This is a genomic window from Cognatishimia sp. MH4019 (genome assembly GCF_020177595.1).
GTDB lineage: Bacteria > Pseudomonadota > Alphaproteobacteria > Rhodobacterales > Rhodobacteraceae > JAHTBL01.
In genome coordinates this window covers 114573-172243 of record NZ_JAHTBL010000008.1, presented here as the reverse complement: position 1 = coordinate 172243, position 57671 = coordinate 114573, and the positions used below count along the sequence as shown (strand labels likewise).

General features: G+C 61.1%; 55 protein-coding genes (2 of these 55 cut by a window edge). 26 read left to right on the top strand and 29 right to left on the bottom strand.

All coding sequences use genetic code 11. The features are described 5' to 3' along the window. The 4 genes from xdhC to KUW67_RS14575 form a co-directional block, all read left to right on the top strand. On the top strand, positions 1-281 hold the final stretch of the coding sequence (gene xdhC, locus KUW67_RS14590) for a xanthine dehydrogenase accessory protein XdhC (protein ID WP_224826054.1). Its footprint begins 592 nt before the window's first position; 281 of the gene's 873 nt are visible here — the last part of the coding sequence; its start codon lies off the left edge, out of view; the stop codon is at positions 279-281. Next, the gene (locus KUW67_RS14585) at positions 262-1845 is read left to right on the top strand and encodes a xanthine/uracil/vitamin C permease (RefSeq protein WP_224826053.1); all 1584 of its coding nucleotides are present in this window, start codon (positions 262-264) and stop codon (positions 1843-1845) included. Before xdhC ends, KUW67_RS14585 begins: the two co-directional genes overlap by 20 nt. 66 nt (positions 1846-1911) lie before the next feature. Continuing rightward, positions 1912-3204, top strand: a complete 1293-nt coding sequence (gene guaD, locus KUW67_RS14580) for a guanine deaminase (protein ID WP_224826052.1) — start codon at positions 1912-1914, stop codon at positions 3202-3204. A 233-nt stretch (positions 3205-3437) separates the two neighbouring features. Beyond that, entirely contained in the window at positions 3438-4526 is a 1089-nt protein-coding gene (locus KUW67_RS14575) for an AI-2E family transporter (protein WP_224826051.1), read from the top strand. Positions 4527-4528: 2 nt separating this feature from the next. On the opposite strand, the gene kynU is transcribed toward KUW67_RS14575, so the two are convergent. The 5 genes from kynU to KUW67_RS14550 all read right to left on the bottom strand — a co-directional run bounded on the left by kynU (position 4529) and on the right by KUW67_RS14550 (position 10688). Next, on the bottom strand, positions 4529-5731 hold the full coding sequence (gene kynU, locus KUW67_RS14570; RefSeq protein WP_224826050.1) for a kynureninase: 1203 nt from the start codon (positions 5729-5731) through the stop codon (positions 4529-4531). Next, a complete protein-coding gene (locus KUW67_RS14565; RefSeq protein ID WP_224826049.1) occupies positions 5728-6522 on the bottom strand; it encodes a tryptophan 2,3-dioxygenase in 795 nt (264 codons plus the stop codon). Before KUW67_RS14565 ends, kynU begins: the two co-directional genes overlap by 4 nt. Positions 6523-6681: 159 nt before the next feature. Beyond that, the gene (locus KUW67_RS14560; RefSeq protein WP_224826048.1) at positions 6682-7500 is read right to left on the bottom strand and encodes an alpha/beta hydrolase; all 819 of its coding nucleotides are present in this window, start codon (positions 7498-7500) and stop codon (positions 6682-6684) included. Beyond that, the gene (locus KUW67_RS18515; RefSeq protein ID WP_224826047.1) at positions 7497-9452 is read right to left on the bottom strand and encodes a 3-hydroxyacyl-CoA dehydrogenase NAD-binding domain-containing protein; all 1956 of its coding nucleotides are present in this window, start codon (positions 9450-9452) and stop codon (positions 7497-7499) included. Before KUW67_RS18515 ends, KUW67_RS14560 begins: the two co-directional genes overlap by 4 nt. Then, entirely contained in the window at positions 9453-10688 is a 1236-nt protein-coding gene (locus KUW67_RS14550) for an acyl-CoA dehydrogenase (protein ID WP_224826046.1), read from the bottom strand. A 142-nt stretch (positions 10689-10830) separates the two neighbouring features. On the opposite strand from KUW67_RS14550, the gene KUW67_RS14545 reads away from it, so the two are divergent. The 9 genes from KUW67_RS14545 to pcaF are packed head-to-tail and all read left to right on the top strand — an operon-like array spanning position 10831 to position 19785. After that, entirely contained in the window at positions 10831-13122 is a 2292-nt protein-coding gene (locus tag KUW67_RS14545; RefSeq protein ID WP_224826045.1) for a bifunctional salicylyl-CoA 5-hydroxylase/oxidoreductase, read from the top strand. Further along, complete coding sequence (locus tag KUW67_RS14540) at positions 13119-13862, top strand: SDR family NAD(P)-dependent oxidoreductase (protein WP_224826044.1); 744 nt, start codon at positions 13119-13121, stop codon at positions 13860-13862. The genes KUW67_RS14545 and KUW67_RS14540 overlap by 4 nt, the downstream gene beginning before the upstream one ends. Next, entirely contained in the window at positions 13859-14326 is a 468-nt protein-coding gene (locus tag KUW67_RS14535; RefSeq protein WP_224826043.1) for a MarR family winged helix-turn-helix transcriptional regulator, read from the top strand. Before KUW67_RS14540 ends, KUW67_RS14535 begins: the two co-directional genes overlap by 4 nt. Further along, complete coding sequence (locus KUW67_RS14530) at positions 14323-15129, top strand: enoyl-CoA hydratase family protein (protein WP_224826042.1); 807 nt, start codon at positions 14323-14325, stop codon at positions 15127-15129. The genes KUW67_RS14535 and KUW67_RS14530 overlap by 4 nt, the downstream gene beginning before the upstream one ends. Beyond that, positions 15129-16295 carry an acyl-CoA dehydrogenase family protein gene (locus KUW67_RS14525; RefSeq protein ID WP_224826041.1) on the top strand — a complete coding sequence of 389 codons (1167 nt, stop codon included), beginning with the start codon at positions 15129-15131 and terminating at the stop codon, positions 16293-16295. The genes KUW67_RS14530 and KUW67_RS14525 overlap by 1 nt, the downstream gene beginning before the upstream one ends. 17 nt (positions 16296-16312) lie before the next feature. Then, positions 16313-17926: an AMP-binding protein gene (locus tag KUW67_RS14520; protein ID WP_224826071.1), complete on the top strand. Its 1614-nt coding sequence runs from the start codon at positions 16313-16315 to the stop codon at positions 17924-17926. Between the two features lie 12 nt (positions 17927-17938). Next, positions 17939-18175 carry an Lrp/AsnC ligand binding domain-containing protein gene (locus KUW67_RS14515; protein WP_224826040.1) on the top strand — a complete coding sequence of 79 codons (237 nt, stop codon included), beginning with the start codon at positions 17939-17941 and terminating at the stop codon, positions 18173-18175. A 6-nt stretch (positions 18176-18181) separates the two neighbouring features. Then, complete coding sequence (locus KUW67_RS14510; protein WP_224826039.1) at positions 18182-18586, top strand: RidA family protein; 405 nt, start codon at positions 18182-18184, stop codon at positions 18584-18586. Next, entirely contained in the window at positions 18586-19785 is a 1200-nt protein-coding gene (pcaF, locus tag KUW67_RS14505) for a 3-oxoadipyl-CoA thiolase (RefSeq protein ID WP_224826038.1), read from the top strand. The genes KUW67_RS14510 and pcaF overlap by 1 nt, the downstream gene beginning before the upstream one ends. Here the strand turns inward: pcaF and KUW67_RS14500 are convergent. The 7 genes from KUW67_RS14500 to KUW67_RS14470 form a co-directional block, all read right to left on the bottom strand. Then, positions 19782-20186, bottom strand: a complete 405-nt coding sequence (locus KUW67_RS14500; RefSeq protein WP_224826037.1) for a thioesterase family protein — start codon at positions 20184-20186, stop codon at positions 19782-19784. The two genes, pcaF and KUW67_RS14500, sit on opposite strands and share 4 nt — an antisense overlap. 33 nt (positions 20187-20219) lie before the next feature. Beyond that, positions 20220-20912, bottom strand: a complete 693-nt coding sequence (locus tag KUW67_RS14495; RefSeq protein WP_224826036.1) for an ABC transporter ATP-binding protein — start codon at positions 20910-20912, stop codon at positions 20220-20222. After that, positions 20909-21667 carry an ABC transporter ATP-binding protein gene (locus KUW67_RS14490; RefSeq protein WP_224826035.1) on the bottom strand — a complete coding sequence of 253 codons (759 nt, stop codon included), beginning with the start codon at positions 21665-21667 and terminating at the stop codon, positions 20909-20911. Before KUW67_RS14490 ends, KUW67_RS14495 begins: the two co-directional genes overlap by 4 nt. After that, positions 21660-22643, bottom strand: a complete 984-nt coding sequence (locus KUW67_RS14485) for a branched-chain amino acid ABC transporter permease (RefSeq protein ID WP_224826034.1) — start codon at positions 22641-22643, stop codon at positions 21660-21662. Before KUW67_RS14485 ends, KUW67_RS14490 begins: the two co-directional genes overlap by 8 nt. Position 22644: 1 nt before the next feature. Beyond that, entirely contained in the window at positions 22645-23562 is a 918-nt protein-coding gene (locus tag KUW67_RS14480) for a branched-chain amino acid ABC transporter permease (protein WP_224826033.1), read from the bottom strand. 66 nt (positions 23563-23628) lie between these two features. After that, positions 23629-24801 carry an ABC transporter substrate-binding protein gene (locus KUW67_RS14475; protein WP_370635004.1) on the bottom strand — a complete coding sequence of 391 codons (1173 nt, stop codon included), beginning with the start codon at positions 24799-24801 and terminating at the stop codon, positions 23629-23631. Between the two features lie 255 nt (positions 24802-25056). Beyond that, a complete protein-coding gene (locus tag KUW67_RS14470; RefSeq protein ID WP_224826032.1) occupies positions 25057-25941 on the bottom strand; it encodes a LysR substrate-binding domain-containing protein in 885 nt (294 codons plus the stop codon). Between the two features lie 114 nt (positions 25942-26055). Here KUW67_RS14470 and KUW67_RS14465 point away from each other — a divergent pair, with 114 nt between their 5' ends. Genes KUW67_RS14465 through KUW67_RS14455 form a run of 3 tightly spaced genes read left to right on the top strand, consistent with a single transcriptional unit; the run spans position 26056 to position 28245 of the window. Then, positions 26056-26562 (top strand): sulfopyruvate decarboxylase subunit alpha, encoded by a 507-nt coding sequence (locus KUW67_RS14465; RefSeq protein WP_224826031.1) that lies wholly within the window; start codon positions 26056-26058, stop codon positions 26560-26562. Next, the gene (comE, locus tag KUW67_RS14460; protein ID WP_224826030.1) at positions 26559-27113 is read left to right on the top strand and encodes a sulfopyruvate decarboxylase subunit beta; all 555 of its coding nucleotides are present in this window, start codon (positions 26559-26561) and stop codon (positions 27111-27113) included. Before KUW67_RS14465 ends, comE begins: the two co-directional genes overlap by 4 nt. Positions 27114-27123: 10 nt before the next feature. After that, positions 27124-28245, top strand: coding sequence for an alpha-hydroxy-acid oxidizing protein (locus KUW67_RS14455; protein ID WP_370635003.1), 1122 nt, complete (start codon positions 27124-27126; stop codon positions 28243-28245). On the opposite strand, the gene KUW67_RS14450 is transcribed toward KUW67_RS14455, so the two are convergent. Both KUW67_RS14450 and ltnD read right to left on the bottom strand, forming a co-directional pair. Continuing rightward, positions 28242-30404, bottom strand: a complete 2163-nt coding sequence (locus KUW67_RS14450; protein ID WP_224826029.1) for a DEAD/DEAH box helicase — start codon at positions 30402-30404, stop codon at positions 28242-28244. The genes KUW67_RS14455 and KUW67_RS14450 overlap by 4 nt on opposite strands. Positions 30405-30525: 121 nt before the next feature. Next, positions 30526-31416 (bottom strand): L-threonate dehydrogenase, encoded by an 891-nt coding sequence (gene ltnD / locus KUW67_RS14445; protein ID WP_224826028.1) that lies wholly within the window; start codon positions 31414-31416, stop codon positions 30526-30528. 118 nt (positions 31417-31534) lie between these two features. On the opposite strand from ltnD, the gene KUW67_RS14440 reads away from it, so the two are divergent. After that, positions 31535-32005, top strand: coding sequence for a copper chaperone PCu(A)C (locus KUW67_RS14440; RefSeq protein ID WP_224826027.1), 471 nt, complete (start codon positions 31535-31537; stop codon positions 32003-32005). Beyond that, positions 32002-32385 carry a VOC family protein gene (locus tag KUW67_RS14435; RefSeq protein ID WP_224826026.1) on the top strand — a complete coding sequence of 128 codons (384 nt, stop codon included), beginning with the start codon at positions 32002-32004 and terminating at the stop codon, positions 32383-32385. Before KUW67_RS14440 ends, KUW67_RS14435 begins: the two co-directional genes overlap by 4 nt. A 78-nt stretch (positions 32386-32463) precedes the next feature. On the opposite strand, the gene KUW67_RS14430 is transcribed toward KUW67_RS14435, so the two are convergent. Continuing rightward, entirely contained in the window at positions 32464-33231 is a 768-nt protein-coding gene (locus KUW67_RS14430) for a hypothetical protein (RefSeq protein WP_224826025.1), read from the bottom strand. A gap of 129 nt (positions 33232-33360) precedes the next feature. Between KUW67_RS14430 and KUW67_RS14425 the strand changes: the two genes are divergently transcribed. Beyond that, on the top strand, positions 33361-33642 hold the full coding sequence (locus KUW67_RS14425) for a DUF6525 family protein (RefSeq protein ID WP_224826024.1): 282 nt from the start codon (positions 33361-33363) through the stop codon (positions 33640-33642). On the opposite strand, the gene KUW67_RS14420 is transcribed toward KUW67_RS14425, so the two are convergent. The 6 genes from KUW67_RS14420 to KUW67_RS14390 form a co-directional block, all read right to left on the bottom strand. Further along, entirely contained in the window at positions 33643-36054 is a 2412-nt protein-coding gene (locus KUW67_RS14420; RefSeq protein ID WP_224826023.1) for an FAD-dependent oxidoreductase, read from the bottom strand. An 83-nt stretch (positions 36055-36137) separates the two neighbouring features. Continuing rightward, positions 36138-36368: a hypothetical protein gene (locus tag KUW67_RS14415; protein ID WP_224826022.1), complete on the bottom strand. Its 231-nt coding sequence runs from the start codon at positions 36366-36368 to the stop codon at positions 36138-36140. Next, the gene (locus KUW67_RS14410; protein ID WP_224826021.1) at positions 36365-37516 is read right to left on the bottom strand and encodes an aromatic ring-hydroxylating dioxygenase subunit alpha; all 1152 of its coding nucleotides are present in this window, start codon (positions 37514-37516) and stop codon (positions 36365-36367) included. Before KUW67_RS14410 ends, KUW67_RS14415 begins: the two co-directional genes overlap by 4 nt. Before the next feature lie 88 nt (positions 37517-37604). After that, complete coding sequence (locus KUW67_RS14405; protein ID WP_304522396.1) at positions 37605-38486, bottom strand: LysR substrate-binding domain-containing protein; 882 nt, start codon at positions 38484-38486, stop codon at positions 37605-37607. 63 nt (positions 38487-38549) lie between these two features. After that, positions 38550-39239 (bottom strand): DUF2161 domain-containing phosphodiesterase, encoded by a 690-nt coding sequence (locus KUW67_RS14395; RefSeq protein WP_224826020.1) that lies wholly within the window; start codon positions 39237-39239, stop codon positions 38550-38552. A gap of 174 nt (positions 39240-39413) precedes the next feature. Beyond that, positions 39414-40616, bottom strand: a complete 1203-nt coding sequence (locus KUW67_RS14390; protein ID WP_224826019.1) for a M24 family metallopeptidase — start codon at positions 40614-40616, stop codon at positions 39414-39416. 149 nt (positions 40617-40765) lie between these two features. On the opposite strand from KUW67_RS14390, the gene KUW67_RS14385 reads away from it, so the two are divergent. The 6 genes from KUW67_RS14385 to KUW67_RS14360 all read left to right on the top strand — a co-directional run bounded on the left by KUW67_RS14385 (position 40766) and on the right by KUW67_RS14360 (position 47916). Next, positions 40766-41740, top strand: a complete 975-nt coding sequence (locus tag KUW67_RS14385; RefSeq protein WP_224826018.1) for a P1 family peptidase — start codon at positions 40766-40768, stop codon at positions 41738-41740. A gap of 55 nt (positions 41741-41795) precedes the next feature. Further along, complete coding sequence (locus KUW67_RS14380; RefSeq protein ID WP_304522395.1) at positions 41796-43271, top strand: NAD-dependent succinate-semialdehyde dehydrogenase; 1476 nt, start codon at positions 41796-41798, stop codon at positions 43269-43271. 110 nt (positions 43272-43381) lie between these two features. Further along, positions 43382-45160, top strand: coding sequence for a sulfoacetaldehyde acetyltransferase (gene xsc, locus KUW67_RS14375; RefSeq protein WP_224826017.1), 1779 nt, complete (start codon positions 43382-43384; stop codon positions 45158-45160). Positions 45161-45194: 34 nt separating this feature from the next. Next, positions 45195-46175, top strand: coding sequence for a phosphate acetyltransferase (pta, locus tag KUW67_RS14370; protein ID WP_224826016.1), 981 nt, complete (start codon positions 45195-45197; stop codon positions 46173-46175). Further along, on the top strand, positions 46172-46924 hold the full coding sequence (locus KUW67_RS14365; RefSeq protein ID WP_224826015.1) for a sulfite exporter TauE/SafE family protein: 753 nt from the start codon (positions 46172-46174) through the stop codon (positions 46922-46924). Before pta ends, KUW67_RS14365 begins: the two co-directional genes overlap by 4 nt. Before the next feature lie 17 nt (positions 46925-46941). Beyond that, positions 46942-47916, top strand: a complete 975-nt coding sequence (locus KUW67_RS14360) for an ester cyclase (protein ID WP_224826014.1) — start codon at positions 46942-46944, stop codon at positions 47914-47916. Here KUW67_RS14360 and KUW67_RS14355 read toward each other — a convergent pair. From KUW67_RS14355 to KUW67_RS14335, 5 genes are all read right to left on the bottom strand, one after another. Continuing rightward, positions 47913-48899 (bottom strand): LacI family DNA-binding transcriptional regulator, encoded by a 987-nt coding sequence (locus tag KUW67_RS14355; protein WP_224826013.1) that lies wholly within the window; start codon positions 48897-48899, stop codon positions 47913-47915. The genes KUW67_RS14360 and KUW67_RS14355 overlap by 4 nt on opposite strands. Then, a complete protein-coding gene (locus KUW67_RS14350) occupies positions 48899-49780 on the bottom strand; it encodes a carbohydrate ABC transporter permease (RefSeq protein WP_224826012.1) in 882 nt (293 codons plus the stop codon). Before KUW67_RS14350 ends, KUW67_RS14355 begins: the two co-directional genes overlap by 1 nt. A 3-nt stretch (positions 49781-49783) precedes the next feature. Continuing rightward, complete coding sequence (locus KUW67_RS14345; protein WP_224826011.1) at positions 49784-50809, bottom strand: carbohydrate ABC transporter permease; 1026 nt, start codon at positions 50807-50809, stop codon at positions 49784-49786. Between the two features lie 77 nt (positions 50810-50886). Beyond that, positions 50887-52125, bottom strand: coding sequence for an extracellular solute-binding protein (locus KUW67_RS14340; protein ID WP_224826010.1), 1239 nt, complete (start codon positions 52123-52125; stop codon positions 50887-50889). Positions 52126-52197: 72 nt separating this feature from the next. Continuing rightward, a complete protein-coding gene (locus KUW67_RS14335; RefSeq protein WP_224826009.1) occupies positions 52198-53247 on the bottom strand; it encodes an ABC transporter ATP-binding protein in 1050 nt (349 codons plus the stop codon). Between the two features lie 125 nt (positions 53248-53372). Between KUW67_RS14335 and KUW67_RS14330 the strand changes: the two genes are divergently transcribed. Further along, a complete protein-coding gene (locus KUW67_RS14330) occupies positions 53373-54362 on the top strand; it encodes an ester cyclase (protein ID WP_224826008.1) in 990 nt (329 codons plus the stop codon). 12 nt (positions 54363-54374) lie between these two features. Here KUW67_RS14330 and KUW67_RS14325 read toward each other — a convergent pair whose 3' ends face one another. The 3 genes from KUW67_RS14325 to KUW67_RS14315 all read right to left on the bottom strand — a co-directional run. Further along, complete coding sequence (locus tag KUW67_RS14325) at positions 54375-55775, bottom strand: amidase (protein ID WP_224826007.1); 1401 nt, start codon at positions 55773-55775, stop codon at positions 54375-54377. Between the two features lie 33 nt (positions 55776-55808). Then, complete coding sequence (locus KUW67_RS14320) at positions 55809-56714, bottom strand: helix-turn-helix domain-containing protein (RefSeq protein WP_224826006.1); 906 nt, start codon at positions 56712-56714, stop codon at positions 55809-55811. A gap of 138 nt (positions 56715-56852) precedes the next feature. Continuing rightward, positions 56853-57671, bottom strand: the 3' portion of a protein-coding gene (locus tag KUW67_RS14315) for an ABC transporter ATP-binding protein (protein ID WP_224826005.1). 237 nt of this gene lie beyond the right edge of the window; only the last 819 of its 1056 coding nucleotides appear in the window; its start codon lies beyond the right edge, outside the window — the gene reads right to left on this strand; the stop codon is at positions 56853-56855.

The window sequence follows — 57671 nt, the reverse complement described above, 5'->3', positions numbered from 1 at the left end:
ATGCCGCCTATGTCGGCATGATCGGATCGGCCACAAAACGCGCGCGGTTTGACCGCTTTTGCCGCGACACCGCCCCACACATTTCGACCGCCGCACTGACCTGCCCGATGGGCGCCCAAGGCAGCGCCGACAAGCGCCCCGAAATCATCGCAGCCTTCATCACCGCAGAAGTGATGGCCGCACTGACCTCTCACCAAAATTCCAAGAGGCTCCACAAAAACAAAAAGAGCCCGAACCATCCGACAGTGAGGACTTCCCCAAATGACGACCCAACCTTATAGCTACCGATTATTCAGTCGGAGCGATTTCAGCGCCTTCTGGGCTCTTTTCACAGACAACCTCGTAAACCTGATGGTGCTCTCTGCCATCTGTCAGTTCGTCTTCCAGATGCCCGCCGAGATCGTCTACGGACGCATCGTGCCCGGTGCCGCCATCGCCATTCTTGCTGGTGTCGCGGTCTATACGCTGATGGCCAAACGCGTCGCTGAACGCACCGGCCAGGACGTCACCGCCCTGCCCTACGGCATCTCGACCCCGGTCATGTTCGTCTATCTCTTCGGCGTGATCGGCCCGATTTACTGGTCCACACAAGACGCGGTTCTTGCGTGGCAAGTGGGCATCGGCGCTGGCTTCATGGGCGGTATCGTCGCCGCCTTCGGCGCGATCGTCGGACCGTTCCTTAAGCGCGTGACACCGCGTGCAGGTATGCTTGGCACGCTGTGTGGCATCGCCCTAGTCTTCATCGGCTCCGTCCCGCTCAGCCAGATCTTCGAGAACCCGATCATCGGTTTTTCGTCGCTCGTCATCATCCTCTGGGGTCTGATCGGCCGCTTCCGTCTGCCCTTCAACATACCCGCCGGTCTGCTGGCCATCGGCATCGGAACAATCTGCGCGATCATCCTTGGCCAGTCTTCGCTTGAGCTGGACGGCATCGGCTTCTACCCGCCTCTGCCTTACATCGGTGACGTGATCGCAGGCGTGCAGTATCTCTTTGCCAACCCCGAGTTGTTCCTCGTGCTGGTCCCGGTGCAGATCTACAACTTCATCGAAACCATGAACAACGTGGAAAGCGCAGAAGCCGCGGGCGACAGCTACCCGGTTGGCATGTGCCAGGTCACTGATGGTGCAGGCACGATGATCGGTGCAATCTTCGGCTCCCCCTTCCCGACGACGGTCTATATCGGCCACCCGGCCTATAAGCGCCTTGAGGCCCATGCGGGCTATATCATCGGCGTGGCAGGCGTGATTGGCTTTGCAGCCTTCTTCGGCTTCCTCGCCTTTATCAACGGGCTGATCCCTGTGGCGGCGGCCGCACCGGTGCTCGTCTTTGTCTCGGTCAGCCTGATCACGAATACGGCGTTCAGCGTCAAACCTGAACACATGGCCGCTGTCTCGATCGCGATCCTGCCGCATATCTCGAGCTTCCTCATCACCAAATGGGGCTCGCTTGTGAATGCGCTGCGCAATACCGGTGTCGAAGGGCTGCCCGCTTTGGGCGACGCCGAGCTGACCGCCGCCCTGCTGATGGAAGGCGCGCATTATGACGGCCATCTGGCCCTTGCCCAAGGTGCGATCATCACAGGTCTGGTCTGGGGCGCGATTGCAGCGAGCATCATCGACGCGCGCTTCAACAATGCAGCCGGATTTGCCTTTGCCGCTGCCGCGATGTCCTCGGTGGGGATCATTCATGGACCCAGCCTGCAGATGCCGCAATTTGACGGGATCACTATCGGCTACCTGATCATGGGCGCGTTCCTCGCGATCTACCCTCGGCTTGCCCCGAAGGAAGACCTTGAGAACCGCATTATCGTCCCGGACGAGCCCGACCTGATGCCCGAAAAGTAACCGGCATCCATGCCAACAGGCGGGCGCATTCCCTGCGCCAGCCTTTCTCTATCAACGGACAGACCTATGACACAGACCCTCCTGCGCGGCCGCGTTCTGAGCTTCAATCACCGCCCGCAAGATGCCAGCGACACCGACGCCTATACGTATATCGAAGACGGCGCGCTGCTGCTGTCTGAGGGTCAGATCATCGCCTCGGGCGACTATGCCGATATCGCAGCGCAAGCGCCGCGCGCACAAACCGTTGACCATCGCCCCCATCTGTTGATGGCAGGCTTCATCGACATGCATATCCATTTTCCGCAAATGCAGGTCGTGGCCAGCTGGGGTGCGCAACTGCTTGATTGGCTGAATAATTACACGTTCCCCACCGAAGCCGATTACGGCGATGCCCAACACAGCCGCGCCATGGCGCGCCGCTTCTGCGATCTGCTGACCGATCATGGCACGACCACAGCGGTTGCGTTTTGCTCGGTGCATAAATCCTCGGCAGAAGCTCTCTTCTCCGAAGCCAGCTCTCGCAACATGCGGATGATTGCTGGCAAGACGATGATGGACCGCAACGCCGCCCCCGCCGTCCATGACACACCGCAATCGAGCTATGATGACAGCAAGGCGCTGGTCGCAGACTGGCACGATACCGGGCGGCTCAGCTATGCGATCACGCCACGTTTCGCGATCACCTCAAGCCCAGAGCAGCTTGAAGTGGCCCGCGCGCTGGTTCAGGAAAATCCGACCTGTTTCGTTCAAACCCACCTGTCCGAGAACCACGCCGAGATCGAAGAAACCAAGCGCCTTTACCCGGACGCCCGCGACTATCTCGACATCTACGAAAGCTACGGCCTGCTTGGCCCGCGCACGATGCTGGGCCATGCCATCCACCTTGAACCGCGCGAGATTGCGGCCCTGGCCGAGACCGGGTCTCACCCGGTATTCTGCCCCACCTCGAACCTCTTTCTGGGCAGCGGTCTTTTTGATGAGGCGGGCCTGCGCGAGCGCGGCATCACAAGCGGGATCGCTACGGATATCGGCGGCGGCACCAGCTACTCGATGCTGCAAACCCTCAACGAGAGCTACAAAATCCTGCAACTTCAGAACCAGAGCCTGCACGCCTTGCAAGCCTTCGACTGGATCACCCGCGGCAATGCGGCGGTATTGGGCATGTCCGACCGGATTGGCACACTTGAGGCGGGGACCGAGGCCGATATCGTCGTGCTTGACGCGCACGCTACGCCCGCCATGGCCCTGCGGATGGAGCGCGCCGAGACACTGGAGGAAGAGCTATTCATTCTGCAAATGATGGGCGATGACCGCGCGATTGTGCAAACTTACGTGGCTGGCGCACCTCAAAAAGCCTAACCAGCCACGCCCCAACCCGACGCGCTGCGCAATGGAACCAATATGTCATCTGACACGTTCCTCTGCACAGGAAGACGGACCGCATCACTCGATTTGGCCCGACTGCTTCCATAACATCGGGAGGGTTCCTATGAACCGCATCATCTATATCGTTGGCCTTGTCGTGGTCGTTCTGTTCATCCTGTCTTTCTTCGGTCTGCGCTGATCCATACGGCGCGACGACGAGGGGCCACATGACAAAAAGAACAACGCTGCCAGAAGACATCCGGGCTTTGCGCCGGGGTGTCACTGTGTTGATCACCATCTTGATCTTTGCCACCGCTTATCTGGCGAAAGATCTGGTCTTGCCGATCATGCTCGGCTTTTTGATCGCACTCACACTCAGCCCGATCAACCGTAGCCTGCAAAGTCTCGGCCTGCCGGCCTCAATAGGCGCCGTGTTGCTCATCGTTCTGACAACTGGCGCCGTTCTGGCAGTGATCTTTTTCGCAGGCGGCACGGCCCGCGCGTGGTCACAGGACATTCCCGGCATTCTGCAGGAGTTGCGCTATAAACTGACCAATGTCACCGAGGCCATTGAAACCGTCAAAGACGCCTCCGAACAGGTCGAGGACATGGCCGCCCCCGCTGGCGAAAGCTCGCCAGAGGTCGTGGTGCAACAGCCGCCCTTGCTAACCTCGGTGCTCACCCACGCGGCGAACATGATTATCTCGATCGGCGTGGCAATGATCCTCGCGCTGTTTCTGCTGTCATCGGGTGATCTGTTCTACACCAAACTGGTGCAAACCTTCCAAAAAATGAGCGACAAGAAGCGCGCGCTGACCACCGTCTACGACATCGAACGCCGCGTCTCGCGTTATCTTCTGACGATCACGCTTATCAATGCGGGTCTTGGTCTGGTCGTGGCCACCGCGCTCTATCTTCTGGGCCTCGAATATGCCTACATCTGGGGCATCGCTGCATTCTTGTTGAATTACCTACCTATTCTGGGCGGCATTATCGGAACGCTTTTGGTCGGCGTGCACGCGATCGTCTATTTTGACGCGCTCTCCTATGCGTTGCTGGCGCCATTGGTCTATCAGATCCTGACCTCAACCGAGGCCCAGTTCATCACACCCTATCTGGTCGGCAAACGGATGGAATTGAACATCGTCGCCGTTTTCCTGACCATTGTTTTATGGGCCTGGATCTGGGGCATCGCAGGCGCGCTTGTCGCCGTGCCGGTGTTGCTTGTGTTCAAAGTCGTATGCGAGAATTTCTCGTCGCTCAACAAGATCGGTAATTTCCTGGGCGTGGCCGACAAAAGCCACAGGCCGCTTTAGACTTACGTCACCCGACTGGTCGTTTTGAACTCAGCACGATCCCACAAGCGATTGCTCAGAACATCCTCCAGAATGCCCACCGCGGCGCGCACATCCGCGTCGTCGATGTAGAGCGGCGTGAAGCCGAACCGCATAATATCCGGCGCTCGGAAATCCCCGATTACCCCTTTGGATATCAGCGCCTGCATCGCCGCATAGCCATGCTCAAAATGGAATGACACCTGACTGCCCCGCATCGCCGCGTCACGCGGGCTGGCAAGACGCAAGTCCGGACAGCGCGCCTCCACCTCCGCGATAAATGTCTCGCAAAGCGCCACACTCGCTGCGCGTACATCCGCCATATCAAGACCATCCCACAGCGTCAGGGCTTCCTCCAGCGCGGTCATCTGCACCACCGGCGGCGTCCCAACGCGCATCCGCTCGATATCCTTAGCGGGGCGATATTCCGTCTCAAACGCAAACGGCGCAGCATGGCCCAACCAGCCTGACATGGCTGGCATAATGTCTTCGACCAGATCGGGGCGCACATAGATAAACGCGGGCGCACCCGGCCCACCGTTGAGGTATTTATACGTGCAGCCCACCGCAAATTCGCAGCCGCTGCCCTGCAAATCAACCGGCACCGCGCCCGCACTATGGGCCAGATCCCAAAGCATCACCACGCCTGCCCCATGCGCCTTCGCCGTCATCGCCGCCATGTCATGCATTCGACCGGTGCGGTAATCGACCTGCGTGATCATCGCGACAGCAATCTCGTCGGTCAGCGCGTCCATCACCTGCTCGGGTGCAACGATCCGCAACTCATGCCCTTGACCCAACTGCGCAATCAGCCCTTGCGCCATGTAAAGATCAGACGGAAAGTTCCCGCTATCTGACAAGATCACTTTGCGATCCGGGCGCATCTGCACAGCAGCGGACAAAGCCTGGTACACCTTCACCGACAGCGTGTCGCCCATCACGACAGACCCTTCCGGCGCGCCGATCAGACGGCCCACCTGATTGCCAACGCGCATCGGCTGACCCATCCAGTCATCGACGTTCCAGCCCCGGATCAGATGCTGCCCCCACTCACCGGTGACCATCTCGGCCACGCGCGGCGCTACCGATTTCGGCAACGGCCCAAGGGAGTTGCCATCCAGATAGATCACCCCCTCTGGCAGCATGAACTTGTCTTTCATCGGCAATGACGTCATTGCATCTTTCATAGATGTCCTCGCATTTTCCAAAGTTCCGGGAAAAGCTCCACTTCCAGCATCTTACGGAGGTATTTCACGCCCGATGTGCCACCTGTGCCGCGTTTAAACCCGATGATCCGTTCAACGGTCGTCACATGATTAAAGCGCCAACGGCGGAAGTAATCCTCAAGATCGACCAACTTTTCGGCCAGTTCATACAGCGCCCAATGCGCGCCGGGATCACGGTAAATCACCGTCCACGCGTCCATGACTTCAGTGCTCGCTTGATGGGGCTGATCCAGACGATAGGTTTGCGGGTCAAACGTGACGTCTAACTCTGCCGCCAACGTATCCAAAGCGACGTGATACAGCGATTTTGTCTCCAGCTCTTGTCCCAACATATGGTGAAGCTCAGGCCGGTGCTCATGCACCTTCATCATCGCGCGATTGCGATTGCCCAACACGAACTCGATCAACCGATACTGATGCGACTGAAACCCTGAAGACGCTCCCAGATCGTCGCGAAACTGCGTGTATTCGCTGGGCGTCATCGTGCGCAAAACGTCCCACGCGCTGTTGAGCTGCTCAAATATCCGCGCCACCCGCGCAAGCATCTTGAACGTCTTGGGAAACGCACCCTGCGCCAGCGCTTCCCGCGCGGTTGTCAGCTCATGCAAGGCAAGGCGCATCCACAACTCGGACGTCTGATGCTGGATGATGAACAGCATCTCGTCATGGGCGTCCGATCGCATGTTCTGCGCGCCAAGGATCGGATCAAGCGACAGATAATCGCCATAGGACATGTACTTGGCAAAGGACATTTTCGCACCGTCGCGTGATGGGTCATACCCGCTCACAGGGCACCTTCGATCACGCGGAGCTTTTGGCCATCTCGCCTGCTTCGTTTCACCTGCGATCCAGACATCTCACAGCTCCTCTCTGCGATGGATCCTATCATATCCGATCCGCGATACTCCATTTTATGCAAGGATCGCCTGCGTCAGCGCCCCTTGCGCATCACGCAGCCCATCCAGAACCGTGAAATGATCGTGGCTGCCATCGACAACACAGTCGACGGTCGCGCCCAGCCCCTCCCACATCAACGCCAAGAGTTGCGATTGGCGAATGAACTCCGGCCGTTCACCGCCCCCGACCCACGCGGTGATGTTGGCGTTGGGATGCGGGCGTTGGAGTACCGCACTTTCGGCCACAGCTTCCGCCTCGTCCAGCCGCAAGTCCGCGTTCATCTCCGTCCACATCAGGGGCCGCAAATCATGCAATCCGCTGATCGACACCGTGCGCACGACGCGCGCCATCACAGCCTCCGACAAAGGGCTATCCGCACACACCATGCGCGAGACCAGATGCCCGCCCGCCGAATGACCCGCCAACCGGATCGGACCGTCGATCAACTCCGCCGCTTTCGCAATCGCGGCCCCGATCTGCCGCGTGATCTGCCCAATCCGCGCCTCAGGAGCCAACGTATACTGCACCATCGCAACGGCCCAACCCGACGCCCGCAGCCCTTCTGCGAAATGCGTCCAGTAGGACTTGTCCAGCCTTACCCAATAGCCGCCATGCACAAACACGACGAGGCCTTTAGGGTCTCCATCCGGGTGCACCAGATCAAACCGCTCCCGCGGATGATCGCCATAAGCGATGTCCTCGTCGATCCGCACACCGCTCGCCTGATAGGCCGAAGCCTCCGCTGCCCATTGCGCGGGCAGTGCCTCTGACCCCGGAATATGCGCCATATTCGCATAGGCATCATCCCAGTCGCGCTTGGGCCTGTCGGTCATATCTCTGCTCCCTGCTCCGAGGTCATGAACATCGGCCCACCACGCCAGCGCGGAAAGCCGTAGCCATTGACCATCACCACGTCGATATCCTCCGCCCGCGCGGCGATCCCTTCGGCCAAAATCGCACGCCCTTCGGCCTGCATCACATCCAGGATGCGCCCCATGATCTCGTCTTCGCTCAGCGGAGTGCGCGTGATGCCCTTTCGGGCTGACGTTGCCTCGATCAGCGCGGTCACCTCCGGGTCCACCTGCGCGCTCTTGCCGTCGTAAAGATACCAGCCCAGGCCGGTCTTGCGCCCGAAACGCCCCTGCTCACAAAGTTGATCGGCTATGTCCACATAGCGCTCGGCAGGGTCGCGCGTTGCTGACTGGCGCTTTCGCATCGCCCATGAAATGTCGAGCCCGGCAAGGTCCTGCATTTCGAAAATGCCCATGGGAAACCCAAAACCACGCATCGCCTGATCGACATCTGCGGGCAGAGCCCCGTCCTCGATCATATATTCGCAGGCGCGCCGATAGGCCGACATGATCCGGTTGCCGATAAACCCGTCGCACACGCCGGACGGCACGGTGATCTTGCGCAGACGTTTGCCCAAAGCCGCCCCGGTCGCGACTGCATCAGGGTCAGCGCCGACTGGGATCACCAACTCCAACAGCTTCATGATATGCGCAGGCGAGAAGAAGTGCAGACCGATCACCCGTGCGGGCCGCGCCACCGCTTGAGCGATCTGCCCGACATCCAGATAGGACGTGTTCGTGGCCAATACCGCCTCTGGCTTCACAACCGCGTCCAGCGCTTCGAAGACGGCGTGCTTTACGTCCATGTCCTCGAACACCGCCTCAATGACCAGATCAGCCTCTGCCAAGGCGCCGTAGTCCACGCTGCCCGAAAACGCCTCCAGACAGTGCGCGTGTCCGTCCTCTGACAGCACCCCGCGCTTGAAGCTGCCGTCCAAAACCTCGACCACCCGCGTGCGCCCTGCCGCCACGGCGTCCGCGTCACGTTCCACCATCGTCACGCGCAATCCCGCCAGCAAAGCCGCCACCGCGATGCCCGCGCCCATGGTGCCGCCGCCGACCACGCCGATATGCTCTAAAGGCAAAGCTGAGCCATCGGGCAGCGACTTCCCCACGCTGCGTTCCGCAAAGAAGATATGTCGCAAGGCCCGTGACTGCGGATCGTCCTTCAAGCGCAGAAAGAGCGCGCGCTCTGCCGCCAACGCCTCGGATGCATCCATCCGCGTGGCATTCAAAACCGCTTCGCAAACTGCCTTTGGGCTATTCTGCCCACGCGCCTTTGCCTCGATAGCCACGATCCGCTGGTGCAGGGCCCCTGCGTCGAACTCCGGCACATCCCGCGCACTCAAAGGCACCGGCATGTCCACGTCGATTATCTCTAAAGCAAACGCGTGAGCCGCTGTGCGCACGTCGCCCTCCCGCACGGCATCGACCAGCCCAAGCTCAAACGCCCGCGCCGCGCCCACCGGTTTCCCACTCGCCATCATATCAAGCGCAGGCATAGCGCCGATCAAGCGCGGCAAGCGCACCGTGCCACCAGCCCCCGGCAAAAGTCCCAACGCGACCTCAGGCAACCCCATCCTGGCAGTCGGCACCGCGACCCGGTAAGCGCAGCCCAACGCGATCTCCAGCCCGCCACCCAAAGCTGTCCCATGCAAAGCCGCGATCCACGGTTTCGTTGCGCCTTCCAGCGCCAGCACCACATCGGGCAACAACGGCGCAACAGGCGGTTTGCCGAACTCTCGCACATCAGCGCCCGCCACGAACGTGCGACCGGCACACAGTAAAACAACAGCCTGCACCGCCGTATCCGCTTCAGTCTGCGCCAAGGCATCCATCAACCCCGCGCGCACCGCATGGCTCGCCGCGTTTACCGGCGGGTTGTCAATTTCGACAAAGGCGACCGGTCCGTCCGTGTGAACCGAAACCGTCACTTACTGAAACGCCTGCATCCCCGTGATCCCACGCCCCAGAATAAGCGCATGCACGTCATGGGTGCCCTCATAGGTGTTGACCGCCTCGAGGTTCATCACATGTCGGATCACGCCATATTCATCCGACACCCCGTTACCGCCATGCATGTCACGCGCTTCTCGGGCGATGGCCAACGCCTTGCCGCAATTGTTGCGCTTCATGAGGCTGATTAGTTCAGCCGGAGCCGTATGCGCATCAAACATCCGCCCCAGTTGCAGCGCGCCTTGCAGGCCCAGCGCAATCTCGGTCTGCATATCGGCCAGCTTCTTCTGGATAAGCTGTGTTGCCGCCAAGGGTTTGCCAAACTGCTTGCGATCCATCGTGTAGCTGCGCGCCGCGTGGAAACACGCCTCCGCCGCGCCCATCGCACCCCACGAAATGCCATAGCGCGCGCGGTTCAAACAGCCAAACGGACCCGCAAGCCCGCTCACATTGGGCAGCAGGTTTTCTTCAGGCACAAACACTTCATCCATCTGGATCATGCCCGTGATGGAGGCGCGCAGGCTGAACTTACCCTCAATCTTCGGCGCGTTCAGACCCTTCATCCCTTTCTCAAGGATGAACCCTTTGATCTTGCCGTCATGGGCGTCGGATTTCGCCCAGACAATAAACACATCCGCGATGGGAGAGTTGGTGATCCAGTTCTTCGCACCTGACAGCGAATAGCCACCGTCAACCTGCTTGGCGCGGGTCAGCATCGACGCGGGGTCCGACCCGGCATCCGGCTCCGTCAGACCAAAGCAGCCGACCATCTCGCCACTGGCGAGCTTGGGCAGATACTTCTCGCGCTGCGCATCGGTGCCGTAGGCGTAGATCGGATGCATCACCAAAGACGACTGCACCGACATCGCGGAACGATACCCGCTGTCGATCCGCTCCACCTCACGCGCAACCAGACCGTAGGAAACATAGTTGGCCCCCACCCCGCCAAACTCCTCGGGGATTGTCGCGCCCAGCAGACCCAGTTCCCCCATCTCTGACATAATCTCGCGGTCAAATGTCTCGGTCCGGTTGGCCATCATCACCCGCGCACCCAGCTTGTCCTGACAATAGGCATGAGCGGCATCGCGGATCATCCGCTCTTCCTCGGTCAGCTGTTGCTCCAGCAGGAACGGATCATCCCAGACCAGATCAGCGGGTTTCGCGCGGGCCTGTTCCGGACCAGACAGAGACGGGATTTTTGCGGGGGCGTTCATAAGGCGGACTCCTGACAGCATCATGCAGAACAAATTCTAGACTGGCACCGCAATTCCTTCAAGTTCAAAATATTTATACTTGAAGTTTATAAGGAACCTTTTTAGCCTGACCTTATCGTTTCATCAGGGATAGGACAATTCCATGCGTATTGCATGTCTTGGCGGCGGTCCTGCGGGGCTTTACTTCGGCATCTCGATGAAACTGCGCAACCCGGGCGCTGAGGTTGTCGTCTTCGAGCGCAACAAACCTGATGATACATTCGGTTGGGGCGTCGTTCTGTCGGACGAGACACTGGACAATCTGCACGCCAATGACCCCGTCAGTGCTGCACAGATTCGCGCCAACTTTGCCTATTGGGACGACATCGCGCTGCATTATAAAGGCGAGCGCCTTGTCTCAGGCGGACACGGTTTCTGCGGCATCGGGCGCAAGAAGCTGCTTCTCTTGCTGCACGCACGCGCCCAAGAGCTTGGCGTCGATCTGCGATTTGAGACCGAGGTCGGGGCCGCCTCGGACTACATGGAAGATTTCGATCTGGTCGTCGCCAGCGACGGTCTGAACTCCAAGACCCGCACCGAGTTTGAGGACGCGTTCGAGCCTGATATCGACTTGCGCAAATGCCCATTCGTCTGGCTCGGCACGCACCAAAAATTCGACGACGCTTTCACCTTTATCTTCGAGGAAACCGACAAAGGCTGGCTTTGGGTGCACGCCTATCAATTCGACGATGACACCGCGACTTTCATCGTCGAATGCAGCCAAGAGACGTTCGACGCCTACGGCTTTGGCGACATGACCCAGCAGGAAACCATCGCCATCTGCGAAGAGGTGTTCAAAGACCATCTGGGCGGTCACAAGCTGATGACCAACGCCAACCACATCCGCGGCTCTGCGTGGATCCGTTTCCCGCGCGTCCTTTGCAAGAAATGGAGCCATAAGAACCTCGTCTTGCTTGGCGACGCCTCCGCCACCGCGCATTTCTCTATCGGCTCTGGCACGAAACTGGCCCTCGAAAGCGCCATCGCGCTGGCCGAGGAGATCACTACCGAACCCGATCTGGAAACCGCGTTCTCCAATTACGAGGCCAAGCGCCGCTTGGAAGTGCTGCGCCTGCAATCAGCCGCGCGCAACTCTGTCGAGTGGTTCGAAGATGTCGAACGCTATCTCGATCTGGACCCGGTGCAGCTGAACTACTCGATGCTCACCCGCTCGCAACGCATCAGCCACGAGAACCTGCGCGAACGCGATGCCGACTGGCTCAAATCGGCAGAAGCCTGGTTCATGGCGCAATCGGGTGCCGACACGAACGGCCCCGTCCGCCCCCCGATGTTTGCCCCCTTCAAACTACGCGACATGCACCTGAAAAACCGCATCGTGGTTTCGCCCATGGCGCAATACAAGGCTGTGGATGGCTGCCCCACCGACTGGCACCTCATCCATTATGGCGAGCGGGCCAAAGGAGGCGCAGGCCTTGTTTATACGGAAATGACCTGCGTCTCGGCAGAGGGGCGCATCACCCCCGGCTGCCCCGGCCTCTACACGGCTGAGCACGAGGCCGCTTGGGCAAGGCTCAACACGTTCATCCATACCGAGACCGAGGCAAAGACCTGCTGCCAGATCGGCCATGCAGGCCGCAAAGGCTCGACCCGTTTGGGCTGGGAAGGAATGGACCGCCCCCTTAAAGACGGCAACTGGCCCCTGCTCTCAGCCTCCGCAATTCCGTGGTCCAACGAAAACGCGACGCCCAAAGCCATGGACCGCGCCGATATGGACGCGGTCGCGAAAGAATTCGTGCAAGCCGCGCAGATGGCCGACCGCGCAGGCTTCGACATGATCGAACTGCACGCCGCCCACGGCTATCTGATCTCGTCCTTCATCTCGCCGCTCTCAAACACCCGTGACGACGCTTATGGCGGCAGCCTCGAAAACCGCATGCGCTACCCGCTTGAGGTCTTCACCGCCATGCGCGCCGCGTGGCCTGCGGGCAAGCCGGTGTCCGTGCGTATCTCTGCCACCGACTGGACGGGCGAAGACGGGATCACACCCGAAGACGCCGTGCAAATTGCCAAGATGTTCGAAGCCGCGGGCGCTGACATCATCGACGTCTCCGCCGGGCAAACCTCCACCGACGCACAGCCTGTCTACGGGCGCATGTTCCAGACGCCCTTCTCGGACCGCATTCGCAACGAGGCCGGGATCAAGACCATGGCTGTCGGCAATATCTATGAGGCCGATCACGTCAATTCGATCCTAATGGCGGGCCGTGCCGATCTGGTCTGCCTCGCCCGCCCGCATCTCAACGATCCTTACTGGACGCTGCACGCCGCCACCGCCCTTGGCGACCGATTTGAAACATGGCCCCGCCCCTATGAGGCAGGCCGCGATCAAGCCTGGCGTCTGGCCGACCGCGAGGCCGAGGCCGCCCGCGTATGAGCGTCACCGGCACCCATATCGTCGTGACCGGAGGCGGTTCTGGCGTCGGTGCGGACATCGCCCGGCATTTCGCCCAAGCAGGTGCAACCGTCACGATCATGGGCCGCCGCGAAGCCCCGCTGGCTGCGCATAACCTGCCCTATCAGATTTGCGATGTGACCGATGCCGATGCCGTACAAAGCGCCTTCGCCGCCGCCCGAAAAGCCCATGGCCCCATCACCACCGTAATCGCCAATGCCGGCGCGGCAGAGGCAAAGCCGTTCGCCAAAATGACCGCCGCCGATCTTACCGCGATGACCGATGTGAACCTGACGGGCGTCTTCAACGTCTGGCAACCCGCCCTGCCTGATATGCAAGCCGCAGGCACGGGCCGCTTGATCGCAATCGCCTCCACCGCAGGGCTCAAGGGCTACCCCTACGTGGCGGGCTATTGTGCTGCCAAACACGCTGTGATCGGCCTGACCCGCGCTTTGTCGCTGGAGCTTGCGCAAACCGGCATCACCGTGAACGCGGTCTGTCCGGGCTTTGTCGAAACCCCGATGCTCGACCGCTCCATCGACAATATCGTCGGAAAAACCGGCATGACTGCCGACGCAGCCGCCGCCTCCCTGCGCGAAAACAATCCGCAAGACCGCTTCATTCAAACCGACGAAATCGCCGCCGCCGCACTCTGGCTCTGTTCGGACGCCGCGCGCGGTGTGAACGGCCACGCCCTCAGCCTCTCTGGAGGAGAGATATGACACAGACCGATCCCAAACCGACCCTCGGCCCCGCCTCCAAGGAGCGTTTGCGCCTCTGGCTGCGCTTGCTCAAAGCCAGCCGCACGGTCGAAGCGCAGCTACGCGAAAACCTTCGGACAGAGTTCGACACGACCCTGCCCCGCTTTGACGTGATGGCCGCCCTGTCCCGCTACGACTCCGGGCTCAAGATGAGCCAGCTTTCTGGCGTGTTGCGCGTCTCCAACGGCAATGTCACCGGCATTGTGGACCGCCTCACCGAAGACGGCTTCATCATGCGCGTCGCCGTCCCCGGCGACCGCCGCGCCTCTCTCGTGCGTCTCACCAAACGAGGCCGCGAGGAGTTTGACCGCCAAGCCGAAGCCCATGAAAACTGGATCGCAGACATGCTGGGCGACTTCACCGCCGAAGAAGCCGCAGACCTCGCCGAACGCTTCGACCGCATGGATGGCGAGGCCCCAGAATGAGCACGCGCACCGACGTCACCCATTTCAACTGCACGCTCGCGAACCGCATCGCGACGGTCAGCCTGAACCGGCCCGACCGCAAGAACCCGCTGACCTTCGACAGCTACGCCGAGCTGCGTGACTGGTTCCGCGATCTGGCCTATGCCGATGACGTCGACGCTGTGATCTTTGCCTCCAACGGCGGCAATTTCAGCTCTGGCGGTGACGTGCATGACATCATCGGCCCGCTCACCAAAATGCGTATGAAAGAGCTGCTAAATTTCACCCGCATGACCGGCGATCTGGTCAAAGCGATGGTCAATTGCGGCAAACCCGTCATCGCCGCCATAGACGGCATTTGCGTTGGCGCTGGCGCGATCATCGCCATGGCCTCGGACCTGCGCATCGCAACGCCCGAGGCGAAATGCGCGTTCCTCTTTACCCGCGTTGGACTTGCCGGTTGCGACATGGGCGCCTGCGCGATCCTGCCCCGGATCATCGGCCAAGGTCGCGCGGCAGAACTGCTTTATACCGGCCGCTCCATGAGCGCCGACGAAGGGGCGGCTTGGGGCTTCTACAACCAGATCACCCCAGCCGACACGCTGGACGAGACCGCGCAAAACATGGCCACGCGCATCGCCGCTGGCCCAAACTTTGCACATATGATGACCAAGACGATGCTGGCACAGGAATGGTCCATGTCCATCGAACAAGCCATCGAAGCCGAAGCCCAATCCCAAGCCATCTGCATGCAAACCGGCGATTTCGAACGCGCTTACCGCGCCTTCGTCGCCAAGGAAAAACCGGAGTTCAAAGGCGACTGATGCCCGATCGCAGCTTCCTCTCCTGGCCGTTTTTCGACCCGGCCCATGGCGCTCTGGCTGACCCCCTTGAGGCGTTCGCGAGCGGGCTGCAAATCGACCACACGGATACCGATCAGGCCTGCCGCGATCTGGTCGCAACCTTGGGCGCCGAAGGCTGGTTGAATCACGCCACCGTCATCCCCGGCTCCAACACGCCGCTTGATGTGCGCACCCTGTGTCTGATCCGCGAAACACTCGCGCGCCATGACGGCCTTGCCGATTTCGCCTTCGCCATGCAGGGCCTCGGTACCGGAGCGATCTCGCTTTTCGGGACCCAAGCCCAGCAGCAAGACTGGCTGCCCAAAGTGCGTAGCGGCAAGGCCATCGCCGCCTTCGCGCTGACCGAACCGGCCTCTGGCTCGGACGTGGCCAACTCCACCATGACCGCGACCGAGGATGGCGATCATTACGTCCTAAACGGCGAAAAGACGTGGATCTCCAATGGCGGCATCGCTGACCTTTACACCGTCTTTGCCCGCACCGGCGACGCGCCCGGAGCCAAGGGTCTGTCGGCCTTCATCGTCCCTGCGGATACCCCCGGCCTGACGGTCACCGACCGCCTCCAAACCATCGCCCCCCACCCGCTCGCCACGATTGATTTTGACGATGTCCGCATCCCCGCCCATGCCCGCCTTGGCGCATCCGGCGACGGCTTCAAGATCGCCATGTCGGTGCTGGATGTCTTCCGCTCCACCGTGGCCGCCGCCGCCCTCGGCTTTGCCCGCCGTGCGCTCGATGAAGCCCTGACCCGCGTCACCACCCGCCACGTCCAAGGCGCGCCGCTGTTTGATCTGCAAATGGTGCAAGGCCATATCGCCGACATGGCGGTCGATATCGACGCCAGCGCCTTGCTGGTCTATCGCGCCGCATGGGCCAAGGACAAAGGCGCCCCGCGCGTCACCCGCGAAGCCGCGATGGCCAAGCTCTTTTCCACCGATCAGGCCCAAAAGGTGATCGACCGCGCGGTGCAACTTCATGGCGGCGACGGCGTGCGCAACGGCGAGACCGTCGAAAACCTCTACCGCGAGATCCGCGCCCTGCGCATCTATGAAGGGGCATCCGACGTGCAGCGCGTCATCATCGCGCGACAAACCCTGGCCCAAGCCAAACCCGGAGGACAGACATGACCCCCGATGCCAACACCATGCTGCGCCCCTCCGCCCATACAGACACGTTCACGCGGGACAGCCTGCCACCGGCCGCGCTTTGGCCCGATCTCCCACAAGACGGCTTCCCCTATCCTGACCGCCTCAACGCAGCCGTGGAACTGACCGAAGCGATGGTCGCCAAAGGCTTCGGCGATCACACCGCGCTGATCGGCAATGGCCGCCGCCGCACCTACAAGGAACTGTCGGACTGGACCAACCGCCTCGCCCACGCGCTGGTCGATGATCTGGGCGTGAAACCCGGTAACCGTGTGCTGATCCGCGCGGCCAATAATCCTGCCCTTGTGGCCTGCTGGCTGGCGGCCACCAAGGTCGGCGCGGTGGTCGTCAACACCATGCCGATGCTGCGCGCCAAGGAACTCAGCGCCATTGTCGACAAGGCGCAAATCACCCACGCCCTCTGCGACACCCGGTTGATGGACGAGATGACCGCCTGCGCCAAGGACAGCCGCTACCTCAAGACGGTCGCCGGGTTTGACGGCACGTCCAACCACGACGCCGAGCTTGACCGCCACGCCCTTGAAAAACCCGTGCAATTCGACGCGGTGCAGACCAGTCAGGACGATGTCGCTTTGCTCGGTTTCACCTCCGGCACCACCGGCACGCCCAAAGCCACGATGCATTTTCACCGCGACCTGCTGCTAATCGCGGACGGCTACGCGCGCGAGGTGCTGCAGGTCACGCCAGATGATATCTTCGTCGGCTCCCCGCCGCTCGCCTTCACCTTCGGTCTTGGGGGGCTCGCGATTTTCCCCCTGCGTTTCGGGGCCACCGCGACCCTGCTGGAAACCGCCTCTCCCCCCAACATGATCGAGATCATCGAGACCTACAAAGCCACCGTGTGCTTCACCGCCCCCACTGCCTACCGCGCGATGCTGGCCGCGATGGAGGACGGCGCAGACTTGTCATCCCTGCGCGCCGCCGTCTCAGCGGGAGAGACCCTCCCCGCGCCGGTCTATGACGACTGGCAAAAGCAAACCGGCAAACCCATGCTCGACGGGATCGGCGCGACCGAGATGCTGCATATCTTCATCTCGAACCGGTTTGACGATCACAAACCCGCCTGCACCGGACGCCCCGTGACAGGCTACAGCGCCAAGATCATCGACGCAGATGGCAAGGAGGCCCCCCGTGGCGAGGTGGGCCGCCTTGCCGTGCGCGGCCCCACCGGCTGCCGCTACCTGGACGACGCGGACCATCAGGCGGCCTATGTGCTGGACGGCTGGAACATCACCGGTGACGCCTTCTGGATGGACGATGACGGCTACCTGCATTTTGCTGCCCGTAACGACGACATGATCGTCAGCTCCGGCTACAACATCGCCGGTCCCGAGGTGGAGGCCGCCCTTCTTTCCCACGCCCATGTCGCGGAATGCGCCGTAATCGGCGCGCCCGATCCCGAACGCGGCATGATTGTCGAGGCCCATGTGGTGCTGGCCACTGGCACGCCCGACCCCGACACCGTCAAAACCTTGCAAGATCACGTCAAAGCGACCATTGCTCCTTATAAATATCCGCGCCGGATCGTCTTTACCGACAGCCTGCCCAAGACCCAGACCGGCAAGATCCAGCGCTTCCTGCTCAAAAGCTGAAAGGCCACGCCCATGAAATGTGTCTTCGTTCAAATCCGCTGCAAACCCGGCACGACCTACACCGTCGCCGACGAAATCATGAAGCGCGAGATCCATTCAGAGCTGCATTCGGTCAGTGGCGAGTTCGACCTGCTGCTCAAGCTCTACATCCCAGAGAGCGAGGATATCGGTCTCTTCATCAACAACAACGTCGCCAATATCGCCAATATCGAACGCACGTTGACCACGCTGACGTTCAAGGCGTTCTGAACGGCCATGACTGCCAAGACAATCCAGCCCGACGGATGGGCGCCCGCCAAAGGCTATGCCAACGGCATGCTGGCCGCCGATGGTACGCTCTATGTCGGCGGTCAGATCGGCTGGACCGCCGATCAGGTTTTTGAAAGCCATGATTTCATCGGCCAGATGGAACAAGCGCTCCGCAATATCGTGGTCGTAGTCGAAGCTGCCGGGGGCCGCGTCGAAGACATCACCCGGCTGACTTGGTTCGTCATCGACAAGCGTGAATATCTCGCCCGGCAGCGCGAGGTGGGCGAGGTCTATCGCCGCGTGCTGGGCCGTCATTTCCCCGCTATGTCGATGCTGATCGTCGCTGGTCTGGTCGAGGACGAGGCGCTGCTCGAAATCGAAGCCACCGCGCATATCGCGCGCCCCGCCTGATGGCCCGCGCGTTCATCTGCGACTATATCCGCACGCCCATCGGGCGCTATGGCGGCGCGCTCTCTTCGGTCCGCCCCGATGATCTGGCCGCCCATGTGATCCGCGCGCTCACCACCCGCCAAGATCTCGATTGGGCCACCACGGATGAAGTCATCTTCGGCTGCGCCAACCAATCCGGCGAAGACAGCCGCAACGTCGCCCGCATGGCGACGCTGCTTTCTGGCCTGCCCGACACCGTGCCTGCCCTTACGCTCAACCGCCTCTGCGGCTCCGGCATGGACGCCGTAACCGCCGCCGCCCGCGCAATCCGCAGCGACGAGGCCGATCTGATCATTGCAGGCGGCGTCGAAAGCATGTCTCGCGCACCGTTCGTGATGCCCAAATCCACGACGCCCTTCGCCCGCAACCCGAAAGTCTTCGACACCACCATCGGCTGGCGTTTCGTCAATGCCGCAATCGAGGCGCAATACGGCATCGAGTCGATGCCCGAGACCGCCGAAAACGTCGCGACAGAACGCGCGGTCCCCCGCACCGATCAAGACGCCTTCGCTTTGGCCAGCCAGCAAAAGGCCCGCGCCGCGCAAAGCTCTGGCAGGCTCGCCCGCGAGATCACGCCCGTCGTAATCCCGCAACGCAAAGGCCCTCCGATTGAAGTGGACCAAGACGAACACCCCCGCGACACCACGCTTGAAAAACTCGCCGCCTTGCCCGCGCCCTTCCGCGAAGGCGGCACCGTCACCGCAGGCAATGCCGCAGGGATCAATGACGGCGCGGCGGCCCTACTCGTCGCGTCCGAGGCCGCCATCCATCGCCATAACCTGACCCCGCTTGCCGAGATCCTCGGCAGCGCCAGCGCAGGCCTCGCCCCGCGCATCATGGGTCTGGGGCCAGTTCCCGCCGTGCAAAGGCTGTGCGCCCGGCTCGACTTGACCCCTACTGATTTCGATGTGATCGAGTTGAACGAGGCTTTCGCGGCCCAATGCCTCCCAGTCCTCCACGACCTCGGCACTGACCCCACCGACCCGCGCGTGAATCCCAATGGCGGCGGCATCGCGCTGGGTCATCCCTTGGGTATGACCGGTGCACGGATCGCTGGCACCGCCGCTCTGGAGCTTAGCCTGACCGGCGGCACCCTCGCCCTTGCCACCATGTGTGTCGGCGTCGGCCAAGGCGTGGCTCTCGCCCTACGCGCGCCCTAGACCTGATCGCCCGCCATCCGCGCGCGCACATCCTCGGGCCACGGAATAGGGCGCCCGGTGTCCAGATCGACATAGACCAGCACCGACCGCACCTGCATCCGCACCTCGTCGCCTGCCTTTGCGGTGATCTGTAACCCAACGCTGGTGCGCCCCAGCTTGGTCACGGTCAGCTCTGCTTCCAGCAGATCGCCCAACCGGCTAGGCGCAGGAAAATCCGCCTCTATCGTCGCCGTCGGCACCCCACGCCGCGCGCCGTGCATTTCGGCAAAAGACAGGCCCAACCGCTGCGCAAACCACTCCTCGACGGTCAGGTTAATCATCTCGAAATAGCGCGGATAGAAAACGATCCCTGCGGGGTCGCAATGCTGAAACACGATCTTGATCGGTAAGGTAAAACTCATCGCGACGGGGTCCGTTCTGTCCAAAGAAACCGCTCAGATGCCCAGATACTTGTCCTTGAGCTCCGGCGTCAAATCATCAATCGCGCCATGCCACACCGACGTGCCCCGCTCCAGAATAGTCGCGTGATCAGCAATCTGGCGCAGCTCGCTCAACGTTTTATCCACCACAAGGATCGACAGACCGCTCGACTGTTTTAGCGTGCCAATCGCGTCCCAGATTTCTTGCCGCACAACCGGCGCCAGTCCTTCTGTCGCCTCATCGAGGATCAGCAAACGCGGGTTCGTCAACAGCGCACGGCCAATCGCTAGCATCTGCTGCTCGCCCCCCGACAGCGACCCCGCCGACTGATCCGCGCGCTCCCCCAACCGCGGGAAAAGCCCGTAAACGCGGTCTTTCGTCCAATCCCCGGGCCGCGCCGAGGCGTAAAGGTTCTCCCACACAGACAGGTTCGAGAAACAGCGCCGCCCTTCCGGCACTAGGCCCAATCCCAGCCGCGCCGCACGATGCGCTGGCAGCCGCGTCAGGTCCTGCCCCGCGAACGAGACCGAGCCCTCCTGATTGGCCAGCAACCGACAAATCACCTTGATCGTCGTGGATTTACCCATCCCGTTGCGCCCCATCAGCGCCACCAACTCTCCCTCGCCAATCGTCAGATCGACCCCAAAGAGCGCCTGCGAGGATCCATAAGTCGCGGTGATCCCGCGCAGCTCCAGAAGCGCGCTCATGCCTCGACCTCCTCGTCGCCCAGATAGGCCGCGCGCACCTCTGGATTGGCACGGATTTCGGCCACTGACCCGGTCGCGATAATCTTGCCGTAAACCAAGACGCTGATCCGGTCCGCCAAGGCGAAAACCGCGTCCATGTCATGCTCCACCAACAGGATCGGCGCTTCCGCTTTCAGCTCGCGCAAGAAACCCGTCAGCGCCTTCGATCCTTCCGCGCCCAAGCCCGCCATCGGCTCGTCCATCAGGAACGCTTTCGGCTCCAGCGTCAGCGCCACCGCGACCTCCAGCTGACGTCGCTGCCCATGGCTCAACTCGGCCGTCTTGGTCTGCGCATGATCCTGCAACCCCACGCGTTTCAACGCGTGATGCGCACGCTCCAAATAGGCAGGGTCTTTCATGACGGGCCGGAAAAAGCGAAAGACGCTCCCGCTTTCGCCCACCAGCCCAAGCACGACATTCTCCAGCACGGTGAACTGCATCGCCAAGGCCGAGATCTGAAACGTCCGCCCCAACCCCAACCGCGCGCGCTCATACACCGTGTCGCCGCTGATCTCGCGTCCTTCAAAATGCACCGTCCCGCGATCGGGCGTCAGCCCGCCGGCGATCTGCTTGATCAGCGTGGATTTACCCGCCCCGTTCGGCCCGATCAGCGCATGGATTTCACCCGGCATCAGGTCCAGCGAAATCCCGTCGCTCGCTTTCAAAGCGCCAAACGCTTTGTGCACATCTCGCACGGACAGGATCGGCTCAGTCATGGGCTGCCTCCCGCTTGCTCAGCCCGCCGATCAAACCGCCTTGGGCAAACAGCACGACAAAGAGCAGGATCAATCCCAGATAAATCTGCCAATACTCGGAAAACGCGCCCAGATAATGCTCAAGAATGATGTAGACTGCGGCCCCCGCAATGGGACCGTAAAGCCGCGCCACACCGCCCAGAATGATGAAAATCATGATCTGGCCACTGGTATGCCAGCTGAACATCGTGGGGCTAACAAACCGGTTGAGGTCAGCAAAAAGTGCGCCCGCCAGCCCCGTGATCCCGGCTGAGATCACAAAGGCCACAAGGCGCACCCGCGTGATGTCGATGCCCACCGTCTCCGCCCGCTCTGGGTTAAAATGCGCGCCAGACAGCGCCAGCCCAAAGGCCGATTTGTTCAGCTTGGACACAAAGAACAGCACCGCGCAGAGCACCGCAAAACACAGGCCAAAGAACTGAATCGGCACCAGCGTGTTGAGCCCCGGAAACTCGTTGCGCACAAAGATCACAAGCCCATCCTCACCACCGTAAGCGGGCCAGGAGATCGCGAAGTAGTAGAACATTTGCCCGAAGGCGAGCGTCACCATGATGAAGTAAACGCCCGACGTGCGCAGGCTCAAGAGGCCTACCAACAAGGCGGCCAAGCAGCTTACCACAATGGCCACGATCCAGATGACTGGCATCAGGTTGGTGCCCTCGATCAGGAACGGAGCCTCCATCAGCGGGGTAAAACTCTGCGCATGGCTGGCCAGAATGCCCATGGAATAGCCGCCCAGCCCGAAGAAAATCGCGTGTCCAAAGCTGATCAGCCCGCCTTGACCCAACGCGAGGTTCAACCCAACGCCCGCCAGCGCCAGAATGGTCACTTTGGTCGCCAAGGTGATGATGAACGGCTCGTTCAGCGCAAGTGCGACCAGTGGCACGATCAGCAGTGCGAGGAGGATTATCCCGTTCAGATGTGTCTCGCGCAGCATCTCAGGCCTCCCCGAACAGGCCGGTGGGCTTGAACACCAGAACCCCCGCCATCAGAATGTAGATCAACATCGACGCCAGCGCCGACCCAACGGATGTCGCTGCCGACGGGTCCATGAAACTGCCGAAGATCACCGGCAGCAACGTGCGCCCCATCGTGTCGGTGACGCCCACGAGAATGGCCCCTGCCAAGGCTCCTTTGATCGAGCCAATCCCGCCGATCACGATCACCACAAAGGCCAGGATCAACACCGGCTCGCCCATGCCAACCTCAACCGATTGGATCGCACCGACCAGCGCGCCCGACAGGCCCGCCAAAGCCGCCCCCAGCGCAAAAACGAGCGTATACAGAACCGAGATATCGACGCCCAAAGCGCTGATCATTTCCCGATCGTTCTCACCCGCCCGGATACGCATCCCGACGCGGGTTTTCGAGATCAAAAGAAACAGCCCCGCCGCGACCAGCAAGCCAATCCCGATGATTGTCAGGCGATAAAGCGAATACTCGATCCCGCCGGGCAGCATCACCGTGCCCGACAGCATGTCGGGAATGTTCAGAAACAGTGGGAACGATCCGAACGCCCAGCGCGTGCCTTCCGAGAAGACGAGGATCAGCGCGAACGTGGCCAGAACCTGATCCAGATGGTCGCGTTTATACAGCCGCCGGATCACCGTCAGCTCAATCAGCGCGCCAAACATCGCCGCCGCCGCAAGGCTCGCGATCAGCGCCAAGGCGAACGACCCCGTCAGCCCCGCAACGCCTGCCGCCGCAAATGCGCCCACCATGTAAAGCGAGCCATGGGCCAGATTGATCAGCCCCATCACGCCGAAAATCAGCGTCAGACCGGCCGCCATCAAGAACAGCATCACCCCGAACTGAAGCCCGTTCAGAAGCTGCTCGATAAGAAGGATCGTTGACATCTTGCGCCCTTTGACAAGAGGCGGGCGGCAGCCTCACAACCACCGCCCACAAGGAACACTCAAAGGTTACAGCGCACACTCGGCTGCGTAGATATCCTGATGGTCGGTCAGACCGGTGCTCACGATCTTGTTGGTAAAGACGTCACCTTCCTGAATGACCTCGCGCACATAGATGTCCTGAATGGGGTGCTGGTTGTTGCCAAACTCGAAATCCCCACGGACAGAGTCGAAATCAGCCTCCAGCAGCGCGGCACGGAACGCGTCCTGATCGGTGATATCGGCCTTGCCCATCGCACTGATAATCAGGTTTGCCGCATCAAAGCCCTGCGAGGCATAAAGCGACGGCAGGCGGCCATACTTGGCCTCAAACGTCTCGACAAAAGCTGCGTTGGCCGCATTGTCGATATCCTTGGACCATTGCGAGGTGTTCTTCACACCCAAAGCCGCGGCACCAACCGCTTGCAGGATGCCCTGATCAAAGCTGAAGGCAGGCCCCACGACCGGCAGGTCGATGCCACTGTCGGCATATTGCTTGAGAAACGAAATCCCCATGCCGCCGGGCAGGAAGAAGAACACGCTGTCTGCGCCAGAAGCTCGGATTTGCGCGATCTCGGCGGCATAGTCCGTTTGGCCCAGACGGGTGTAAACCTCGCCCGCCAGTTCACCTTCATACATCCGCTTGAAGCCGGTCAACGCATCCTGACCCGCCGGGTAATTCGGCGCCAGAATGAACGTGTTGCTCAGACCGGCGCTGTTGGTGTAAGCGCCCGCAGCCTCGTGCAGATTGTCGTTCTGCCACGCGACATTGAAGTAATTCTCATGACAGCCGCGCCCGGCCAGTTGCGTCGGTCCCGCATTGGGCGAGATATAGAACTTGCCCTGCGCGGTCGCAGAAGGGATCACGGCCAGCGCAAGGTTCGACCAGACGATGCCGGTCATAATGTCGACCTGCTCTGACTGGATCAGCTTGTCGGCCAGCTGCACGGCAATCTCTGGCTTGCGCTGGTCATCTTCCACGAAGACCTCAATATTGTCCTTGCCCGACTGCTCTACCGCCAGCATGAAGCCGTCGCGAATGTCGATGCCCAAACCCGCGCCACCGCCGGTCAATGTCGTGATCATGCCGATCTTCACATCACCGCCATGGCCCTCTGAAATCGCGGCCGTTGAAAGCGCCATCACGGCGGCCGCCGCGCCAAGCGCGCCACAGCCCAGTTTTACGATACGTTTGAAATTCATTCCTAATCTCCCGGTCGGTCTGTTGTGATCTGTTCCGGACCGGGTCTTTACAACCTCTGCGAACCGGACAGGTTTCGTATGTTCCAGCTTTCCTTACGACGCGGCGGCATACAAGAGGCGTTTGCAGCGCGCAGTCCATCGAAGGTCCCGCAGTCCAGGCGGGGACGACTCGAACGGTAGTGCAGGGATAATTTTATTTCAATCTTAAATATTTTGTGCTTCAATTATTTTGGAAAGATGCTCTAGAACAAGGCATTACCTATCCGGATTGCCTGCTGCGACGGCGCTCAGTTGCTCCAAAAGGCGCTGCACAAGCTGTAGTTTTGAACAATCCGCGCGGGTCAGAATACCCAGCACACGCGACGGGGCCTCCGGCCCCAGCGGCAGTTTGCGCAACTCGGCAAAGCTGGCATCCGGCACGCACATATTCGGCACCACCGAAACACCCAAATCATGGGCGACCATGCTGACGACGTTCTCAAGCGATCCCATTTCCATTGCGTCCTGCACCGTGATGCCTTGCGCAAACAGCCACGCCTCCGCAAGTTCCCCGACCGCCGCCTTGCGCGTGTGCCGAATATAGGGCTGCGTAGCGAGGATCCGGCGCGGGTCCGTCTCGGTCACAGACGGTGCCGTCAGCAACACCAGCTCTTCCTCATAGAACGGCATCCAGTTCAACCGCTCCGTCACCCGTGCGGGCGCGCTGAGAACGGCAGCATCCAGCACGCCCTGCTCCACCTGCTCCAGCAAGTCCGGCGACAACCCTGGCACCACGCGCATATGCAAGTCCGGGTAAAGCCCCATCAGCCGCTTGGCCGTCTGCGGAATAAGCCCCCGAATGGACGACGGAACCGCCCCCAGCGTCAGCTCGCCAATCATGCGGGGATCGCCGATCAGATCATCCAAGATCGTGTCATAGGCCGCCACAACCGCCTGCGCCTTCGGCACCAGCGCCTTGCCCAACTGGTTCAAGCGCGGCGTCTTCTCCGAGCGATCGAACAAAGCCACGCCCAACTGATCCTCCAGCCGTCGCATCTGCTGGCCCACAGCGGCATCGGTGACACTCACCTGCGCGGCAGCGCCCCGAAAACTGCCTGTCTGCGCCACCGCGACAAGCGTCCTGAAGAGAATGATCGACATAAAGACCTCCACCAAAGGAAACTAAAACATCACTTTAGCAAAAGCCAAAATTATATGACTGGCACAAAGTTCTCTTTTAGGCGAAACCCAAGACATCTTTAACGCGGAGCCGCCATGTCCATAAGTTCCAAACTCGTCGATGATTTCATCGCCAATGACGTGTCCTTCATAACAACCGTGCCCTGCAAACAGCTTGCCGGTGTGATTGACGAGGTTGAAGCCCGCCCTGAAATCCACCACGTCCCCGCCAACAAGGAAGACGAAGGCATGGGCCTGTGCGCAGGCGCGTTCATGGGCGGCAAGCGCCCTGCGATCATCATGCAGAACACCGCGATCGGTGTGACGATCAACACGCTTGTGACGCTCACCCAGTTCTACCGCATGCCGCTGCCCATGCTCATCAGCTACCGGGGCGAACTACGCGAGCCCGTCGCCTGTCAGGTCGAAATGGCCGTGCACACCAAGGCGCTTTTGAACCAGCTGCACATCCCGACCTATCACTTTCATAAAGAAAGTGACGCCGACGAATTCGACACGATCCTGAAATACACGTTCATGTGCAACAAACCCGTCGCGATCCTGACCGACGCGTCCTTCTGGGGAGGCTATGGCGACCAATGATCCGCTCTGACGTTCTGCGCGATATCGCGCCCATCATCCGCGATCACCTCGTGATCTGTAACATCGGCCTGCCCAGCCAAGAGCTGCACATGATCGACGATCAGCCGACCAATTTCTACATGCTCGGAACGATGGGGTTGTCCTCCTCGATCGGGTTGGGCGTGGCGCTGGCCCAAGACAAACCCGTCATCGCCATCGACGGCGATGGCTCTGTGCTGACCAACCTTGGCACCTTGCCGACCATCGCCAACAACGTGGCCGATAACTTCATTCTGCTGATCATCGACAACGGCTCTTACGGCTCCACCGGTGATCAGCCGACCTATGCAGGCAAGAAGACGTCCCTCGCCGCCGTGGCCTCTGCCTGCGGATGCGAAAATGTCGTGGAATGCGCCGCCGAAGATACCGGCAAAGCCCTGCAAGCCGCCCTCGACAGCGGCAAGATGACAATCATCGTGTGCAAATGCGAAAGCGGCAACATCAAGCTGCCGGTCATCACCAAGGACCCCGTCGTGATCCGCGACCGCTTCATGACCGCCGTGAAGGCCTGACCCAAGCCCCATGCTGCGGGACCGGTCCATCCACTGCTATGACGACGCGCGCCGCATCGCCAAGCGTCGCCTGCCATGGATGGTTTTCGACTATATCGACGGGGCCGCAGGCTCCGGGCATGGCGAAGCTGCAGGCCGCGCCGCGCTACGCGACACCCCCCTGCAACCGCGCATCCTGAACGGGGTCGAGCACCGCTCGCTGACCACCACGCTCTTTCGCAAAGAGACGGCGCTCCCCTTCGGTATCGCCCCCATGGGCATGTGCAACCTCACCTCACCCCATGCCGACCGCTGGCTCGCCAAACTCGCCGCTAAACATCGCATCCCCGTGGGCGTCTCCACCGTCGCCTCCACCTCGCTGGAGCAAATGATCGACTGGTCCGGCGGCCATGCGTGGTTCCAGCTTTACGTCAGCTCCAGCACAGACGGCCCCGGCCCGCTTGTCAGTCGTGCCCAAGCCGCAGGCTACGAAACCCTCGTCCTCACGGTCGATGTCCCCGAAGTCGGTCGCCGCCCCCGCGAGCTGCGCCGCGGCTTCAAAATGCCCTTCCGCATGGGGCCGCGCCAAGTCTTCGATTTCGCCTGTCACCCCGGCTGGTCAATCCCGCAACTCATCCACGGCAAGCCCGAGATGGGCAATTTCGGCGGTAAGCACGGCGCGTTTGATCGCACCAGTAGCCGCGCTGGGGCCAACTGGGACATGCTCGCCAAAATGCGCGATGACTGGTCCGGCAATCTGGTCGTGAAGGGCGTGCTCAGTCCCGAGGATGCGCGCAAGCTGCAATCGCTCGGCGTCGATGCCATTCAGGTCTCCAGCCATGGCGGACGCCAGCTTGACGGCGCCATCGCCCCTGCTTACGCTCTGCCCGCGATCCGCACAGCCGTCGGCCCAGACATGCCGCTCTTCTTCGACAGCGGCCTGCGCTCCGGCGAGGATATCGTCAAAGCCTACGCCCTCGGTGCCGACTTCGCGTTCCTCGGGCGTCCGTTCTCCTACGCCATCGCCGCCGACGGCGCGCGCGGCCTTGATGCCCTGACCGAAGTCCTACGGGACGAGGTCAGCATCACCCTTGCCCAGCTCGGCCTCCGCGACATCAACGATGTGAATGAAGCCGCGTTGGCGCAGCCCTAACCGCGCCGCTTGGGGGTTGCGTTGCCCCCTTTGCCCGCCGCCGCCCGCGCCCGGTTCTTCTTGCTGCTTGGCTTACCTTTCGGCGGCGGTGGGCCTTTCTTACCCGGCCGCTCGAACCGCTTGCTGGGATCCGCCGCATCCGACCGCTGCTTGGGTTTGGCGTCCCCCTCAAACGCGCGCTTCGGTTTGCCGTCGCCATCCGTGCGCCGCTTCGGCTTGTCGTCAAAAGACCGCCGCTTCGGCCCATCTCCATCCGATCGCCGCTTCGGCGCGACCGCCCCATCATAGTCCCTGCGCTCTTTCGATTTATGCTTCGGAGCGCCCCCTTTCGGAGCCCCCTTCGGCTTCTTCACCCTAGGCGTCGGCGCATCATTCCAATCGACCGGAGTCGTCGTCCCCTCCGTCCGCGCAGGCCTTGCCTGCGCCGGTTTCTCGGCCCGCGGTTTGCGCGGCTTGTCGCCATAGTCCCGCTTCTGCCCACGGGGCTTCTCATCGTAATCCCGCTTCGGTCCACGCGGTTTGTCGCCATATTCGCGCTTCGGCCCACGCGGTTTGCCTTTGAATCCGCCGGGTTTGCCACCGCTTGGCCCCAAATCCGGCGCCTTCTCCAGACGCACCACCTGCGCGCCCTCTTCAACGGTCATCGCCTCACCCAGCTCTAACAAAAAACCGTCCACAGCCCCTTCCCGCAGCTCGACATAAGACACGTCCTGCTGCACCCGAATGGCCCCGATGTCGTCTTTGGTCAGCCCACCGGCCTTGCACAGCATCGGCAACAAGCGGCGCGGCTCCGCATCCGCAGCGCGCCCGCCTGCAACCGAAAACCAGACCGACGGCCCAAACGCCTTGCGCGGCGCGGGCTTGGCGTCAACCGGCGACAACTCCTCCGGCGCAGAGTGATGCGCATGATACAGCCGCAAATACGCCGCCGCGATCTGCTCTGGCGCGAACCGTCCGACCAGCATGTTGACCGCACCGATATCCGACCCCGGAATCTCTTCCAGCCACGCCGGATCCTCGATCATCCGCGCTTCATCCGCAGCCGTCACCTCATCAGCCGACGGCGCTTCCCCCCACTCCGCCTTCAGCTTGGCGAAATGCAAAATCCGCTCCGCCTTCTTGCGCGCCGCAGGCGGCACGATCAGCGCAGAAACCCCCTTGCGCCCCGCGCGCCCCGTCCGGCCCGAGCGGTGCAACAACGTCTCATGGCTCGACGGCAATTCCGCATGCACAACCAAGTCTAAGTTCGGCAAATCAATCCCGCGCGCCGCCACATCCGTGGCCACGCAGACCCGCGCCCGCCCGTCCCGCATCGCCTGCAAAGCATGGGTCCGCTCGCTCTGCGTCAACTCCCCCGACAGCGCCACCACCGGAAACCCCCGGTTCGATAGCCGGGTCGTCAGCCGGTTGACCATTGCCCGCGTATTGCAAAACACAATCGCATTCGGCGCCTCGAAATAGCGCAGCACATTGATGATCGCGTTCTCGCCATCGCGCGCCGACACCGCCATCGCGCGGTACTCAATATCGGCGTGCTGCGAGGCACCCGACACCGTCTCCACCCGCACCGCCTCGCGCTGATAACTCTCCGCCAGTTTGGCAATCGCCCGCGGCACCGTGGCCGAGAACAGCAGCGTCTGCCGCTCTTCCGGCGCTTCGCCCAGAATAAACTCCAGATCCTCGCGGAACCCCAGATCAAGCATCTCGTCGGCTTCATCCAGCACAACCGCGCGCACGCCACTCAGATCAATCGACCCGCGCATGATGTGATCGCGCAACCGCCCCGGCGTCGCCACAACCATATGCGCCCCACGCTCCAGCGCGCGCCGCTCGTCGCGCATGTCCATGCCGCCGACGCAAGACGCCATGACAACGCCCGCCTCCGCGTAAAGCCACGCCAGCTCCCGCTTCACCTGCATCGCCAATTCGCGCGTCGGCGCCACAACCAAGGCCAAGGGCGCGCCCGACGCCTCAAACCGCTCCCCCTCCAACACGGTCGGTGCAATCGCCAGACCAAAGCCCACCGTCTTGCCCGATCCCGTCTGGGCCGAGACAAGCATATCCGCACCTTCCAGATCAGGCTTGGTCACAGCCTCCTGAACCGGTGTCAGAGTGGTATAATCACGCGCCGCCAGCGCATTAGAGAGAGCTTGTTTCAAAGGGGAGGTCACTTTTTGTCAGATCAAGGCCCCGCCTCTAAAGACAAGCGCCCCCCTTGTATAGGGGCCAGTTGCCGCGCCCCCCTTCACCTTTGCTGAAATACTCGCGCCGCAGGCACGCCTATCCTTCACCCGGCAGCGTCAGCCCGGCATGGCGCGCATAGACCTTGGCCACGGCCGCATCATCCTCAAGCCCATGCCCCATGCCAGAGGCCGCCACATATTGCTGCAACGCCGCCGCCGTGATCGGCACGCCGAATTTCGAGTTCTTCGCGATATCCAACACGATCCCCAGATCCTTCAGCCAGATATCCACCGTGGAATGGGGCGTATAATCCCCGTCAACGATATGCGGCCCCCGGTTCTCAAGCATCCATGAGGTGCCGCCACAATTGGGCACGATCTCCATGAATTTCTCCGGCGCGATGCCTTGGCTCATCCCAAAGGTCATCGCCTCTGCCATGGTGACAATATTCACGCCCGCCAGCACCTGATGCACGGCCTTCATCGCCGATCCCGCCCCGATCTCGGGACCCATGTTATAGACGTTGGACGCCGTAGCCTCCAAAGCAGGTCCCGCCGCGGCAAAGGCCTCGTCCGAGCCAGCAGCCATGATCGTCAGATCCCCATCCGCCGCGCGCAACGACCCGCCCGAAATCGGCGCGTCCAGATAAAGCACCCCGTGCTCCGCACAGCGCCCAGCCATCTCGCGCGCAAACTCCGGCGGCACCGTCGCGCAGGCAATCACCACCGCGCCTTTGGCCATCTTCGGCACCAGCGCATCGTCGCCAAAAAGCACGCTCTCAGTCTGGGCCGCGTTCAGCACCACGACCATCGCCGCACCAATCGTCGGCGCAACCTCCGCCAGCGATCCCGGCTGCCCGCCCGCTTCTTGAAACCGCGCCATAGCATCGGCGTTCACATCGAACCCATGCACGACTAACCCGGCCTTCAAAGCCGAAGCCGCCATGCCATATCCCATTGATCCCAAACCGATTGCCGCGATGCGCATGTCTCTCTCCTCCCAAAGATACCCCGCGAACCCTAGGCGCTCCACGCGCCCCTGTCCAACCCGCATCGGCACATTCTGTCGCATCCCATCGCGGCCCTTGCATTCCTACCTTTAGCCCATGAAACATCTCATCCTCGCAGCCCTCCTCGCCCCGTCCATCGCGTTCGCCCATGGCTTCAGCGCCGACAAACTCATCATCGCGCACCCGATGGCGTTCGAGACGACGCCGACCGCGCAAACCGCAGACGGCTACATGGTGATTATGAACAACGGCGACACCGCGGATCGCCTGCTCGCTGTCAAAGCGGATTTCCCGAAGGTCACGCTCCACAGCACCGTTGAGCAAGACGGCATCGCCCGCATGCAAGAGCTCGACGCCATCGACATCCCGCCCATGGCGCAAACCCCTCTACAACCGGGTGGGCTGCATATCATGTTCATGGGCCTGAACGGTGATCCCTTTGAAGTTGGCGAGGAAATCCCCGCTACGCTGGTCTTTGAAAAAGCCGGGGAAGTCCCCGTCACATTCCATGTGGAGCCGCGCGGCGCGGGTGCCATTGACCACTCCAACCACGGGGTCACAAATTGATCGACCGCCTCGACCATCTCGTGCTCACCGTCGCCTCGATCGAGGCCACCTGCGCCTTCTATGAGACCGTGCTCGGCATGCAGACGGTCACGTTTGGGGAAGGCCGCAAAGCGCTGACCTTTGGAGTGCAAAAGATAAACCTCCACGAGGCGGGTGCCGAGTTCGAACCCAAAGCCCACGCCCCCACAAAAGGCAGCGCCGATCTGTGCTTTCTGCTAACCGGAAGCCTCAACGACATGGAATCCCATCTGAAAGAACACGGCATCCAAATCGAAGAAGGCCCCGTCCCCCGCACCGGTGCGACCGGCCCGATCATGTCGCTCTATATCCGTGACCCCGACGCCAACCTCATCGAACTTTCCACCCCGCCCCGGACCTGATCCGGGACCCCGAAGCCATGAAGATACCCCGCCCCGGACTTGATCCGGGGCCTCGCGTCCCGAACCCGGCATACCCAATCAAAACAACATACAATCCGCACCCGGCGGCAACGGCTCCGCACCCTCTGGCAAGGTCGGCGTATACGCGAACGTCACAATTTGCGCGCCGCCATCAAACGCCACAAACAATTGGTTCGACCCCGGCCGGATCGCAATCCCCTCCGGATCAGTGCCATATTCCAGCAAACTCGCCTGCGCCAAAAGCTCCCCATCCGCCGTGAACTCATAAAGGCTGTTGGAGCCTTCCCAATCATCCACAATCAGCAAATGCCCTGTACGCGGATCAATCGCGATCCCCTGCGCCTCGCTCAACGGGGGATCAAGGTCCATCGTATCAATCCGCGCGATCATCGCGCCACTGCGATCAAACCAGGTCAGCCGCTCGGGATCATCCTCCACCGTCAGGATGTGGCCGTCCGCATTCACCGCAACGCCCTCGGTATCCGCAGCCCCCCCGTCCAGCTGAAACGGCTCCGCCAAAGGCTCGCCATCCTTGCTCAACCGCTGCAATTTCCCGAACCCGTCGCCCACCAGCAGGTGATCGTCCTCTATCGTGATCGCCTTGATGCGAAACAGATCGCTTGTGATCCGCCGCAACTCATCGCCCTGCAGCGTCATCAACACCGCCTCTGGTCCTTCATTGGCAATCCAAAGCCCGCAAAATGTCGGATCATATTCGAGGCTCGCAGGACGGTTCAGCTCATAGCGCCCGGTCTCCACCAGCTCCAGCGCGGCCGCCGAGACCGGTATCAGAACGAGTGCAAGAAAAGCTGCTTTGCCGAACATCGTCGCCCCCGCGCGTTGCCTCTTTCACAAGACTGCACCGCAGCAGCCGCAGGTCAATGAAAACCGGCTTGCGCTTCCCTCAATACGTAATGTTATAACATTGCAAATCTATCACAGGACCCGCCCACAGTGCCCCGAAACCGCGGTAAAACCAGCCTCAAATGCAAACGCCGCACCGCGAACCCGATGCGCGAATACGATCACCTGCCCGCCGAACTGCGCGCATGGCTCTCTCAGGCTGTGCTCCCATGGCGCGCAGGCTCGGTGAAACGCAGCTTCGATAAGGCGCTTGCGAAAACCGGAGACCCCGCCAAGGCCCTGCAAGAGCTCGACCACCTTCAGGCCCGCCTCATCGCGAAAGACGCCCCATCCGTCTGGGGCCAGGCGCACCCGTCCGGCTCAGCACATTAACTAAGCGCGCAGCCGTTTACCCTCCGGATCAAACGGCGGGTCCGCCAAAACCACGCCCCGATGCGGGCGGCCCAGGATCATCACATCCACCTCAGCTCCCGGCTCCACGCCTTTCAAAAAGCCCAGCGCCAGCGATTTGCCCACGGTATAGCCATAGGCTCCGCTGCTGACCCGCCCCACGGGCGTCCCGTCGGGCAAGAAAATCGGCTCACCCCCCGACGCATCCGCATCCTCGACGTCCAACACCTCAATGATCGACAACTGTTCGCGCGGCGCGTTCTCCGCCAGTTCGGCATACGCCCCCTTGTTCAGAAACGCCTTGCCCATTTTAATCAGCGGCGCCAGCCCCACTTCCTGAGGCCAATATTCCGGCGAATATTCCCGCGACCACGATCCATAGCCCTTCTCGATCCGCAAACTCATCAGCGCCCGCGACCCGACCGGCCCGGCGCCCACCGCGCGACCTGCCTCCAGCAAAGTCTCATAGAGACGCGCCTGATCCTCAACCGCGCAATGCAATTCCCAGCCTAGATCACCGGTGAACGACACCCTGAGCGCCACCAGATCAACGCCCGCCAGCGTGATCCTTTGCGACCGCATGAACGGAAAATCCTCGGTCGCCAGCGACGCATTCGTCAGCTGCTGTAACATCGCGCGGCTCTCCGGCCCGGCGACGTTAAACCCGCACATCGCCTCCGTTTTGCTTTCAAAAACAATGCTCTCTGGCCGTTCCACCGCATTGAAGAACCGCAGATGATACCGTTCCGCCATGCCCGAGCCGATTACAAGGAACTCCTCCTCCCCCAGCTTCGTCACCGTGAAATCGCCCGCAATCCCGCCGCGCTTCCCAATCAGAGGCGTCAGACAAGACCGCCCCACCGCCTTGGGCATGTTGTTGGCGAAAAGGCTATTCAGCCAATCGCTCGCGCCTTCGCCTTTCACCGAATATTTCGCAAAGTTCGAGATATCGATGATCCCCGCGCGCTCTCGCAGCATCCGGCATTCCGCGCCGACCGGCTCCCACCAGTTCTGCCGCGTGAAGCCGTTGGTATCCACGACGCCGGGCTGGTCCGCAAACCACAACGGATGCTCCCACCCGTAGTTCAGCCCAAAGACCGCGCCCATTCCTTTCTGCATTTCATAAATGGGCCGCACCCGCGCAGGTCGACCCGCAGATCGCTCCTCATTCGGGAAGTGAATGGAGAACCGGTTCGCATACTGATCCCCCACTTTTGCCTTGGTAAACTTGCGGTCCGCCCACGCGCCAAAGCGCGCCATGTCCCACGGGAACATATCGAGATGCGGCTCGCCCGTGACGATCCATTCCGCCGTCAACGACCCCAGCCCGCCAGATTGCGAGAACCCCGGAATGATCCCGTTACAGCAAAAATACCCTTTCAGCTCCGGCACTGGCCCAAACAGAGCGTTACTATCCGGCGACCAGATCATCGGCCCGTTGATCACCCGCTTGATCCCCGCCTCACCGACAGCAGGCACCCGATCAATCGCGCGCATCATGTTATCCTCGATCCGCTCCAGATCGTCGGCAAACAGCTCATGGCCAAACCCTTGCGGAGTTCCATCCTCCGCCCAGAACCGCACGTCCTTTTCATACGCGCCCACCAGCAGACCTTTGCCTTCCTGCCGCAAGTAATACTCCCCATCGCGATCAGCGACGGACGGCAAACGCCGATCCAACGCAGCAATCTCGGCAATCGTCTCCGTCACGAAATACTGATGCTCCGTCGGCAAAAGCGGCAACTCAACCCCCGCCATCGCCGCCACCTCGCGGCCCCACAACCCGGCCGCATTCACCACCACTTCCGTCCGGATGTCGCCCTTCGGCGTCCGCACGATCCATGTGCCGTCGGGCTGCTGCTCCGTCCCCGTCACAGGCGTAAAGCGATGAATTTCCGCCCCGTTCTGCCGCGCGCCCGTCGCATAGGCATTCGTCACCCCCGACGGGTCCACGTTCCCGCCCGAGGGCTCATACATGATGCAGCGGATCCCATCATAATTGACCAGCGGATGCAGCCGCTCCGCCTCATCCCGGTCCACCTCATAGAAATTCAGCCCGTAATATTTGGCCTTCGCCGCCTGCAACCGTAGCTGATGCTCGCGCGCCTCGGTCTGCGCCAGATACAGCGATCCGGGCTGGAACACGCCACAGCTTTGCCCCGTCTCGGCCTCCAAAGCGTTATACAAATCCATCGTATAATTCTGGATGCGCGTGATGTTGTTGTTGTCGTGCAGCCCATGAATATTCGCCGCCGCGTGCCACGTAGACCCGCTGGTCAACTCGTCCCGCTCCAACAGCACGACATCCGTCCAGCCCAGCTTCGTCAGATGATACAGGATCGAACACCCGATCACCCCGCCCCCGATCACAACCGCCTGTGCGTGGGTTCTCATCGCTGTCTCTCCATTGCTGCGCGGTCCCAATTTACGCCGCTCGCCCGCCAAAAATTGCCCGTTCGCGCCAAATCAGGCCCCTGTCAGTCGCAAACCGGCGCGCGCGGCTCGCGGCCATGATCGGCCAACCGCGCCTGCAAGCCGACAGCCTCAGGCGCACCCGCTTCCAATGCAAAAACATACGCATGTGTCAGGTAGAAACAGGCCGCGTCCACATCACCGGCCTGATCCGCCGCATGCGTATAAAGCGCAATCAGCGCGCCCGCGTCGCCCGCCGCATGCGCCGCAATCAACGCCTCATCCAGCGCGCTCACCGCCGCGCCGCATCCACATTGCTGGCCACCCAATGGTGAAAGTTATGCGTCGGCCCATCCATCTCCGGCGAGAACTTGCCTCCATCAAACAAAGCCCCATGCCGCCCCTTCTGCATGCCTTCGACGACGAACACATCCTCGGAAAATACCGTCTTCCAAAGGCTCGCATTCTCAGCCCGCAAACCCGCGAACGCCTGCGACCGCGCGCCGTCTTCGGTGTAGTAAAGCTCCACATGCTCCACCGTCCGGTCCAAACCTTTCGGCTCCAGAACGATCGCGAAATAGTGGTCCCGATGCACGCCCAGCAGCACGTTCGGATACACAGCGATATACTCCGCGCCCTCCTCCCACTGCTCTGAATGGTCGCCAAAATCGGGGAAAGTCGCGCCACCTTCGCCTTGCAATTGCTTATAGACCAACGTCCCCTGCCCTGAAAATTCTCCAGCCTTTTCAATATTATAATGATCTTCCAACCGCGAGTAGCTGTTCAAACCCGGATGCACCCACGGCAAATGATAGCTCTCGCAGTAATTCTCGACCGCCAGCTTCCAGTTCGTCGCCACCTCCAGCTTGAACGACGAGCTTTCACCGCCATGCACCATCGGCACGTCAAATTCCGCCCAGCGCGCGATCAGGTCTGCATGCACCTCCTCAAACGGCGCCGCATTCCCGTTCACATTCACATAAATCACGTCATGCCACACGTAAGACGGCACCCGGATCAGCCCCAACTCATCACGCTTGATATCTTCATGGGTATTGCGCCCCGGCCCGCCCACATGGGGCGTCGATTTCAGCTCCCCTTTCAGCGAATAGCACCAAGAATGATAGGGACAGCGGATCGCCCCTTCGATCTTCTTGGGCTGGTCCACCAAAATCATCCCGCGATGCCGACAGGTGTTCTGAAAGACGCTCACCTCGCCCGCGCGATCTCGCACGATCAGCAGCGGCATCCCCAGAAAATCCACCGGTCTTGCATCGCCAATCTCCGGCACATCTTTGCCAAAGCCCACGCCCGCCCACTGGTCAAACAGCACCGCCTGCTTTTCTTCCTCGAACACCTCGGGCGACACGTAATGCGCATTCGGCAAGCCTTTGGCCTGCGCCACTGACGTCATCACCGCGCCCAAATCCGTTTGCACATTCATCGCGAGCCCTCCTGATCGATCGCGAAATCCTGCGCCTCAAAGGCCGCTCACTCAATCCGTGAAAATTTCGCCTTAAGATGAGTTCATTTCACTTCAAAAGCCACTGCTCCAGCAAATCCACGCTCCCCCGCGCCTCCGCCTTCGCGCCGCGCGAGATGTAGAAGCTGCTCGGCGCGGGCAGCGCGTAGCCTCCAAACGCAACGAGCGACCCATCCTCCAACATCGGCGCCACCAACCGCTTCCACCCCAGCACCACCCCCACCCCATCGCAGGCCGCCTGCAATGCAATCATATAGTTGTTCACTTTGGTCCCGCGCGCCAAAGACCCCTCATACCCCAGCCCCGCGAACCACCGTTTCCACGTCGTCCAATCCTGATTCTGCGCCGTCAAATGAATAAGCGGCATCGCCGCCAGCGCCGCCAATTCCGGCACCGGACGGTTTGCCGCAAACTCTGGCGATGCCACCGGCACCAACACATCCGTAAACAATTCGCGGCTCTCTCCCGCGCGCCCTTTTGCTAAGCCATACTCGATGATCAGGTCCCAGCCGCTGCCTTCAACCCGCGTATCCGACACCACTTGGTTAACTCTGATATCCGGCCTCTCGCGCCAAAATGCCGTGATCCGCGGCGTCAACCAAAGCGCCGAAACAGCCGTCGTCGCCGCCACGGTAATCGCCCGCTCTGTATCCGCCCGCTTGATCTGCGAAAGGCTCCGCGACATCGCCGAAAACGCGCCCTGCACACTGGTGAACAGGTCCTGCCCGTCCTCTGTCAGGATCACCCCGCGATGCACCCGCTCAAACAGCGCGACGCCCAACTCGCCTTCCAATGCCTTGATCTGGTGGCTCACAGCACCCGGCGTCACGTTCAACTCCGCCGCCGCCGTCTTGAAGCTCCCATGGCGCGCCGCCGCTTCAAACGCGACCAGCGTCGTCATCGGGGGAAGATCATAAAACGCCCGCGCCATAGCCGCCTCGCTTGAATTTAACTCAGTCGATTATGAAAGCCCGACTGTGCAAAATCCAGCAAATTACGCGCCAATCTCCGCCAGCACCGCTGCATATTCCTCCACCGCCGCCTCGCCCATGGGCGACAGCGCATAAATCCCGCGCTCCACCCGCTCGAACCAGCCATAGTGATTGTCCGACATTACACGCCGCGCCACCTCCACCCCCGAGGCCTCAGCCACAGCGCTGGCCTTCAACGGCCCCTGCCGCAAGGCACCCACGCAGCGCAGCGCATCATGCCGATAGGCCGTGACAATCCCCACACGCATCTGCCCACCGGTGTTCGGATCGCCTGCCAGCCGTGAAAACTCGCGCAATAACCGCCCTTTGCGCTGTTTCGACTGCCGCGGCACATAAGGCGCGGGGTCCAGATGCACCTCCGTATACCCGTCCTTCAACCGCACCGTAATCAGCCCCAACCCCAACCGCCGACAGAGCAGCTTGTTGTTCTTCAACGACGCCTTGAACGCCCGCCCCTTGCCGCGCGGCACCGCCAGATAGACGTCATCCGACAGCGTCTGCCGGGCAATGCCCTGATGATAAAGCGCCAGCGAAAACCCCGTTTTCAGCTCCACAATCACCGGGTCATCGCCGTCCCGCACCGCCACAATATCCGCAGCCCCGACCTCGCCTTTCACGACATAGCCCTGCCCTTCCAGCAGCGCTTTCACAGGTTCATAAAGCTCAGTCTCACGGATCACGGGTTTCGCCATACCCGCACCTTAACGCAGGAAAATCGCTTAAAATACCCTTAAATAACAGTGCGTTCCAGTGTTAACCCTTATTATGTTAACTCCCGAAAACAAAAACCCAATGTTATCAACGAAAGCGTCCCGCAAACCCGGTTTCGCATGCGAAACGCCCCTGCTTCTTTTATGCGAAAATACTCAAACAACGTTGAAATTAGGCCCATACGGATAGCCCGTGATATCCTCTGCCCCGTCCTCGGTGATGACAATAATATCATGCTCGCGGTAGCCCCCCGCGCCGGGTTGCCCATCCGCAATCGTCAGCATCGGCTCCATCGAGATCACCATCCCCGGCTCCAGCACCGTGTCGATATCCTCACGCAGCTCCAGCCCCGCCTCACGCCCGTAATAATGGCTCAGCACCCCGAAGGAATGCCCATAGCCAAAGGTCCGATACTGCAACAAATCGCGCTCTTCAAAAAACGCGTTCACCCCCGCGGTCACCTCCGCACAAGACGCACCGGGTTTCAGCAGCGAAATCCCCAACTCATGCGCCCCCACATTCGCCTCCCAGATCGCGCGCGAGGCGTCATCGACCTCGCCCACAAACAGCGTCCGCTCCAGCGCGGTGTAGTAGCCCGAGATCATCGGAAATGTGTTCAGGCTCAGGATATCGCCCCGTTGCAGCACCCTCCCCGTGACCGGATTATGCGCGCCATCCGTGTTGATCCCCGACTGAAACCAAACCCAGGTATCGCGGTACTCCGCATCGGGAAACCGCTTGGCAATCTCCACCTCCATCGCGTCGCGCCCAGCCATCGCGACATCAATCTCTCGCACGCCTTCCTTGATCGCATCGCGGATCGCATAGCCGCCCACATCCGCCACAGCCGCGCCTGCGCGGATCAGGTCAATCTCGGCCGCGGACTTGTGCATCCGCTGCCGCATCGTCGCCGGGGCCAGATCGGTCACGTCCGACGGCTCCAGCATCGCGCAAAACAGGTCGCGCTGCGAAACCGTCATATGATCGCCCTCATAGCCGCAATGCGCGCCGGTCCCGGTCACCGACCGGATCGCGCGCCAGAAGTTATTCCGCTGCCAATCGGTATAGGTGATGTTGTCCCCATAGCACCGCCGCCACGGCTGCCCTGCGTCGATGCCCGCCGAGACTGTGACGCACTCCGTCTCGGTCACAACCAACCCGTAGGGCCGCCCGAACGCGCAATAAAGAAACCCCGAATAATACGCGATATTGTGCATCGAGGTGAACACAGCCGCCTGCACCCCTTCCTCTGCCATAGTGGCGCGCAGCCCCTTCAGCCGCGCCTCATATTCGGCGTCTTCAAAAGGCAGGGCGGCCTTCTGGCCACTGTGATATCGATAGAATTCTGGACGGTTCATAGCGACCCCCGTTCAAAGAGGTCCCGGCGTTCAGGACGGAAAAAGCAGCAAACCGGGCGACGCCATCGCCCCTGCAGCGCAACGCTGACCCAAAGCGCCAAATAAGTAAAGTCTTGCGCCGCAGGCGCTCCGCTGACTAGCCTCCCAGCATGAAACCCGGCGCCCGAAATCTGATCACCGATGTCCCCGGCCTGCGTGTCGGCAATGCCCATGATGCCGCCATCAAAACCGGCACCACGGTCCTGACCGCAGATCAGCCCTTCACCGCAGGCGTCCACATCATGGGCGGCGCTCCGGGTACGCGGGAAACCGATCTGCTGGCCCCGGACCGCCTGGTCCAGAAGGTCGACGCATTGGTGCTCTCTGGTGGCTCCGCCCTTGGCCTCGACGCCGCCTCCGGCGTCGCAAATACGTTTCGCGCGCGAAACCGGGGCTTTGAGGTGGGCGGGCAGCGGGTGCCGATTGTGCCTGCGGCGATCCTCTTTGATCTGCTTAACGGGGGCGATAAAAGCTGGACGGAAAACCCCTATGGGCAACTCGGCATAGACGCCCTCAACGCGGCCTCCGACAACTTCGAGATTGGCACCCATGGCGCGGGTTTCGGAGCCACCACCGCCACCACGATGGGCGGTCTCGGGTCTGCCTCAACCGTCCAAGAAGGCCACTCAGTCGGCGCCCTGGTCGCCGTCAATGCCCTAGGCTCAGCCACCATTGGGCAGACCAAATCCTTCTGGGCCACACCCTTTGAGCAAGCCTCCGAATTCGGCGGCCTGCCCCCCGCAACCACCTTCCCGAAGACCATGCCCGACACCAAGCTCAGCCAGCACAACACCACCATCGCGATCGTCGCCACCGACGCCCCATTGACCCAAGCGCAATGCACCCGCCTTGCCACCGCGGCCCATGATGGCATGGCTCGCGCGCTGGTTCCGTCGCATACGCCTTTCGACGGGGATCTCGTTTTTGCGGCCTCCACCACGGAGGGACAGACGGATGACACGACCCTTCTGACGCTTTGTCACGCGGCAGCCACCACCTTGGCCCGGGCCATCGCACGGGGGGTTTTCGCAGCGAAACCGCAACCAAATGACCCTTTGCCGTGTTGGTCCCAGTTGCCCGAGTGAGTTGCCAATCCTGCGCGACATGCCATCTATGACCCAATGATTAAGGGAGAGACCAATGCTGGACCAAACCACCGATCTGCGTGCGATGCTGAACGACCCGGAGCTTTTGCAGAGCAAAGCCTATGTCGGAGGCGATTGGATTTCTGCCGATAGCGGAGAGACTTTCGATGTGGTGAACCCGGCGCGCGGTGATGTGATCGCGCAGGTCGCCGATCTGGGCCGAACGGAAGTGGCGCGCGCCATTGAGGCAGCGCGAATCGCTCAGAAGGATTGGGCGGCGAAAACAGCAAAGGACCGCGCCAATATCCTGCGCACCTGGTTCAATCTGATGATGGAGCATCAGGACGATCTGGCAACGATCCTGACAGCCGAGATGGGCAAACCGCTGGCCGAGGCCAAGGGCGAGATCGGCTATGGTGCCTCCTTCGTGGAGTTCTTCGCCGAGCAGGCCAAGCGCGTTTACGGCGAGACGATCCCCGGCCATCAGCCCGACAAGCGCATCACCGTGATCAAGCAACCCATCGGCGTTGTCGGCTCTATCACGCCGTGGAACTTCCCCAATGCGATGATTACCCGCAAGGCCGCGCCTGCCTTGGCGGCGGGGTGCAGTTTCGTGGCGCGCCCGGCGGAGTTGACGCCTTTGTCCGCGCTGGCCATCGCCGTTTTGGCAGAACGGGCGGGCATCCCGAAAGGCGTGTTTTCAGTGGTGACCGGTTCGGATTCTTCGGCCATGGGCAAGGAGTTCTGCGAGAACGAGGCGGTGCGCAAACTGACCTTCACCGGCTCCACCGCCGTGGGGCGTATCCTGCTGAAACAGGCTGCCGATCAGGTGATGAAATGCAGCATGGAGCTGGGCGGTAATGCGCCATTTATCGTCTTTGATGACGCCGATCTTTACGCCGCTGTTGAAGGGGCCATCGCCTGCAAGTTCCGCAACAATGGCCAGACCTGTGTCTGCGCGAACCGCATCTATGTGCAGGCTGGGGTCTATAATGATTTCGCGGCAAAATTTGCCGAGGCTGTCGGCAAGATGAGTGTTGGGGACGGCTTTGACGGGGCCGATCTGGGGCCGCTGATTTCCGACCCGGCGGTCGAAAAGGTGAAGGATCATATTGCGGACGCGACCGGCAAAGGCGCAGAGATTTTGACGGGCGGTGCGCCCCATGAGCTGGGCGGCAAGTTCTTCGAGCCGACCATCCTGACGGGCGTCACACAGGACATGAAGGTCAGCCAGGAAGAGACTTTTGGCCCTATGGCGCCGCTCTTCAAATTCGAGACGGAAGACGACGTGATCGAAATGGCCAATGACACAATCTTCGGCTTGGCCGCGTATTTCTATGCCAACGATCTGAGCCGGGTCTACAAAGTGGCCGAGGCGCTGGAATATGGCATCGTGGGCATCAACACCGGCATCATCTCGACCGAGGCCGCGCCTTTTGGCGGGGTCAAGCAATCCGGTCTGGGGCGCGAGGGCAGCCATCACGGGATCGAGGAATTCCTTGAGATGAAATACATGTGCATGTCTGTCTGATCTGGTCTTAAATCTGCATTTGATCTGGCCCTAACGATCCAAGGCCACCCTATTTATTTTACGCGCAACGCAAGCATTGCTGCTTTGCGAATACATGGGAGATTTCTGCGATGAAAATGACGACGGAAGAGGCGTTTGTAAAAACGCTGCAACTGCATGGAATTCAACACGCTTTCGGGATCATCGGCTCGGCCATGATGCCGATTTCGGACCTGTTCCCAGCCGCTGGCATTCAGTTCTGGGACTGCGCCCATGAAGGCTCTGCCGGGTTTATGTCGGACGGCTACACTCGTGCGACCGGCAAAATGTCGATGATGATCGCGCAGAACGGTCCCGGCATCACCAACTTCGTGACCGCCGTCAAAACCGCTTACTGGAACCACACGCCGCTGCTGCTGGTCACGCCGCAGGCCGCCAACAAGACCATCGGTCAAGGCGGGTTCCAGGAAGTGGAGCAGATGAAACTGTTTGAGGACATGGTCGCCTATCAAGAAGAGGTCCGCGATCCGTCGCGCATCTGCGAAGTGCTGACCCGCGTGATCGCCAAGGCGCACCGCCTGTCCGGCCCCGCCCAGATCAACATCCCGCGCGATTTCTGGACGCAGGTCGTGGATATCGAAATCCCCGAGGCGATTGAATTTGAAGTCTCGCCCGGTGGTGAGAATTCGGTCGCGAAGGCGGCGGAGCTGATCTCGAACGCGAAGAATCCTGTGATCCTGAACGGTGCGGGCGTTGTCCTGTCGGAAGGCGGGATCGACGCGTCGATCAAGCTGGCGGAGCGCCTGGATGCACCGGTTTGCGTGGGCTACCAGCACAATGATGCTTTCCCCGGCTCGCACCCGCTTTTTGCGGGTCCGCTGGGCTATAATGGCTCAAAGGCGGGGATGCAGTTGATCTCGGAAGCGGATGTGGTGCTGTGCCTTGGCACGCGTCTCAACCCGTTCTCGACCTTGCCGGGGTATGGCATTGATTACTGGCCAACGGATGCGAAGATCATTCAGGTCGATATCAACCCGGATCGCATCGGCCTGACCAAGAAGGTGACTGTCGGCATCGTGGGTGACGCGGCCAAAGTGGCCAACGGCATTCTGGACAAGCTAGCTGATGACGCTGGTGACGCAGGCCGCCAGGAGCGCAAGGACAAGATCGCGCAAACCAAATCGGCCTGGAAGCAGGAGCTGTCGTCACTGGATCACGAGCAGGACGATCCCGGCACGACCTGGAACGAGCGTGCGCGGGAGGCCCGCCCCGACTGGATGAGCCCCCGTCAGGCATGGCGCGCCATTCAAGCGGCGTTGCCGCGGGAGGCGATCATTTCGTCCGACATTGGCAACAACTGTGCGATCGGCAACGCCTATCCCGACTTCGATGAGGGTCGCAAATATCTGGCCCCCGGCCTGTTTGGCCCCTGCGGTTATGGTCTGCCCTCGATTGTCGGTGCCAAGATCGGCCGCCCGGATGTGCCGGTTGTGGGCTTTGCAGGCGACGGTGCATTCGGCATTGCCGTAAACGAGCTGACCGCGATTGGCCGCCCCGAATGGCCAGCCATCACGCAGATCGTCTTCCGCAACTACCAGTGGGGGGCTGAGAAGCGGAACTCGACGCTGTGGTTTGACGACAATTTCGTCGGCACGGAACTGGACATGCAGGTCAGCTATGCCGGTATCGCGCAGGCCTGTGGGCTGATCGGTGTGCAAGCCAAGTCGATGGATGAGCTGACAGAGATGCTGAATCAGGCGATCAAGGATCAGATGGAGAATAACAAGACCACGCTGATCGAAGTGATCCTGAACCAGGAGCTGGGCGAGCCCTTCCGTCGCGATGCGATGAAGAAGCCGGTCAAGGTGGCTGGTGTCTCTAAAGATGACATGAACGTCGCGGCAGAGTGATCTTGGCCGGGATAACAAAAGTGGAAGCGGCGGCATGAGTTCGCCGCTTCCTGCGTTGCGGGAGCGCGCCAAGGCGGCGCGTCACCATATCGTGCTGTCCGAAGGCGTGGATGCGCGCGTGATCGAGGCGGCGGGCCGCGCGGTGGCGGATGGCATGGCGCAGATCACTGTGCTGGCCCCTGAAGGGACAGCTGTGCCCGACGGCGTGCTGTTGGAAGACCCGGCGACAAGCCCTCATCGCGAGGCGATGATCGAAAGCTTTCTGGAAGCGCGGGCGAAGAAAAACCCCACACGCGCGCAGGCGGAAGAAGCGGTCAGCGACCCCCTGGTCTGGGCTGCGCTGATGGTCCGGATGGACCGCGCAGGCGGCACGATTGGCGGCGCGATCAACACGACCTCCAACACGGTGCGCGCGGCGCTGCAGATGATCGGCACCGCGAAAGGCGCGCCGCTTGTGTCGAGCTTTTGCCTCATGGTGCTGCCTGAGGATCACCCGACACGGCCCGGCGCATCGCTGGTTTATGCCGATTGTGGCTTGGTGATTGAGCCCTCCGCCGAGGAGATGGCCGCGATTGGCGTGCAGTCCGCGGGATCGGCCCGCGCGTTGCTGGGCCTGGATCCGAAGGTGGCGATGCTGAGCTTCTCCACCAAGGGATCGGCGCAACATGAGGCGGCGTTCAAGGTGGCGCAGGCGACGCAGATTGCTCAGAACAATTCGGATTTCGCGATTGATGGCGAGATGCAGTTCGATGCCGCTTTTGACGCGGCTGTGGGCGCCAGCAAAGCGCCCGGAAGCCCGGTTGCCGGGCAAGCAACTGTGTTCGTGTTTCCCAGTCTGGAGGCGGGCAATATCGCTTACAAGATCACCCAGCGCATTGGCGGGGCGATGGCGATTGGTCCGGTTCTACAAGGTTTGGCCAAGCCTGCGAACGATCTAAGCCGGGGCTGTTCGGCGGATGACATTTACGAAATGATCGCGATTACCTCGGCCCAGATTGACGCGCTAAGCTCATGAGTGCGCTGCTTGGGCTGACCGGGTCCGAGATCCTTATCCTGATTGGCATTACATTTGTCGCGGGGCTTGTGCGCGGCTTTTCGGGCTTTGCACTATCGGCGATGGTCATGGCCTCGGCTGTGCTGATCCTGCCGCCGGTAGAGCTGATCCCGATCTGCTGGTGGTTGGAAATGTCGGCGTCGCTGTTGATGGCGCGGGGCGGCTGGCGCGACGCGGATCGTGGCGTGGTCAAAGGGTTGGTCATCGGGTCTGCCATCGGGTTGCCGATTGGATTGGCGCTGACGCAAGCGGTGTCGGTCGAGGTCTCGGCACTGATCGCTTTGAGCCTGTTGATCGTGCTGGCGGCCTCGCAATTGGTTAAGCTGCGCTTGCCGTTTCTGGCAACGCCGCAGGGGCTTTACGGATCAGGCCTGTTGGCGGGCATTGCGACGGGGCTGGCGTCTATCGGCGGGATGGTCGTGGCGCTTTACGTGCTGGCGCGGGATGCGCCCGCGCGGCAGATGCGCGGATCGCTGGTGTTGTTCCTGTTCGTCTCGGCGGTGATCAGCTTGTTCACGCTTTTGGCGTTCGGAGTGATGGACCAGCAAGCGACTGTGCGGGGGCTGGCCTTTATCGTGCCGACGATGGCGGGCGTGCTGCTGGGGCAACGCTTGTTCACGCCGAAATACGAGCCCTATTACAAACCGTTTTGCCTGTCATTGCTGATTGGGCTTGCATGTTTGGCGCTGATACGCACTTTGGTGGCATGAGCCAAAACACCCCTTTTATGCCCGGTTTTGACCCGCGTTGGGAGAGCGTCGAGGATTACATCCTCGGCATCACCGAAGACATCTGGGAAAAGCGCGGGATCGATACGCTGCATGGGTTTTACGGCGATGATCTGATCGTGCGTTCGCCAGCGTCCGTCGTGCAGGGCAATGACGGGATCATCGGCGCGACGATGGCAACGCTGGCAGAGTTTCCAGACCGCGAATTGCCAGGCGAGGATGTGATCTGGTGTGCCACGGGCGCAGACAGTTTTCTGTCGTCGCATCGCTTGTATTGCTGGGCGACACATACGGGGCCGGGTGTTTACGGCGCGCCGACGGGCAAGCGGTTGGAGTATCGGATTCTGGCGGATTGCTGGTGTCAGGACAATGCCGTGAAAGACGAATGGCTGGTGCGCGACCAAGGGGCGATTGTGCAGCAGATGGGCGGTGATCTGGTGGGCTGGACCCGCGATCTGATCCAACGCGAAGGCGGGCCGGAGACGTGCGTGAAGCCGATGACCCCTGCGACGGATATTGCGGGGCCTTATGCCGGGCGCGGCAACGATGACCCTTGGGCGGCAAAGCTGGCTGGGCTGCTGGAACGGATCATGCAGGCGGAGTTCTCGGTCATCCCGGCAGAGTGGGACCGGGCCTGCGCATTGGCCTATCCGGGGCATGTCAGCGCCCATGGCCCCGCGGCGGCAGATCGGTTTTGGCTGGGGCTACGGTCGGCCTTTCCGTCGGCGGAGTTTCGGATCGAGCATCAGATCGGACGCGAAGACCCGATGATGCCACCGCGCGCAGCGGTCCGGTGGTCACTGCGCGGCACACATGACGGCTGGGGCCGCTTTGGGGCGCCAACAGGGGCAGAGATCTACGTCATGGGCATTACTCATGTAGAGTTCGGGCCGTGGGGCCTGCGGCGGGAGTTCACATTGATTGATGACACCGCGATCTGGAAGCAGATTTTGCTGGCGACAGGCGACGTCTAGGCGCTGGAGCGTTTGATCAGTTCGACCGGTATCAGCGAAGCGCGCGGCCGCGCGCCGTCCATGCTGCTGAGCAATCCATCCACCGTGGCGCGCACCATGGCGGTGCTGTCCTGACGGATGGTTGTCAGATCATAGCTGGGCCAACTGGCCACAGGCACATCGTCGAACCCGATCACGGCGACATCCTCTGGAATGCGCAAGCCCATCTCGAACCGGATCACGTCCATGACCGGGAAGGCCATATAGTCGTTGGCGACGAAAACCGCGTCGGGACGGTCGGGGCCTGCGAATATGCGGCGAGCGGCATCGCGGGCGCGTTCAGGATGAAAATCGCCGACCTCGCGGGCGTGCAGGGTCAGGCCAGCAGCGTGAAGCTCGCTAAGGAACCCGGCCTCGCGATCAGCCTGGGTCGAGGCCCCTTCCCACCCGGCGATATGGCCGATCTTGCGCGCACCGCGGGCAATAAGGTGGCGGGCGGCCATGCGCCCCCCGGCTTCGTTGTCAGAGGTGACGGACAGCTGGTCATCCCCTTGATGGCGGTTAAAGAGCATGACGGGCACGCCCCGCGCACGACAGCGCTGCGCAAGGGGCGAGCTGAGCGCGACAGAGGCGAGGATCAGCCCATCGATCTGGTAATCGAGGATATCCTCGGCCACCTCTTCGATATTGTCGGCGGTCTGGGCGGCCATGAAGATCAGAACGTGGTAGCCCTGATCTTCCAGCGCGGCAGAGAGTTTCTCAAGCGCGCCGGGATAGAACTGGTTGTCGAGATAGGCGACCACCAGCCCGATCATCCGGGATCGCCCGGTGAGCAACCCGCGTGCGAGGATGTTGGGGCGGTAGCCCAGCTCGGCTGCGATCTTGCGCACTTTCTCGGCGGTCTTGGGGGCCACAGAGGCCCCCGGCGTAAATACCCGACTGACGGCCGAGCGGCTGACGCCTGCTTTCTCCGCCACAGCGCGCGATGTCACGCGAGAGGGCATTACCCTTTGACGGCGCCCGCAGTCAGGCCCGATACGATCTGGCGCTGGAAGAACATCACCATGATAAAGAGCGGCACGGTGGCCGAAACCACTGCGGCGACCGCGAACATCACATTGCCTTCGGTTTGCGTGGTGCCAAGGAAGGCGGCGACGGCGGGGATCATTGTGCGGTTGGATTCCGACAGCAGCATCGCGGTGACCGCAAAGTCGTTATAGGCCAGCAGGAAGCTGAAGAGACCCGTGGTGATCACGCCGGGCCACATGACCGGGATGATGACGTGGCGAAAGGCCTGAAACTGGGTGCAGCCGTCGACCTTGGCGGACTCGTCCAGTTCCTTGGGGATTTTCTGAAAGAAACTGTGCAACATCCAGAGCGTGAAGGGCTGGTTGATGGCCACAAGCACGATGATCGCAGTGGGCAGGTACCCCCAGATGTTCCACTCAAAGAACGGTGGCAGATAGCCCGAAACCAGGGTGATCGGCGGCAGAGCGCGAAAGATCAGCGCGGTGATGAGCAGCCAGAAGACATAGTTATGGCCCGAGCGCGACAGCGCGTAGCCGCCCAGTGTTCCGAGGGTCAGCGAGATGCAGACCACGAAGAAACACACGATGAAGGTGTTGATGACCGAGCGCCAGAATTCCTCTTGGATCCACGCGCCTGCATAGCCCGCGCCTGTGAAGGGGTGGCCATAGGTAAACTCCGTCCGGGGGCCGGTAAGCGCGTCGCGCCAGTTGGAGATCGAGAAGAAATCAAGCTCGACCTTGAAGCTGCCCCAGAGGGTCCACATGAACGGGAAGGCTGCCGCGATAAGCCACACGACGAGGAAAACCGTCAGCAGAATGCGCAGACCAAGCGGTTTTTCTTGAGCTTTGGACGCCATGGATCAGGCCTTTCCTTTGAAGTCGCGCCATGTGCGGACCAGCACAGGCGTCAGCAGGATCGCCACGCATAGAACGGTCAACACCGAAGTGGTGGCGGCGGCAGACAGTTGGCGGGTCTCGCCACCGAGGTCGTTGAAGATGATCCAACTCAGCGACGTCGCGTGGGCTTGGGCCGAGAAGCCGATGATCGGTTCGAAGACGCGGAAGTTGTCCATCAGCTGGATCAGCGCCACAAAAGTGATGAGCGGCATCAGGTGCGGGATCAGCACATAACGGATTTGCTGCCAGCGGGTTGCACCGTCAATCTGGGCGGATTCCAGCGTGTCTTGCGGCACCGTTTGCAGACCCGCGTAGAAAACGACGAAGGCGAAGGGGGCCGATGACCAGATGCCGTAGATGATGAGGGATATCCACATCAGCGGCGTTGACGCCTTCAGCGACAAGTCCGGATCGGCAGCAAGATACTGGATCAGGTTCCCCAGAACTCCGCGCGCGTCGATCATCCAGAAGAGAATCAGCGAGCCGACCAGCGGGGTCACGATCATCGGCAGCAGCGAGAAGAAAATCAGGAGGCCGCGGAGCTGGCGGGTCACCGAGTTCACACCAACGGCAATGAAGAAGCCCAGCGCGATCAGCAGCGGGGTCACGGTGAATGTGTAGGTCAGCGTGAAAGCCATGGCGCGGTAGAACGGCAGGTTGTTCAGTTCGCCGAAGAACGCGCCCAGGCTTTCGGAGTTGCGCCATGCGGCGGCGACTTCGGCGGTGGCAAGGTGGCCCCGGTCAAAATACACTTCAAGCCCGGCAAAACGACCCATGGGGGCGGCGTCACGCAGGGCTTGGGTGGCTTCTTGATCAATCGAGGTTTGTTGCGTGCAGCCGAAGGGGCCACAGTTTTCAACCTGAATGAGCACCGCTTCATGGGGCAGGAACAGGGATTGCATCACCACCGAAACGATGGGGGCCGCGATAAAGATCAGCATCGCCATCGCTGTCGGAAGGAAAAACCAGAAGAAGGTTTTATGTTTCATGGCCTGTGCCTGCCGCTAGAAAAATCGAATGGGATGCGCGGGGCCGTGAGTGGCAGGCCCCGCGCGGGATAGCGCCCTTATTGAAGGAAGCCGTTCTCTTTGGCGGCGGCTGTGTAAGCGGCCTCAACGTCGGCGAGCGCCTGTTCGGCAGATTCGTTGCCTTGCATGAAGTCGGTCAGCTCAGCGCCCAGGGCGGTGTGCATCAGACCCATATAGGGCAGCATCGGATAGGGTGCCGTGCCGGAATTGGCAGCTTCGAACACACCGACAGCAGCCTCGGTCGGCTCGTAGCCGTCGATCAGCCAAACCGCCTGGCTTGCAACATCTTCGCCGCTCAGGATCGAGGGATCAATGCCGTTGAGCAAGGCCTTGAAGGTCGCTTCGGCATCTGCATCAGAGATGTTCTTGGCGACAGTCCAGCCATCCCACCACAAGGTGGAAGCGGGTGTGGTGCCACCACCAACTGTCAGCGGACCCGCGATGGCGAAGCCGTCCACAACCTCTTGCGGAACACCTTCGGCTTCGACGAGCGTCGCAGCGCGGGAGCCCCACATATGCATCAGAGCGGTGTTCCCAGCGCGGAATTCAGCGTTGGTGCCGTTGGAATCGTGGGTCAGGTAGTCGGGGTTCATGTATTCCGACAGCGCCTTCATCATCTCGAGTGTTTTGACACCGGCCTCGGAGTTGACGGTCGGATTGGCCGTGCCGGGCTCGAAGTGCTGACCACCAAAGCCGAGGAACATGTTGTTGAATTCCTGCGCGAGGTTCCAGCCTGCGGCATAGGGGCCGCCCACGGGGTTTTCCATGATGCCAGCGGCGCGGATCGCTTCGGCTGCGGCGAGCATTTCCTCATAGGTGGTCGGCACAGCCACGCCAGCCTCTTCCAAGACGTCCGCACGATAGACAAGGTGCTGGGCGTTTGCCATGAACGCAATCGCCATGGCCTGACCGTTGATCGTCACGATCTGGTTGGGCTTGAGGCTTTGACCATGGGCGGCGATCAGATCATCCAGCGGGCGGATGACGTCTTCGTTCATCAAGGCCACGATGGACGAGTTTGCCACGATCGCAGAGGTGTATTCGGCCGGATTGCCCTGCATGCCGGGCAAGTTGATCGTCTGGTGATCGGCGGTGAGGTTCGTGCTGACCTCGACGCTATCAGAGGCGCATTCCATCGCATTCGCGCCAACGGTCTGGATCGCGGGGAACTCGTTACCCACGATGCTGACGCGACCTTCGGAAATGCCGCAATCGGCCATGGCGGTGCCTGCGGCAACCGTCAGCGCAATTGCTGCAACTGTGTTCTTCAGAAACATATGTCTCTCCCTGTTTCGTATTAGGCCCAGGGGCCATTTTCAGGCCCCACGCGCGGGGCCGATGCAGAGGTCTTAGCCTCCGATCCGTTCACCTGTTTCTGCGCTGAACAGGTGGCAGATTTCAGCCGGAATCGAGAAGTGGACTGTGTCGCCAATCTCGCACCGGTAATTCTTGTCGGCTTTCACGCTAAGCTGTTCGCCTGCGACGCGGATGGTGATCATGGTGCTGTCGCCCAAAAGCTCCATCGCGTAGGCTGGCGCATGCGCCTGACCGCCGGTCTCCGCCACGCTCGCATCCTCGGCGCGGAAGCCAAGTGTCACTTTGCCGTCGGGCGCATTCAGCCCGGGCACTTCCATGCTTTCCGCCCGGAAGGTTCCACCCGTGATCTCGCCTTCGATCAAGTTCATGGCCGGAGAGCCGATGAAGCTGGCCACAAATGTGTTGGCGGGGCGGTCATAGATTTCGGTGGGCGTACCAAGCTGCTGCACAACGCCTTTGTTCATTACGACAACACGGTCGGCCAGCGTCATCGCCTCGATCTGGTCATGGGTCACGTAGATGGTCGTGACTTTCAGCTCGTGGCTGAGGTTTTTGATCTGCGCGCGGGTCGAGACGCGGAGTTTCGCGTCGAGGTTCGACAGAGGTTCATCCATCAGGAAGACCTTCGGACGGCGCACGATGGCGCGGGCCAGAGCCACACGCTGGCGCTGACCACCAGAGAGTTCCGCCGGTTTGCGGTGCAGGAACGGCTCAAGCTCGACCATGCCTGCGGCGCGCATGACCCGTTCGTCATGGGTCGCAGGGTCGATCTTGCGGACCTTTAGGGGGAAGCGGATGTTCTCGTAGACGTTCAGGTTCGGATAGAGGCCGTAGGACTGAAACACCATCGAGATGTCGCGGTCTTTCGGCTCTTTGTCGTTGACGCGCTGACCGCCAATCAGGATGTCACCTTCTGAGGGGTCTTCAAGCCCTGCGATCATCCGCATGGTCGTGGTTTTGCCACAGCCGGACGGACCGAGCAGCACCAGAAATTCCTCGTCTCCGATGGTCAGATCGAAGTTATTGACGCCGATGAAAGAGCCCCAGCGCTTTCCGACGTTGCGAAGCTGAATCTCAGCCATTCGCGTCTCCCTGTTGTCGTGGTGCGATTTTTTGCACACGTTTGCAAAAAGGCTAGACTCCCGAGTTCGCCTTTGCCAAGTCAAATCTGCCAATTGCGGAAAATAAAACAGGGAAGGCCAGTTAAGTGACAGATTTTAGGGCAGAAATTCAGCAGGATCTTGCAGCGCTATGGCGGGGTGAGGCACAGGCAGAGGCGGTAATCGCACAGGAATCACTCTGGGATGTCGCTTGGCCCGTTAACCAATGTGCGGGGCGCGCGGAGATAATTGCGGACTATGTCGCCCCCCTGCGCGCAGCCTTCGAGGGGCTCCACCGCCGCGATGTGATCTTCGTCGGCGGTCAGAATATGCGCGAGGCCGGAGGGCGCTGGTGCGCCTGTATCACGCATTACATTGGCAACTTCACGAAACCCCTGTTTGGTCTTGCCCCATCGCATCGCATGGCCTGGCTGCGCTCAGGCGAATTCTACCGAATTGAGGACGGTCAGATTGTCGAGGCGAAGATCATCTTCGATCTGCCCGATCTGATGGTGCAAGCCGGGACGATGCCCCTACCCTCTTTGGGCACCGAGCTCACATTTCCTGCCCCCGCAACGCAAGATGGTTTGCTGCCTTCGAAGGGCGACGGCGCGGCATCCCTCGCGGTGGTGGAGGCGATGCTGTCCGATCTGCATGTCTATGATCCAGAGACGTTTGGATCGGAAGGGCAAACCGGCGCCAATGGCGTCTGGGCGGATGATATGCTGTGGTATGGGCCTGCGGGCATTGGCTCGAACTTCCAGTGGTCGGGCTTTGTGAAGGATCACCGGGAGCCGTTCCTGCGTGCCTTCCCGGACCGCAAGGGCGGCAATCACTATTGCCGCTTCGGAGACGGAGATTACGCCGCCATCTCGGGCTGGCCGTCGATGACGATGACGCATCAGGGCGCATATCTGGGCGTGCCTGCGACCGGCAAGGCGATGACGCTTCGGGTGATGGATTTCTACCGCATTGCCGGTGGCCAGATCGCAGAGAATTGGGTCACGCTGGACTATGGCGATCTGTTCCATCAGATGGGGGTTGATCTGATTGAACGGTCCAACGCGATGGGCAAGCAGGGCGTGCCGCGGACCTGATCCGGGGCGGGTTTACTTCAAAGCGTCTTGCAATCCCTCGGCAAGCGCAAGGAGCTTGCTGTCCGCGCCAGCCTTACCCACCAGTTGCGCCCCGATGGGTATCCCGTTGTCATCATAGCCGATCGGCAGTGTGACAACGGGCCAACCAAGCACCGTCAGTGGCAAGGTGAACCGTGTCAGCGCATCGAAATAGCCCAGCCGCCCGGCGCCGGTTTCAAAGGTCTGATCATAGGTCCGCACCCCGTTCTGATCGCGCAGGGGCGTTATATGCCTGAACGCGCAGACGGCTGAGACCGGTAACAGCAAGGCGTCCACATCTCGCCATGCTGTCAGCGCCGAGGCCCGTCGTTCGGCGAGCATTCTCAGGTTTGCCTTGTGGCGCGTGTGGTCGCGTTTGTAGCCCATATGCACATGGGCAACGAACCCCGGCGACGTGTCTTGTGCGTGCCGGTCGCGGCGCATGATCCAGCGGATCGGCCATGGCACCAGCGCGCCTGTTTCATATCCGATGATTTCGCCCGCCAAGCGGTAGATCTCGGGATCAAAGAGAGCCGTCATCGGATCGGCTAGGGTTGCGGGATGAACGGTTTGCAGCTTCTTGGAAAGGCGATCCCACCTCTCTAGGGTGACCTGATCGCCCATCTTCTGGCGGTCCGGCGTCCATATGGCGAGACGGGATTGCGCGATTGCAGTATCGGCGGCTTGTGCTTTTGACTGGAGGGTTTGCGAGATGTAGCGAAGATCTGACGCAGTCTTTGCGGTCAGCCCGATCCGGGCGAAATGGTCCAGCTTTTGCGCGCCGCGCAACATGCCATCGCGGGGCCACAGATCCTCGCTTGGGGTGTAGGATGTCACGCCGCACCATGCCGCGGGAATGCGTAAGGAACCGCCGAGGTCAGCGCCAATATCCAAGAGGCTCATACCGCTGGCGACAGCCGCAGCCCCGCCCCCGGTGCTGCCGCCTGCTGTGAAGAGCGGATTATGCGGATTACATGTCGGGCCACGGCGTTTGTTGCCGGTTTGAAAATCCATGGCGTTGGGGGGCAGCGCGGTTTTGCCGGTCACGACGGCACCGAGGGCCTGCAATCGTGCGACCAGCGTTGCCGAGCGGGTGTCGGGTTTGACGTTGAGGCGCTCCATGCCGAAGCCCGTCGGCCATCCCGCGACCGCGATCTGGTCTTTGACCGTGATCGGCAAACCATTCAGTGGCCCGGTGACCTTTTCGGGGCACGCCTCGCGTCTGGCCTCAAACGCGTTCAGGACGGGTTCTGCCATCTCTCGCCGTGCGGCCATTTCTGCATAGAGCGCCTTGCGGTGTGAGGGGTTTTCGATGCGTTGCACGACATGCGCGAGATCGTCGGTTGCGTCGCAGACAAGACGTTCGGCATCATTTGAAACTGACAATAGGGGCATCCACTGACCTCATCATTTGCAATTGATGATGACCTAAGGCGCAGATGCGTCGCGCGCTTTCCCGATTGTGCTTTTCTGCACCGGCAGAAAGATCAGAGCGGAGATTTCGGTTTTTGGCGCATCCGGGCGCGCTGACAGATAGGTTTCGAACATCCAGGATGGGCGAAAGGCAACGCCCAGTTGATCGAACCCAGCCCTGACGGACCGGTGCCATGACAAATGAAGCGTCGAGAACGGCCCAAAATGAGGAAAAACCGCAAAGAGACCGCCGGGCAGACCCCGCCATTGTGATGACCATGCCAGATCAAATCGATCCGACGCGATTGCGCCATATAGCGCCGTCGCATCGGGATCATTGTATCCTTTGGGGCCTTCGGGAAAAGCAGTGGCCAGCAGAGCGTTGCGACTTCCGAGTTCGGTGCCTAACGCTTTGAAGTCGTGATGGATGCTTTCGATATCACTGAAATAGACGCCGTCTTGCACGCCCTTGGTCTGGCGACAGCACATCCATTGATCGGGAATTTCGACCAGATCGCAGTTTGAAATCAACGTGCGCGATGAGAGGGGTCGCAGATAGGGCCTTGGCGGCAAACCCTCGTTCTGAGGTGGGAGACCTTTTTGACGGAAGTCCCGTGGGCTGATGCCGAAATGCGCGGTAAAGGCGCGGGTCAACCCGGCATGGGTCTGAAACCCGGTCTCAAGAGCGATGTCGATGATCCGGTCAGGCGTGTCCCGCAGCGCCAATGCCGCGCGTTCCAGCCGACGGCTGCGGATGTAGCCTGCCACGGTTTCACCGGTCACAGCTGCGAAGGAGCGCTGAAAGTGGTGAGGGGCCATACCGGCTTGAGTGGCAAGAGCGCCCATGCGCCATGAATGGCCAAGGTCCGATTCAATCGTGCGACAGACCTCGGCGATCCTGACAGACAGTATTTTGGGCATCTTGGCCGTGCGCTCGGTGATCTGTGTGGGTTCCTTAAATTAGGCAGCCTACCGCATAAAATCAAAAGAGAGTTGAGCCGTTCCGAAAGAGCGCCAATACACCGCGCAAGGTGGGGCGACGCTGCATCGGCGCGACGTCTACCTGATGCGCGCTTCGGTCTGTGTGTCAAACAGCATCGCGCGATCCGTCTCGAAGCTGAGGCCAACCATGTCGCCGATCTTGGAGCGTTCATCGCCACGTTCTTCGACGATGATCTTCTCGCCCGTGGGGGTGACAAGATAGGCGTAGGAGACGCCGCCCAGCGCCTCGGTCAGCTCGACCCGGTGGGTGTCACCTTTGGTCATCACCAGATGTTCGGGGCGCAGGCCGATTTGGACCTGGGTGCCTGGGGAGGGTATGGTGACGGGGAGCTTTACCGTCTCTTTCAGGCCCGGCACTTCTACATCGCCAGCGGTGATCTGGCCGTCAAGGAAGTTCATGGCAGGCGAGCCGATGAAGCCCGCGACGAAACGGTTGTCGGGGTTGCGATACAAATCCATGGGCGCGCCGACCTGTTCGATGCGGCCAGCGCGCAGCACGACGATTTTGTCGGCGAGCGTCATGGCTTCGACCTGATCGTGGGTGACGTAGATCATCGTCGCGCCGATTTCCTGATGCAGGCGCGCGATCTCGACCCGCATTTCGACGCGAAGTTCGGCATCGAGGTTGGAGAGGGGTTCGTCGAAGAGGAACACTTCGGGCCCGCGCACGATGGCGCGACCAATGGCGACACGCTGACGCTGACCGCCTGAGAGCGCTTTGGGTTTGCGTTTGAGATAGTCGTCGAGCTTGAGGACCTTGGAGGCGGCGGCAACCTTCTGGTCGATCTCGGCCTTGGGGTGGCCGTTCATTTTGAGGCCGAAGCCCATATTCTCAGCCACGCTCATATGCGGGTAGAGCGCGTAGGTTTGAAAGAC

Coding starts and splice junctions, on each gene's coding strand:
- KUW67_RS14585 (WP_224826053.1), top strand. CDS start 262: ATGACGACCCAACCTTATAGCTACCGATTATTCAGTCGGAGCGATTTC.
- guaD (WP_224826052.1), top strand. CDS start 1,912: ATGACACAGACCCTCCTGCGCGGCCGCGTTCTGAGCTTCAATCACCGC.
- KUW67_RS14575 (WP_224826051.1), top strand. CDS start 3,438: ATGACAAAAAGAACAACGCTGCCAGAAGACATCCGGGCTTTGCGCCGG.
- kynU (WP_224826050.1), bottom strand. CDS start 5,731: ATGAAAGATGCAATGACGTCATTGCCGATGAAAGACAAGTTCATGCTG.
- KUW67_RS14565 (WP_224826049.1), bottom strand. CDS start 6,522: ATGTCCTTTGCCAAGTACATGTCCTATGGCGATTATCTGTCGCTTGAT.
- KUW67_RS14560 (WP_224826048.1), bottom strand. CDS start 7,500: ATGACCGACAGGCCCAAGCGCGACTGGGATGATGCCTATGCGAATATG.
- KUW67_RS14550 (WP_224826046.1), bottom strand. CDS start 10,688: ATGAACGCCCCCGCAAAAATCCCGTCTCTGTCTGGTCCGGAACAGGCC.
- KUW67_RS14545 (WP_224826045.1), top strand. CDS start 10,831: ATGCGTATTGCATGTCTTGGCGGCGGTCCTGCGGGGCTTTACTTCGGC.
- KUW67_RS14540 (WP_224826044.1), top strand. CDS start 13,119: ATGAGCGTCACCGGCACCCATATCGTCGTGACCGGAGGCGGTTCTGGC.
- KUW67_RS14535 (WP_224826043.1), top strand. CDS start 13,859: ATGACACAGACCGATCCCAAACCGACCCTCGGCCCCGCCTCCAAGGAG.
- KUW67_RS14530 (WP_224826042.1), top strand. CDS start 14,323: ATGAGCACGCGCACCGACGTCACCCATTTCAACTGCACGCTCGCGAAC.
- KUW67_RS14525 (WP_224826041.1), top strand. CDS start 15,129: ATGCCCGATCGCAGCTTCCTCTCCTGGCCGTTTTTCGACCCGGCCCAT.
- KUW67_RS14520 (WP_224826071.1), top strand. CDS start 16,313: ATGCTGCGCCCCTCCGCCCATACAGACACGTTCACGCGGGACAGCCTG.
- KUW67_RS14515 (WP_224826040.1), top strand. CDS start 17,939: ATGAAATGTGTCTTCGTTCAAATCCGCTGCAAACCCGGCACGACCTAC.
- KUW67_RS14510 (WP_224826039.1), top strand. CDS start 18,182: ATGACTGCCAAGACAATCCAGCCCGACGGATGGGCGCCCGCCAAAGGC.
- pcaF (WP_224826038.1), top strand. CDS start 18,586: ATGGCCCGCGCGTTCATCTGCGACTATATCCGCACGCCCATCGGGCGC.
- KUW67_RS14500 (WP_224826037.1), bottom strand. CDS start 20,186: ATGAGTTTTACCTTACCGATCAAGATCGTGTTTCAGCATTGCGACCCC.
- KUW67_RS14495 (WP_224826036.1), bottom strand. CDS start 20,912: ATGAGCGCGCTTCTGGAGCTGCGCGGGATCACCGCGACTTATGGATCC.
- KUW67_RS14490 (WP_224826035.1), bottom strand. CDS start 21,667: ATGACTGAGCCGATCCTGTCCGTGCGAGATGTGCACAAAGCGTTTGGC.
- KUW67_RS14485 (WP_224826034.1), bottom strand. CDS start 22,643: ATGCTGCGCGAGACACATCTGAACGGGATAATCCTCCTCGCACTGCTG.
- KUW67_RS14480 (WP_224826033.1), bottom strand. CDS start 23,562: ATGTCAACGATCCTTCTTATCGAGCAGCTTCTGAACGGGCTTCAGTTC.
- KUW67_RS14475 (WP_370635004.1), bottom strand. CDS start 24,801: ATGAATTTCAAACGTATCGTAAAACTGGGCTGTGGCGCGCTTGGCGCG.
- KUW67_RS14470 (WP_224826032.1), bottom strand. CDS start 25,941: ATGTCGATCATTCTCTTCAGGACGCTTGTCGCGGTGGCGCAGACAGGC.
- KUW67_RS14465 (WP_224826031.1), top strand. CDS start 26,056: ATGTCCATAAGTTCCAAACTCGTCGATGATTTCATCGCCAATGACGTG.
- comE (WP_224826030.1), top strand. CDS start 26,559: ATGATCCGCTCTGACGTTCTGCGCGATATCGCGCCCATCATCCGCGAT.
- KUW67_RS14455 (WP_370635003.1), top strand. CDS start 27,124: ATGCTGCGGGACCGGTCCATCCACTGCTATGACGACGCGCGCCGCATC.
- ltnD (WP_224826028.1), bottom strand. CDS start 31,416: ATGCGCATCGCGGCAATCGGTTTGGGATCAATGGGATATGGCATGGCG.
- KUW67_RS14440 (WP_224826027.1), top strand. CDS start 31,535: ATGAAACATCTCATCCTCGCAGCCCTCCTCGCCCCGTCCATCGCGTTC.
- KUW67_RS14430 (WP_224826025.1), bottom strand. CDS start 33,231: ATGTTCGGCAAAGCAGCTTTTCTTGCACTCGTTCTGATACCGGTCTCG.
- KUW67_RS14420 (WP_224826023.1), bottom strand. CDS start 36,054: ATGAGAACCCACGCACAGGCGGTTGTGATCGGGGGCGGGGTGATCGGG.
- KUW67_RS14410 (WP_224826021.1), bottom strand. CDS start 37,516: ATGAATGTGCAAACGGATTTGGGCGCGGTGATGACGTCAGTGGCGCAG.
- KUW67_RS14405 (WP_304522396.1), bottom strand. CDS start 38,486: ATGGCGCGGGCGTTTTATGATCTTCCCCCGATGACGACGCTGGTCGCG.
- KUW67_RS14395 (WP_224826020.1), bottom strand. CDS start 39,239: ATGGCGAAACCCGTGATCCGTGAGACTGAGCTTTATGAACCTGTGAAA.
- KUW67_RS14390 (WP_224826019.1), bottom strand. CDS start 40,616: ATGAACCGTCCAGAATTCTATCGATATCACAGTGGCCAGAAGGCCGCC.
- KUW67_RS14385 (WP_224826018.1), top strand. CDS start 40,766: ATGAAACCCGGCGCCCGAAATCTGATCACCGATGTCCCCGGCCTGCGT.
- KUW67_RS14380 (WP_304522395.1), top strand. CDS start 41,796: ATGCTGGACCAAACCACCGATCTGCGTGCGATGCTGAACGACCCGGAG.
- xsc (WP_224826017.1), top strand. CDS start 43,382: ATGAAAATGACGACGGAAGAGGCGTTTGTAAAAACGCTGCAACTGCAT.
- pta (WP_224826016.1), top strand. CDS start 45,195: ATGAGTTCGCCGCTTCCTGCGTTGCGGGAGCGCGCCAAGGCGGCGCGT.
- KUW67_RS14365 (WP_224826015.1), top strand. CDS start 46,172: ATGAGTGCGCTGCTTGGGCTGACCGGGTCCGAGATCCTTATCCTGATT.
- KUW67_RS14360 (WP_224826014.1), top strand. CDS start 46,942: ATGCCCGGTTTTGACCCGCGTTGGGAGAGCGTCGAGGATTACATCCTC.
- KUW67_RS14355 (WP_224826013.1), bottom strand. CDS start 48,899: ATGCCCTCTCGCGTGACATCGCGCGCTGTGGCGGAGAAAGCAGGCGTC.
- KUW67_RS14350 (WP_224826012.1), bottom strand. CDS start 49,780: ATGGCGTCCAAAGCTCAAGAAAAACCGCTTGGTCTGCGCATTCTGCTG.
- KUW67_RS14345 (WP_224826011.1), bottom strand. CDS start 50,809: ATGAAACATAAAACCTTCTTCTGGTTTTTCCTTCCGACAGCGATGGCG.
- KUW67_RS14340 (WP_224826010.1), bottom strand. CDS start 52,125: ATGTTTCTGAAGAACACAGTTGCAGCAATTGCGCTGACGGTTGCCGCA.
- KUW67_RS14335 (WP_224826009.1), bottom strand. CDS start 53,247: ATGGCTGAGATTCAGCTTCGCAACGTCGGAAAGCGCTGGGGCTCTTTC.
- KUW67_RS14325 (WP_224826007.1), bottom strand. CDS start 55,775: ATGCCCCTATTGTCAGTTTCAAATGATGCCGAACGTCTTGTCTGCGAC.
- KUW67_RS14320 (WP_224826006.1), bottom strand. CDS start 56,714: ATGCCCAAAATACTGTCTGTCAGGATCGCCGAGGTCTGTCGCACGATT.